The organism is Paraniabella hibiscisoli (assembly GCF_022512515.1).
Classification (GTDB): domain Bacteria; phylum Bacteroidota; class Bacteroidia; order Chitinophagales; family Chitinophagaceae; genus Niabella; species Niabella hibiscisoli.
The window spans coordinates 622271-678159 of the sequence record NZ_JAKWBK010000003.1 but is presented as its reverse complement, the minus strand read 5'-3'; the positions used below and the strand labels follow the sequence as shown (position 1 = coordinate 678159).

Here is a 55889-nt window from a genome sequence, read left to right as displayed (position 1 = left end):
ATCGTAGGCGGAGGTACACCGCGACGGGTACATTCCCTGCCGAAAGCAGCAATGGCTAGTGGATGAAGCAGGAAGAAGCCAGGCTCTTTCCATACTTTGGCAATTAACTCATCCAGGTCATCCGGGGTTGGAGCGCCTGTACGTGTTTTAACTCTTTGCTCAGCAGCCACGCTATGCAGCAAGCCATAATTAGCATTGTTGATCAGCTCGCTTTCCTGTCTTTCCTTAATAGTTTCTATTGCCAGCCTTAACTGCTCCGAGATCTGGTTATACGGTTTACTATATAAATCGGAAACCCTGGTGTGTACATCTACAATAGTCTGCACTGCGGCGAGGTTGTATTCCCTGGGATTCTCAACATAATCAACAAAGGTCTGCGGCAATATTTTCTCATCACGCGAAGAGCAATCTACTTCTATCTGCGTCGCATTTTTTACCTTATTAAGCCGGTATACGCCAGACTCTACGGGTACCCAGTTTAACAGGCGGGTTAGCCAACGGGGAGAAATGGTAACCATTTGTGGTACCGTGCGGGTTGCAATGGCGAGCTGCCGCGCTGCTACGTCGCCAAGGGCAGTCTGTTGTGGGGTGGTTGTTTCAGCCATGATCTATTTTTTTTTAAGTTATTACACAAATATATTAGAAAAAATAATTAGTCTATAAAAAAGTAGACTATTTAAATTTATATCGAAAAATTGATACCCTCATCAAAATCCCTGTTAGATCTCACTCTTATTTCACTTTTATGATACACCAGGGAATAGGGGGCACGCTTTCAGTAAGCCACACGTTGCCGCCGATAACAGAATCATGGCCTATTACTGTTTTTCCTCCCAATATGGTAGAACCAGAGTAGATAACGACATTATCTTCAATGGTTGGATGTCTTTTTACGTGCGCCTGTGTTTTAGAAACGTTCAGCGCGCCTAAAGTAACGCCCTGGTATATTTTTACATTATTACCGATAACGCAGGTTTCGCCGATCACCACGCCGGTACCGTGGTCGATAAAAAAGGTAGAGCCTATTACTGCGCCGGGGTTGATATCGATACCAGTAACGCTGTGCGCGTATTCAGACAGAAGCCTGGGTAATACGGGTATCTTTAGCTGGTAGAGTTCGTGCGAAAACCGGTAAACGGCTACTGCATAGAAGCCTGGGTAAGCGCCCAGTATTTCCTCAATTGAATGAGCTGCCGGATCAAATGCCAGTATGTTTTGAGCGTCTTCCTGCAGTTCAATAAAAACGTCCGGTATCCGCTTGAAAAACTGATCTGTTATCTCGTCTACATCGATAAGTACATTTTCAATAGGGGCCAGTAATTGTCTTAGTTGCAGTTCGAGATCCATTATGTCCAGCGAACCAAATGTCTTATCCGAATGAACCGGGAAGAGATGGGTGAGCAAATGTCGGATCCAGCGTTGTGCACTGCTTCTCGAAGGTATAGGTTGGAGATCGCCCCTGTATTTTTGATGGATGGCGCTTAAAGTATGATGCAGTTGCAGCTCTTTAATAACGGGTTTCATAGCAGTATTCTAAAGGTATAAAATTTTTATTAATATGATTAATCAAATAATTCGGATGATAAGTAACGGTCGCCTGTATCGCAGACAATACATACAATAACACCACTTTCAATTTTTTGAGCTAATTCCAGCGCGGCGTACACGGCTCCGCCACTGCTCATGCCGCAAAAAATCCCTTCCTCTCTGGCCAGGCGTTTGGTTACTTGTCTGGCCTGTTTTTCTGAAACTTCAATAAGCTGGTCTATTCGTGATGGTTCAAAGATTAGGGAATATAGGCTTCCGGCCATTTCCTGATACCGGGAATCTGTGCATGGTCTGCAGGTTGGCAACCTGCTATAATGATGTTGGGATTTTTTCTTTCAGGTATCGCGATACACCCATGATGGTACCGGTTGTGCCCATGGCTGATACAAAATGAGTAACCTGGCCTTGGGTGTCCTCCCATATTTCGGGCCCGGTAGTTCGATAATGTATGCCCGGATTATCGGGATTGGCAAACTGGTTCAGCATTACATACCCGCTGCTGGTAACCAGGTCTTTTGCACGATCAATAGCGCCTTCCATAGCTCTTCGTTTGGGCGTTAGTATAACTGTAGCGCCAAAGGCTTTCATAGCGGCAACGCGCTCCCTGGTGGCATCTTCCGGCATTACCAGTGCTATTTCAATTTCAAACAGGCTCGCCATTAAAGCCAAAGCGATACCCGTGTTCCCGCTGGTAGGCTCTACCAGCTTTTGTTCTTTTTGAAGTTCGCCTCTTTCCAGTGCTCCCTTGATCATGCCATAAGCTGCACGGTCTTTTACGCTTCCGCCCGGGTTATAGCCTTCCAGTTTGCAGTAAATGCTTACGTTAGGGTTGTTGTGTATCTTTTTGAGTTGCACAATAGGGGTATTTCCCACTTGCAGCAGAATATCTGACATATCGATTAATAGTAGTGAAGTGTAATGAATATAGTTGTGTAGCCGTGCGTAAAGCAGCTTTGCTGAGAAGCAGGAGTTAGTAAAGACCTCTCTTGAAGCGGATAGCGTTACAGCACGGCCTTCGTCAACTATTCGTTCCTGTTTTTCAGAACGGTGAAGGAGAACTTTTTCCGGTTTTGGCAGCAGCGCTTTTTACCAGTTCAATGACTTCCAGCAAAGCCAGGTTACCTTTTTTGAGATACTGTAGCGTAACCGATTCCCTGATTTGATTTTCTGCGAGGTCGCTGTTGGGTGACCTTTCCGGTAAAAAATGATTGGATCTTAAAGCTTCATCTAACAGCAACAGATCCTGTTTGCCCGCTGCATGCAAAATGATGTTTGTTGAAAATAGTGGCATAAAAAAGGTTTAATGGCTGATAGCCGTGATAAGAAAAATGATACAGGTGTTATACAGTACGAAACGTAATTGGGGATGTTCTGGAGTAATATTTTGTTACATCAGGATGTAGGTTCGCAGGCTGTTGTAAGCCTGAAATCAGTTTAACAGCAACAACAACAATAGAGCGGTGTAAATGCTAACAAAATATTCATAGAGCAAATATAGAGATCTTTTTTAGTCTACCAAAATAATAGACTATTATTTTTTATTCGTCGATAAAACAGGAATTTGGCATCGCTTTTTAATAAAACAATTATTTTTATACGATGAGCCTTTTAAAGAAAATATTTTGTGGTGCAAGTGTGATATACCTGCTTGCTGCCTGTGGTGCTGATGCAGGGAAGCGGGAGCGTGCCGGAGCAGATTCCAGTCATTCCTGTATGAAAGCACCTTCCCGTTTTGGTGTGGCAGATTCTTCGGCTATTAGTTTTGGGGGCGACAGTTCCCTGGAGGGCATGGTATTGATACCCGGTGGCATATTTGATATGGGAGGGGATAATAACCAGGCAAGTGAAGATGAATACCCAAAACATAAAGTTCAGGTAGATCCGTTTTATATGGATGTGACTGAAGTAACAAATGCACAGTTTAAAAAATTTGTAGCGGCCACAGGCTATATTACCACAGCTGAGCGTAAACCCAACTGGGACGAGATAAAGAAAACACTGCCTCCCGGTACTCCAAAACCGCCGGATAGTGTGCTGGTGGCTGCCTCTCTGGTATTCAGGCAGACCAACGGTCCGGTCGATTTGAATAATTTCAACGAATGGTGGAACTGGGCAGAAGGCGCCAGCTGGCAACACCCCCAGGGACCGGGGAGCAGTATTGAAGGAAAAGAAAATTATCCCGTGGTTCATGTAAGCTGGGACGATGCACAGGCTTATTGTAAATGGGCGGGGAAGCGATTGCCCACCGAGGCAGAGTGGGAATTTGCTGCAAGAGGCGGTTTGATCAACCATATTTATCCCTGGGGTAATGAGCATATAAACCAGGGCGTACCTAAAGCAAATAGCTGGGAAGGGAAATTTCCTTATCTGAATGAAAAAAAGATGGCTATATAACCGCAGCACCGGTTCGGTCTTTTGTCGCAAATGGTTATGGACTTTACGATATGGCCGGCAATGTGTGGGAATGGTGCAGCGACTGGTATCATCATGATTATTACCAGCAGCTGGAGGGCAAGTTAGCGGCAAACCCGCAGGGACCCGATAAGTCCTATGACCCGCAGGAACCTTATACAGCCAAGCGTAGTTTGCGCGGCGGGAGCTTTTTATGTAACGATTCTTATTGCAGCGGTTATCGTGTTGCACGCCGCATGAAAAGTAGTCCTGACACTGGTTTGGAGCATACCGGCTTCAGATGTGTGCGGGATAAAAAATAGCTGGCGATTATCAGAGTTGCCATTTAATGCATTATGGAGCTCCTTAATGCTTCAAAATAACCGGCAGCCTGTAACATACGACTGCCATACCAGCTAAACATTTCTCCATCTGCAAGTAGTACGGTAGAAAGTGGGAGCTGCTTCTGCAGCGTAACCACGTCCTGCTCTTTAAAAGGGTAGGGCTCGCTGGAAAGGATTATAAATTGAGGCTGAATTGCCTGTAGCTGAACGATAGTTGTTTCAGGATACCGGAGTTCCTGCCCCGCTACATTCGTGAAGCCCGCTTTTTGCATCATGGAATGGATAAATGTATCAGCTCCAACAGTCATCCAAGGCGCTTTCCAGATAAGATAGGCTGCTGTCAAAGGTTCCTGTGAATTCAGATTTTCAAAATTGTATTCTATCCCGGATATCAACTGATCCGCCTCGTTCGCTTTGCCCGTTAATGCTCCGATACTGCGAATCATCTGGAGCGCATCTTCAAAATTGCCTACATCAGTAAGCAATACCTCGCTGAATGATGAACAGGCGGCTACCTGTTCTTTAATATTTTCCTCCTTACTGGCAATAACCAATGTAGGATGTAGGGACCTGATGGTTTCTATCTGTATATTCTTGGTGCCGCCTACGCGTTGTTTGGTCTGGTGCCAATGGGGTGGATGTACACAAAACTTAGTAATTCCTACTGTTTCATCATGCAGGCCCAGGTAATGCAGGAGCTCTGTAATGGAAGGAACAAGGGATACGATGCGCATAGCGCAAAATTACTTGGTGGCGGAATAAATGCAGCACATACCAAAAGTGAGTGCTTTATAGCTGGTTTGTTTGAACCCTACTTTATCAAGTATCGCTGTAAAATCTTTTCTTTCAGGAAAAGCCTTGGCCGATTTGTTCAGGTATTGATAAGCCTGTTTGTCCTGCTTGAAAGCTTTGGCAATTTGTGGCGCCACCAGGCTCATGTAAAACTGGTAAAGATTGTTGATGAAGGCAGGGCGCGGTCTTGAAAACTCAATAATGCATAATTGCCCGCCAGGTTTTAACACCCGTCGCATTTCTGAAAGTCCCTTTTCGAGGTTTTCAAAATTGCGTACACCAAAAGCAGCCATGGTTACATCGAAGCTATTATCACTAAAATGCAGGTTTTCAGAGTCTCCTTTTTCCAGTTGTATCTGGCTGTTTAAACCAAGCTTCTCTATTTTTTTACGGCCCTCTGCCAGCATTTGGCCAGAAATGTCTACGCCTACCACTTGTTTCGGGTTTAGCATCCTGGTAGCCCTGATCGCCATGTCACCGGTTCCGGTGGCGATGTCGAGTATGTATTGTGGCTGTTTTTTGCGAAGGGAATTGATCGCTTTTTACGCCAGCTCACATCCGTTCGGGCAGATAAAAAACGATTCATAAAATCGTATTTTCCTGCTATCTTATCAAACATTTCTGCAACCTGTTCTTTTTTAGTCTTCTCAGATTCGCTAAACGGTATAATGTGATCGTGGGGTTGTGCCGACATGGGCGCAAAGATACGTGTTGATTGGCGAAACAGGTAATCGTAAAAAATAACAACCTGGAAAACCTGTAGCCGCAATTATTTTAAATGAAATGCGTATACCCGAAGGCTTTATAATATCTTAGTAGCGTAATTAGGTTGCCGATGAAGGATTTTTTAATAATATAGAACTGGATGAGCTTTCTTCCACCCCCAAGTACCTCCAGCTTGCTCAATCTGTGATCAAAGCCATTGCACAGGGCAAAATCAAGCATGATGAAGTAATGCCCTCCATCAATGAAATGAGCTTTGAGTTCGATATTTCGAGAGATACCGCCGAAAAATCTTATAAATACCTGAAAAAGCTGGGTGTTTTAGGGTCAGTGCCGGGTAAGGGCTATTATGTAAAGACCACCAATGTAAAGAACGATATTAAAGTGTTCCTGCTGTTTAATAAACTGAGTTCTCATAAGAAAATTATCTACGACTCATTTGTAAAAACGCTGGGCGATAATGCGGTCATTGATTTTTATATCTATAATAACGATTTTAATTTTTTCAAGCGGCTTTTAACCAATGCGGGAAGACATTATTCGCATTTTGTAATTATTACTCATTTTTTAGAAAGCGGGGAAAATGCTTACGAAATACTCAATACTATTCCGAAGGAGAAGCTGATCTTATTGGACAAGCTTGTACCCGGTGTAAGTGGCGACTTTAGTGCTGTATATGAGAATTTTGAAAATGATATTTACGGCGCACTGGAAGAAGCCGTAGGTAGCCTTAAAAAATATGAAACCTTAAAAATTATCGTTCCATCTTATACCTATTTCCCCGAGGAGATTATGAAGGGATTTAAAAGATTTTGCCATGAGTACGCTTTTTCGGCGGCGATCGTTAATGATATCGCAAAAGAAAAAGTAGAGAAAGGCAGTGCTTATATTAGCTTAATGGAGGATGACCTGGTGACGCTGATTGAGAAAATTAAAGATTCAAAGCTGAAAATCGGAAAAGATATTGGCGTGATCAGCTATAATGAAACGCCCCTGAAAAAGCTCATTCTGCAAGGGATTACCACTTTTTCTACCGATTTTGAAGAGATGGGCAGGCAGGCGGCTCTATTGATTTTAGATGGAAAAAGAAAAAAGATTGAAACTCCTTTTCACTTAAAGCTCAGGCCGTCGCTTTAATAGGACAGGTATTGCTCATTATTCATTACTGATTACTCAGTACCGATTACTGCTCACGATGTTCTACATTTGCATTCTGTATGCAAATAATTTCAGCTTCTTATATTAAAAGTAGTGCCAACTACACTCAATGTCCTCCTCCAGATAAAGCGGAATATGCTTTTATCGGGAGAAGTAACGTGGGAAAATCATCCCTGATCAACATGTTGTGTAATATAAAGGGACTTGCTAAGATATCGGCAGCCCCGGCAAAACGCAATTAATCAATCATTTTGTTATTAACGATATTGCAAAAAGCAATGCAAAAGCCAAAATAGGTAAAAGCTGGTACCTGGTAGATTTGCCAGGCTATGGTTACGCAAAAGTTTCTCAAAAGCAACGTAAGAGCTGGACCTCTATGATCGAGGATTATATATTAAAGCGTACTAATCTCGGTAATTTGTTTGTGTTGATTGATAGTCGTCATGAGCCTCAAAAAATCGACCTGGAGTTTGTAGATCAGTTGGGAGAGTGGCAGGTGCCTTTTGCGATTGCATTTACAAAAGCAGATAAGAATAAGCCCGGAGCTACGGTAAATAACGTGCAGAAATTTATCGAAACTTTAAAAAATACCTGGGCAGATTTACCTCCTTATTTTGTTACTTCGGCCACCCGGGGCGATGGGAGAGAGGAATTGTTATCATTTATTCATGAGTTAAATAAAGAATTTACAGCATTACAAGGTAAGTAGTGAAATATAAGTTCACTGCAGATGCCCGTTTGTATCATTGTCCGTTTTCAAAGTACACCTAATGAAGTTGCATTTTAAGTTGTTTCTTATTGCTTTTGCTACACTTATATCGGTCTCCTGTGTAAAGAATACGCCATTTTTAGATGCTTATTCAGTACCGCCGGTTTTTAACCAGGAAAGTAATGACTCTACGGCGTTGGCGCGTGTGATCATGGCCCATGGTCTGGCTAACTATTTGTCCAACTCGGTAATTGAAACTATTGATACGGCTATTGTAGACTCGTTGTGGCTGAATCGCGGACGACAATTTACCAGTTCGATGGTGCCTGATTTTGTATACGACGAAACTATGCTGAATAATATGGTGGGGCGCATTAGCCTGGCCAGCAATACCGGCGACGCCGACTCTCTGAAAGGCCTGGCCGATTCGGTAGCTATTCTCAGCCGGTTTTTTAATGTACCAGCTGCTAACGGAACAGCAGGTGTTCGTACACAAAATACACCGGTATCTCAGAAACGTTTGTTTAATGAAAATGGCATGGAAATGCAGGAAGTGTGGTTCAACACCATGTTGGGCGCCAACTTTATGCAGAATGCCTTTGGTAATTTGGCCGGTCCGGGACAAAGTGTAGCACTGGCCTGGGATGTGGCCTATAATTATATGGGATTTCCTGTAAACTACGATCCTGAACTGGATTATTATGCAGGAATGGCAAGGCGTAACCGGCCCCTGGGTATTGCCGCACTTTTTGCCGGGGTTAAGAACCTCGATGCCGGAGCAAAGATTTATGAAGAGTTCAGGCGCGCAAAAGCAGCTGCTACTGCCGGGGATGCCCGTGTAAATGCTATTTCAATAACAACCATTGTGGGGTATACAGAAGTGACTTTGGCGCAGAGTGCTTTATTTGCTTTAGACAGTGTAAAGCAGATTGCTGACCCCGTAGCCAAATTGCACTACCTGTCCAAAGCACATGGTTTGATACGGGCGCTTAAATATAGAAATTCAGGTGTCAGTCCTCTAAGCGTTGAGGTGTACCAACAGGTAAGAGCAATCATGAAGGAGAATTTTTATACGCTTACGCAGGACGCTTCCTATACAAAAATCAGCCAGGCTGCCAGTTTACTGTTCAATGCTTACAATAAGCAGTAATTATAGCTTTTCAAGCATATCTACCACTTTTTCCCGCTTTAGAATCAGGTAACCCAACCGGTCTTTACTAATGCCCTCTTTTAGCTGGTAGCTAAAGGACAGCGCATCTTCCGTAACCATGGTTTCAAAATGGCGAAAGGCAATGGTAGGCAACTCCTGTAATTCATCCCCGATTTCGTAGAGATGGGTAGAAAGAATGAATAGGGAGGTTTTTACCTTAATGAGGCCCTTAATAACAGATAAAGAGCATCTCATCGCATCTTCAACATTGGTGCCCTTAAATAATTCATCAATCAGCACCAACCATTTTTTTCCATCGCTGATCTTTTGCACGGTGTTTTTAATTCGCTGCACTTCATTAAAGAAAAAGCTTTCTCCTTTGGCAATATTATCTACCACATTAATATTGCTGATCAGCCCGTCGAACATCGTTAGCCGCATGCCTGAAGCGGGCACTCCCATGCCAATATGAGCGAGAAATACGGATGCACCAACTGATTTGATCAAAGTGCTTTTGCCCGCCATATTAGCTCCTGTCAAAAAAGAAAATTATGCTCAGGGCTCATTTGCAGGTGATAGGGGACGGGATTATGCAACAACAGGTGATACAGGCCTCTTGCTTCTATAAAAGGCTGGTCACTTTCGATAAACTCCGGAAAATGCAGGTTATACTTTTTTACAGCAAAAGCCATAGAATACCAGGCATCCAGCCGGCTGTAAATCTCAATCAGTTCCTGTACATCCTTTTTATAATTTCCTCTTACACTGGCTGCGAAGTACAAACTTTTGTGTTGAGGTACATTTTCATCCTTCTCTATAGCAGCCATTTGCCTGAAAGGCTCTACTGCATTGATTAAATGACCTATACGATCAATGTGAATTTTAAAATTGGCCGGCATATCAACACCGGCCAGTATAGTTTCAATTTTTTTTAATCCTCTGAAGAAATCTATAAAATGCTTTACCGAAAATTTAGCCATCGAATAGTCTGCACTATGCAGCAAACGATACATAAAAGCATCCACTGCCGATGGATTATTGCCAATAGTATCTAAAGCATAATCCAGGAATTTCACGATCACCAATACCGTACCATTCGATATTTCCTGAGGCCAGTCGTCTACATGTTCAATCAGCTTTTTTAAGATGTTTTGGGTACCGGTAATCTTCTTAATATCGTTGAAGGGGCTGGAAAAAAATGCCGCAACCATTCTTTCCCGCCCTCTGTACGGGTAAAGTTGAGCTTATGAAATATGGAATAACTCTCTTCTGTATGAAATATCGAAATGTCGTTAAAGGATATATTGTCTATCTGCATAGTAGTAGCTTGATGTTTAAAGTTTACATGCTGTTTGCAACCGGCTTAACATTGAACTTTCAAACATTGAACAGTAAATTATCTTTCAAATAGTAAGCGTTCTCCTTTCTTAGACTCATCCCACTGCCCGTTTCCATAAACTAAATGCCCGCTTACAAAAGTATGGGTGATGCTTGCAGGGAAATTGAAAGGTGCTCCGCCTTCACCCGCCTGTTCAAAAGGGCTCCAGCCACATTTGTAGAGGATGTTTTCTTTACCAACCGTAAAAGGTGCATTCAGATCCGCAACTACTAAATCGGCAAAATATCCTTCACGTATATAGCCTCTTTCTTTGATCGAAAAGCAGTCGGCCACCGCGTGGCTCATTTTCTCAACTATTTTTTCGAGGGAGATTTTTCCTAAGCGGTTGTAATAAAGCATCAACGGCAGGGCATGTTGTACAAGTGGTAATCCGGCATGGGCTTTTAAGTAAGGCTCATTTTTTCCTCAAAAGTATGTGGCGCGTGGTCCGTGGCTATTACATCCAGGCGATCATCTAATAGGGCCTTCCATAAAGCCTCCTTGTTATGTGCCGCCTTTATGGCCGGGTTGCATTTAATAAAATTGCCCTGGCGTTCATAATCGTCTGCCGTAAAATGCAGGTGATGCACACATACTTCTGCCGTAATTCGTTTATCCTTCAACGGAATGAGATTCGTAAAAAGCTGTAATTCCCGTTCGGTAGTGATGTGCAGGATGTGTAACCTTGAATCGTACTTTTTAGCCAGTTGAATGGCGTAAAAGGATGATTCAAAGCAGGCTTCCTCATTTCTGATGATGGGGTGATCTGCAGCCGTCAACTCCCGGTTTTCATCCAGCGCTTTCTGAAGATTGGCTTTAATAATTTTTTCATCTTCACAATGGGTGGCGATGAGCATCTCACTTTCACCAAAAATACGATGCAATACCAGTGGGTTGTCTACCAGCAGGTTGCCCGTGCTGCTACCCATAAACATTTTAATGCCGCAGATGCGGTCTTTAAATTTATTAGCGGCTAAAGTGTCGTCAGCATTAACATTGCTGGTGCCGATGTAGAAAGAGTAATTGGCCAGCGATGTTTGAGCCGCGATATTGTATTTGTCTTCCAGCAGGTCAAGTGTGAAAGCCGGTGGCGCTGTATTCGGCATTTCCATAAAACTGGTTACGCCCCCGGCTACTGCTGCTTTGCTTTCGGTATAAATATTGGCTTTATGCGTTAAGCCAGGCTCTCTGAAGTGTACCTGGTCGTCTATAGCGCCCGGTAACAGGTGTTTACCCTCACCGTTGATTTCTATAGCATTTTCGGTGGTATTGATTTGATTTTCAATTTTTTCGATACGCCCGTTTTTAATCAGAACATCCTTCGTTTCTGTTTTCCCTTCATTTACTACCTGAATGTTTTTAAAAAGATATATTTGCATGGTTTTTGTTTTTGTGCCCGGTGTTTTGCTATTGCCGGTTACCAGTTTCTGGTAATGGTAATAAGTAAGGTACACTTTTAAAGTGTGCTGAAAATAGAAGCTTTCGGTATTGCCGGGACATCAATGAAAATACTTTAATTAACCTTATCAATAAACTATGCAATTTAAGAAATACCTGCCTTTGCTAGCAGTTGTTTTATTACCAATTCTCGCTGCGTCGCAATCTACTTATTTGCCTAGGGGCGATAAGCAGGAGATTCTGCTGGATCGATTGGAAATAAAGGCTCAGAGAGATCCTATGCTGAACTTAAGTAAGACCAAACCTTATAGCAGGGAGTTTTATGTGCCGGCTATTAAAAACTACCTGAATGTAGATTCGGCGCTGGATGCCAAACTGACCAATGTAGATAAATATTACCTGAGAAGCGCATTAGCGAATAACGTAGAATGGTTGCCCGAGGAAGAGCGGGAGGCTTATATGAGTAAAAAACTGGTGGGAAATACTTTTTACCAATACCGGCAGGTTTGTATGAAACACATAGCAAAGACTTTGATCTCACTATCAACCCTGTGTTGAATGTTGGCTACATGAAGGAAAGTGGAAACGATCAAAGCCTTTTTATAATACCAGGGGAATAGCCATACGTGGGCGCATAGCGAAGAAAATAGGATTTTATACAACACTTACGGATAACCAGGAGCGTTATCCCCTGTATGTGCAGGATTGGATGAATGAGCGCACCGCTGTACCTGGCGCAGGTTTTAACCATCGTTTCAAGGGAGAAGGCGGCAGGGATTTTTTGATGCTCGCGGATATGTGACATTTGGTGCTACCAAATATGTGGATGTTACTTTTGGGTACGATAAGAATTTTATTGGTAATGGCCAGCGTAGCCTGTTCTTAAGCGATTTTGGAAATAATAACCTGTTCCTGAGATTAAATACCCGCATCTGGAAGTTTAATTACCAGAATCTTTTCATGGAGCTGACCAATGCTTATCAAAGTAACCCGGGTGATGATCTGTTGGGTAAAAAGTACGCAGCCATGCACCACCTGGATATCAATCTTACCAAATGGTTAAATGTAGGGGTGTTTGAGGGCATTGTGTTTGGTCGTACCAATCGTTTTGAATTAGGATACCTGGTACCGGTTATTTTTTACCGGTCGGTGGAGCGTGATCAGGGCAGTCCGGATAATGCAGTGGTAGGGATGGACTTTAAAGCAAATATTGCGAAGACCGCGCAGGTATATGGACAATTATTGTTTGATGAATTTAAGATATCCGAGTTAACAGGAGGAAATAACTGGTGGGCTAATAAATTCGGATACCAGGTAGGCGCCAAATATATCGACGCATTTACGGTTAAAAATCTCGACCTGCAGTTAGAGCTGAATCGTGTAAGACCGTATACCTACTCGCACTATGATTCTGTTGCCAACTACACACACTATAACCAACCGCTTGCGCACCCTTTAATGGCTAATTTTAATGAGTGGATTGGCGTAGCCCGCTACAGACCTGCTCCGAAATGGATGATTGAGGGACGGGCGATGTATTATATGCAGGGATTGGATAGTAATAGAACTGTTAATTTTGGAAGCAATATATTTTTACCTAGTACAACAAGATCCGGGGGCGATTACGGGCATGAAATTGGCAGCGGTTGGAAAACCAATGCAGCAATGGTGAGCCTGTTATTGTCGTACGAGTTAAAAGAAAATCTGTTTTTAGAATTGATGGGTATGGTTCGTAAACAACGCTATGATACACCGCCCGCTGTAGCTACTAAGAGTAGCACCGTATTTAATGTGGGGCTCCGTTGGAATATTGGCCGCAGGGACTTTTATTTTTAACAGGGTTTTAAAGCCCTTATTGTAAACAAAGCGTCTTTTAAAGAGTTAGGATAGAGGCTTCCTGGTCCATTATTCAATCATCAAAAAAGATATCTTATTCGATTACTTTTCGCACATATTCTGTTTATTCTGCAGTTGGTTTGTTTTACAGCAGCTGCACAAGCCACTGCCAATAGCAGCATTATTTTCTGGACGGAGGGGCGGCGGCTGCAGCTGCAGGATTTTAAAGTAGTAAATGACAGCATGAGCGCAGTAGAGGATAATGTGTCAGCCCTAACCCGAACCGGCATTACCTATTATTTAACCACTGATAAAGTGAACGGCAGGCCTGTAAGTATTCGAATAACAGTAGAAGCCACTGTGCACAGGCAAAATACCTTTATAAAAGAAAGGGTGCTGGACTACAATGCTTCTGTAAAGCAACGATTACTGATACATGAGCAGAAACATTTTGATATATCAGAGGTATTTGCACGCCAGGCAGTACGGGATCTGCAGAATTTAAAGTTGTCGGCCAATTATAGAAAAGAGATTGCTGATTTTGTGCAAACGAAATTTAAAGCGGCAGAATTCTATCAGCGCTTGTATGACGAGGACACCCAACATGGTGAAGACTTCGCTGCCCAGGATGAATGGAATGAAAAAATTGCAGAACAGCTGGAAGCGCTTGAAGCCTATAAAAGAAAGACTGTGGTTAAGAAGTTGTAGTCTAGCTGTTGCATTACTATAACCTTCAATTCTTACACACCCAAAGCCTGTATAACATCGTATTTGGTCACAATATGATAAATGCCCGCATCATCCTTACTCATCACAGCGCCGTTTTCTTTGGTGATCAGTGTTTTTAATTTATCAACCGAGATATTGAAGTCAACCAGCGGGAATGCAGGTTCTATCACATTGTCGATCTTTTGGTTTTTGATGTCCGGGTTGCTAAATACTTTTTGAAATAGTCCTCCTTCGGTAATCGATCCTATAATCTCACCGGCTTGCGTCACGGGAATATGTTCAATATCGTATTGCTTCATTAAATCAACTGCTTCAGCAACCGGTTTGTCAGCGGTAATGGTCAGCAGCTTTTGTTTACCGGGTCTGCCGCTGATGATGTCTTTAAATGTTTTTACATCGAGGAAGCCACGTTCCATCATCCACTGGTCGTTATAGATCTTAGCCACATAGCGGCTGCCATGATCATGTAAAATGCAAACTACCAGGTCGTCCTTGGTTAAAGTGTCTTTCAGTTGCATCAGTCCTTTCAGGCAACTACCGGCGCTATAACCGCAAAACAATCCCTCTTCCTTTGCCAGTCTCCGGGCCATAACTGCACCGTCTTTATCAGTAACCTGGGTAAAGGCATCAATTACACTCATATCATAGTTCTTCGGCAGAAAATCTTCGCCAAAGCCCTCACTGAAATAAGGGTACACTTCTTTTTCGTCCAGCTCGCCTGTTTTGAAATATTTGGTGAGCAAGGACCCGTAAGCGTCTACTGCCCATATTTTAATGTCCGGATTTTTTCTTTCAGATACATGGCTACACCGGTAACCGTTCCTCCTGTGCCCGCGGTGCAAACCAGGTGGGTGATTTTGCCTTCTGTTTGCTTCCATATTTCAGGACCTGTAGTTTCATAATGCGCCTGCCTGTTCGCCAGGTTATCGTACTGGTTCATGTGGTAGGAGTTGGGTACTTCTTTCGCCAGTCTCGCTGCCACGCTGTAATAACTTTGCGGGTCATCAGGCTCTACATTATTAGGGCATACAATTACTTCAGCGCCCATCGCTTTTAAAACATCTGCTTTCTCCTTTGATTGTTTATCGGTAGTAACAAATATGCACTTATACCCCTTTACAATAGCGGCCAACGCCAGGCCCATGCCGGTATTGCCACTGGTGCCTTCAATAATAGTTCCACCCGGTTTTAGTTTACCTTCCTGTTCCGCAACCTCAACCATTTTCAAAGCCATCCGGTCTTTAATACTATTGCCAGGATTAAAGTAATCCACTTTAGCCAATACGGTACAAGGCAGGTTCTGTGTTACTTTGTTTAACCGAACCAGGGGAGTATTGCCAATGGTCTCTAAAATATTATTTTTGATGTCCATATTTTCAAGTTAACCGATGTTTGAATGTTTTTATACGAATGCCAATTGGTTTATTTAGCCAGCTCTTTCAGTGCGGTAAGTACCAGCGTATCCTTTGTATTCATAACCTGGTAAAAGCCTGAGTCACGCCATTTAAAGCGGGCCAGCTGTGCCTCCATCCTGTTTTCTACTTTTTCTTTTTCAAAGGCCGGAACTCCAGAGAGGTTGATGGTGTCTTTTTTACCCAGTTGGTAAATTGTATCCACATATTCTTTGCAGGATCGAAACTCTCAGTGTAAACCTTCGGGTTGGCATAAGGATCCAGAATTTTTTGTTATCCAGGTAGTAATGGAACACAAAATCGTTGAAGGAGCCGTTTAAAAATAACATGTTGATCTCTCTTGAATAATTGGAGGTGTCAAGACCTACAAAAACATCCGGCATAATACCGCCGCCGCCATATACGGTTCTGCCTCCATGGGTTTTATAAACTTTCCCATTGCTTACTTTATTGCTGTCTGCATAGTAAAGCTGACCGCTGGCATAACGCTCCCAAACCTCATCCATATATACTTTTTTACCGCCAGTATAAGGTTTTTGAATGCTTCTTCCTATAGGTGTGTAATAGCGGGCGATCGTAAGACGCATGGCTGACCCATCGCTTAACAGGAAGGGTTCCTGCACCAGGCCTTTGCCAAACGTTCGTCTGCCTATGATGGTTGCGCGATCCCAATCCTGCAAGGCCCCAGCCAGAATTTCGCTGGCGCTGGCGCTTAGTTCATCTACCAGAACGGCGAGTTTTCCTGTCTCGAATAAACCTGGTCTTTTGCAGCGGTATTCAGTTTTAGGGCTGTTAACGCCTTGTGTGTAAACGATCAGCTTGTCACCGCTTAAAAATTCATCTGCAATTTGTATGGCCTGGTCCATATAGCCGCCGCCATTGCTTCTTAAATCAAAGATCATCTGGGACATGCCCTGCTTTTTCAATCCTTCCGCTGCTTCCATAAATTCACGGTAAGTGGTATTGGTGAACTTGTCCAGCTTAATAAAGGCAGTGGTTTTATCCATCATATAAGCGGCTGAAATAGACGGCGTAGGTATGTTGCCCCTAATTACTGTAACGGGCAATACCTTTCCGTTTCGCATAATATCCAGTTTGGCAGGAGAACCTCTTTCGCCCCGTATCAGACTGCGTATTTTGAAACTATTAATAGCTTTGCCTGTAAGACTATTGCTGTCTACTTTAATGATCTGGTCGCCAATCAGCAAGCCAGCTTTGTCACTGGGACCTCCTTCTATAACATAGGTGATGTTAACAGTGTCCCTGATCTGGTTAAACTCTACTCCAATACCTTCAAAATTGCCGGAAAGGTCTTCGTTCGCTTCCTTTAGTTCTGCCGGTGGCAGATATACCGAATGTGGGTCCAGCTCGCTCATCATTTCGCGTATAGCATTCCCCTCCAGGGTATCTAACTGTACGGAATCAACATAACGGGTCCTGATGATATCCAGGGCTTCCTGTAAGGCGGTGACCCTGTCTTTTTTAAATATTTTTTTATTGGGTTGTCCTGTCGCAAACCGGTATCCAATGTACATACCTAAAATCATTACAGCGGAAAGCAACAACGGAAGCCAAACCTCAAATTTTCTCTTCATCTTTATTAAAAATAAGCCTGCAAAATAGATAAAATTGTCTGAACCTTGGTTGAACGGCCCGCGGTTTTATACTGTGAGGGTAGCGAACCGGAATAATTAACATCTTTGATGGCGTGCTGTTTGAATCAAATGGTATTAAATCATGGTTCCCACAATATAGATACCTATATTAGCATATTATTTTTAAACCGTTAAGCTAATGTCGAAATCTATTCTTATTGCTGATGCCGGATCTACTAAAACCGAATGGAGCCTTTTACGAAATGGAAAAGTGAAGTCGGTTGAAACGGCAGGCATAAGCCCTTATTTTTTGGGAGAGGAGCAAATTGCAGAATTATTGCGTAGCGAATTATTACCTTCTTTGAAAAAGCCGAGGTAGATCATGTTTATTTTTATGGAACAGGATGCCTGAACCCTGCCAATAATAAGCTGGTGCGTAATGCCATTAAAAAGATATTTCCGGGGCTGCCGTGAACGTTACAAATGATGTGGAAGGAGCGGCCATAGGACTTTGTGGAAATAATAAAGGTATTGCCTGCATTTTAGGTACGGGTTCCAGCAGTTGCTTTTATGACGGCAAAAAAATAAAAAGAATAACCCGGGCCTGGGATATGCCCTGGGGGATGAAGGCAGTGGGGCTTACCTGGGTAAAAAGGTTTTGCAGTATTACATGTACAATACATTTGACGAAGACCTGCGGGCCAGATTTGATGCAGCGTATGTAACCAATACTACCGAAATACTGGAGCATGTATATAAAAAGCCATTGCCCAACCGTTACCTGGCCTCATTTGCGCGCTTTCTGGCAGATAACCGCGGGCATTATATGATCGAGAATATCATAGAGGATGGCCTCAATGATTTTTTCTTTACTCATTTGGGTAAATATAATGAAGCCTGGAAGTACCCCATCAATTTTGTAGGGGGCATCGCTTTTGGTTTTAAAGATGTTATTAAGGACCTTTGTGCTACTTACAATTTCGAGCTGGGCAGGATACTTCAAAAACCTATGAAGGGGTTGATCGAATATCACAAGGAGGCCTAAGGCCCGGCAGTAAAATAAATCGGTATCTATATGAATCAAAAAATAACGGAGCAGCCCAGCAAGTATAACGACCTGGAGAAAATGAGCATCAATGAGCTACTGGGATCTATCAATAAAGAAGATCAGACGGTGCCGGTGGCTGTGGAAGCAGCCTTGCCGCAGATAGAGAAATTGGCAGATGCGATTGTGGATCGTATGCTGGCAGGCGGACGCCTGTTTTATATAGGGGCAGGTACCAGCGGGCGATTAGGAATACTGGACGCCAGTGAAATTCCACCTACCTATGGCATGCCGCCTGGCGTGGTGATTGGAGTGATCGCCGGAGGGAATAAAGCTATTACAACGCCTGTTGAGAACGCAGAGGATGACGAAGAACAGGGATGGAACGATTTGAAGGCGCATCATATCAGCGAGAAAGATGCTGTGGTAGGCGTAGCTGCGAGTGGCACCACACCTTATGTTATTGGCGCATTAAAGCACTGCCAGGCTAATGGCATTGTAACAGGTAGTATTTCCTGCAATCCGGATGCCGATATCAGCAAAGTGGCAGATCACCCTGTTGAAGTAATTGTGGGGCCTGAATTTGTTACCGGCAGCACCCGTATGAAAAGCGGTACCGCACAAAAACTGGTGTTGAATATGATCTCTACTACGGTAATGATACAAATGGGCAGGGTAGAGGGTAACCGTATGGTAAATATGCAATTAACGAACGACAAGCTAATAGATCGTGGAACCCGGATGATCATGGACCGTACCGGTATGACAGACTATGAGCGGGCTAAGCAATTGCTTTTAGAGAAAGGTAGTGTGAAATTGGCGATCGACGCTGTATCCTGATCGCAACAAATCATAAATAAGTACAACCTAAAAAAGGAAGGCGAAAGCCTTCCTTTAAAAATATATTAAAGTGATTAATTAAGCTGCTTTAGCTGCATTCAACCTTTTAGCCAGCTTACTTTTTAAGTTAGCAGCTTTATTACGGTGAATAACGCCACGTTTTGCTAATTTATCAATCATGCTTTCAACAGACGATAATTGAGATGTTGCTTCGGTAGTTTCCGCTGCTTTCAAATCCCTGATAGCATTACGTGTAGTTTTGCCATAGTATCTGTTTCTTTCGCGGCGTTTAGCTGCCTGACGTGCATCTTTTTTGTAGCTTTATGATTGGCCATCTATTTCTAATTTTTGGACGGCAAAGGTAAGGACTTTTAGAGATACAATCCTAATTATTTTATTTTTTTGCCGGTATTGTGTACCTCCATTCATTCAATTGTTCAAATACCATATTAAAAAGTCTTAAGAACACGCATCTTTTAACGCTTTCTATGCATCTTTATTGCAACCGATAGAAATTAAATCTTAATTTCGCGGAAATATAGTTAAAGCATCTTTTAACACTCTCGAATACTTTAAGATTAAACATATTATTTATATATTAACGATTCATTTATAATGAAAGACTTTTCTTATATCACGAACTCATCACCTGCGTTCATTGAAAATATGTATCATGAGTTTGTTGCTAATCCTGAAAACGTAGATACTGAATTCCGCAAATTTTTCGAAGGTTTTGATTTCGCAGTGGGAAATGGATTGGCTGGAAAAAATGGCACTGCTGTTTCTGAGAACGGAGCTGCTGCAAAATCATCGGGTGTTGCCGGGAAAAATGACTGGAGAAAGGAGATCGCTGTATATCGCCTTATTTTAGGTTACAGAAATAAAGGGCATCTTTTAGCAAATACGAATCCTATAAAAAAGCGCAAAGATCGTGGCGCTAATGTAGAATTATCCTTTTATGGTTTAAGTGAAGCTGATCTGGATACTGAATACGAGGTGGGTAATTTAATTGGCCTGGGTACTACTACGTTAAGAAACATTTTTACCAACCTGCAAAACTGGTATGCCAGCCATGTGGGTGTTGAGTTTAAGTATATCAGTGACCAGAAGAAAGTAGATTGGATTACCAACGAGATTGAGAAGAATTTTTCAAAGCCATTTCCCCTGGAGAAAAAGAAAAGGATATTGGAAAAGTTGAACAATGGTGTAATGTTTGAAAAGTTTCTGCATACGAAATATGTGGGACAGAAGCGTTTTTCGCTGGAAGGTGGAGAAACCACTATTGCCGCACTGGATGCGATCATTAATGTATCGGCTGAATTGGATGTGAGAGAAGCGGTGATTGGTATGGCTCATAGAGGACGGTTAAATGTGCTGGCTAATATTTTAGGTAAAACCTATGAACAGATATTCAGCGAGTTCGAAGGAACCGGCGAAATTAACCAGACCATGGGTAGCGGAGACGTGAAATATCACCTGGGGTATGGTAGTGAAATCGAAACTACAAGTGGCAATAAAATTCACCTGAAGTTAATGCCCAACCCATCGCACCTGGAAGCAGTAGACCCCGTAGTATTGGGATTTGCCAGAAGTAGTGCGAATAATATACATGATGAGCAGTACGATAAGGTATTGCCTATTTTAATACATGGTGATGCTGCTGTAGCAGGCCAGGGTGTTGTATATGAACTGTTGCAGATGTCTAAATTACCTGGTTACCAGGTAGGTGGAACGATACATTTTATTATCAACAATCAAATTGGTTTTACAACCGATTTCTCCGATGCCCGTAGTGCTGATTATTGTACTTCGCTGGCAGCAATGACACAAAGCCCGGTATTCCATGTAAACGGTGATGATCCGGAAGCCGTAGTGAAATGTGCGGAAATCGCAACGCGTTACAGAAGCACTTTTCATGATGATGTTTTTATAGATATGGTATGCTATCGTAAGCACGGGCATAACGAAGGCGATGATCCTAAATTTACGCAACCTGCGATGTATGCGTTGATTGATAAGCATCCTAACCCGCGCGAAGTGTACGTAAAATATCTGCTGGACAATGGCGAAGACGATGCAAAAGATCTGGCGAAAGAAATGGAAACCAAATTCTGGGCAGATCTGCAGGATCGGTTGGACGATGTAAAACAAAGACCCTTACCGTATACTTACCAGGCTCCTGAACTTTTGTGGAAACAACTGAGAAAAGCTACGGAAGATGATTTTGATAAAAGCCCTGTAACAGGTATTGCCGAAGATAAATTTAACCAGGTATTTGACGCCATCATGACTATTCCTGAAGGTTTTACTCCTTTGAAAAAGGTAGATAAGCTATTGAAGGATAAAGTGAAACTTTTCAGCGAAGAAGGAAAGCTGGATTGGGCCACGGCAGAATTGCTGGCTTTCGGATCGGTAATGGTAGATGGTGCAGATGTGAGAATGAGCGGCCAGGATGTAGGACGTGGTACTTTTAGCTCCCGTCATTGCGTATTGAGAGACGAAGTAAGTGATAAACCTTATAACAGGCTAGCAGGTATACCCGGTGCCGAAGGTAAAATAAGGATGTTTAACTCCCTGTTGAGTGAGAATGCGGTTTTAGGTTTTGAATACGGGTATGCGCTTTCTTCCCCTAATGCCCTGGTATTATGGGAAGCACAGTTTGGAGATTTTGTAAACGGAGCACAGACAATTATTGACCAGTTTATAACAGGTGCAGAACAGAAATGGAACCGTATGAATGGGTTGGTGATGTTGTTGCCTCATGGTTACGAAGGGCAGGGGCCTGAACATAGCAGCGCCCGTATGGAACGCTTTTTAATAGCCTGCGCAGAGTTAAATATTGTAGTTACTAATATTACTACGGCCGCTAACTATTTCCACGCTTTAAGAAGGCAAATGGCATGGCCGTTCAGGAAGCCGTTGATCAATTTTGCCCCTAAAGCAAATTTGCGTCATCCGGGCACTTATTCGGCTCAAAAAGATTTCTTAACCGGTTCTTTCCAGGAGCTGATCGACGATAGCTATGTGAAAGCCGATGAAGTAAAAAAGTGCTTTTCTGTAGTGGTAAGGTTTACTACGACCTGCTCGAAAGACAGCAGAAAGAAGGACGTAAAGATGTGGCTGTTGTAAGATTAGAACAGATCTATCCTTTACCTGGTAAGCAACTGGCAGCCTTATATAACAAGTACAAAAATGCGGTGTGGTATTGGGTGCAGGAAGAGCCGTTGAATATGGGGGCAGCCTCCTTCCTGCAAATGAACCTGAAGCATATTAATTATGGAATTATTGGCAGAAAAGCCAGCGCCTCTACTGCATCAGGGTTTATGAAAGTGCATAAGGCAGAGCAGGAAGAGATTGTGAATACCGCGTTTACAATCTAAAACCTGATATATAGAAAGAGTTGCAAAGGTGGAGTAGATGCTCCGCCTTTGTTGTTTTCATGACAAGTTATACATTTCTAAACAGTATGGTTATGTTGCGTTTAGTTAGTAATTTACGTTGAAAGCAACAAAAACCAAATATGAGAAAGCCAATTTTATTACATCTTAAACTAACCCTTGTATTCTTTGCGTTACACTATGGTGCAGCTATCGCTCAGGCCGATTTTAAGAAAAACGATATTTATATTGAAGCAGGAGGCAATGGACTTATTTACTCGCTTAACTATGAAAGGCAATTACTGGGGAAGCCGGGGTTAGGACTTAGAGCAGGTGCCGGATGGATCCCCAATTTATGTCTTGCCATTCCATTAGGTGTTAATTACCTGTTTGATCTTAAGCAAAACAACTTCATTGAAGCAGGTGCAGGGGTTACGTTTTTTAAATCTTACATTAGCTTAAAGGCAAACAGCTGGTTAAAAGATGCGGATGTGGTGCTTACTCCATCCATCGGATTCAGGAGGCATACTACTAAAAATCTATTATTGCGTTTGTCGGTGTTAGCGGCAGTACATGGTAATCAACGAAAAAAGGAGGTTCAACCATGGCTAGGATTGTCAATAGGTAAAAGGTTTTAAATATCGGGCGGAATAGACATTCCGCCCTCTTATATTCAAAACTAAACATGAGATCTTTATATCAACTTCTGATTTAATGCTTTAACTACTGCTTCGGCCACCGAGTTTACCTGTAGCTTTTCGTATATCTTTTTGATATGCGTGTTTACGGTATGAATGCTTAATCCACAGGCTGATGCTACCATTTTATGGCTGAATCCTTTTACCAGGTAGCCCAGCACTTCCTTCTCCCTTGGCGTAAGCGATATTTCCTGGTTGTTTTCGTAAAAAACATTTTTCTGAAAGGCGGTTAAAACCTTTTTTGCAATAGATGCGGTCATCGCGGCATCACCATTATATACGTCTTCCACCGCCTGTAATAATTGAGCGGGTGTGGATTTCTTTAAAATATAGCCGGAAGCGCCCGCACAGATAGAGGCAAAAATTTTATCGTCATCTTCGAAAACGGTTTGCATCAGCACCTGTACTTTCGGGAAGTTCATCCTGATCAGCTTCACGCCTTCAATACCGTTTACATTCGGCATATCAATATCCATCAGCACCACATCCGGCGCCGTTTTTCTAACATCGGCAATTACATTGCTGCAGTCAAAAAAGTTCCCGCACAGGTCATTCTGGGCGAAGAGTTGATTAGCATACATAAACTGTCCCTGCGATAGGCATTATCGTCAAAAACAGTTACTTTAATAGAAGGGGTACTCATCTTACAATCAAAGATAATTGAAGCCATACTAGCAATTCATCACTAATTCTGGGGATGTTTTTTAATGTACGTTATTTTTAAAATATCAACGCTCATTTAAAGCCGTTTTTTTGTCATTTTTACGTAATTTGCCAACCTATTCTGTAAAAATCATTTGTATTTATGGCTGTTGATATTAAGGTGCCTACGGTGGGCGAGTCGATAAGTGAAGTAACGCTTTTAAAATGGGTAAAAAAACCGGCGACTACGTTGAAAGAGACGAAGTAATTGCAGAGCTGGAAAGTGAAAAAGCCACTTTTGAGGTAAATGCTGAAAAAGCGGGCGTATTGACTACCACTGTTGCCGAAGGTGACTCCATTAATATTGGTGATCTGATAGCCAGCATTGATGATACTGCCGCAAAACCCGGTGGTAATAATGCGCCAGCTGCAGAGGCTCCAAAAGAAGCAGCTCCCCAAAAAGCAGCTGAGCCTGAACAAGCAGAAGATCCGTTAAAAACAACAGGTAAAGAAGTTCCCGTTAAAATACCAACTGTAGGAGAGTCTATTAGTGAGGTTACCCTTTTAAAATGGGTAAAGAAATCAGGCGATTATGTAGAAAGAGATGAAGTGGTTGCAGAGCTGGAAAGTGAGAAAGCCACTTTTGAAGTAAATGCTGAACTGGCTGGGATTTTAGAATCTTCTGTTGCAGAAGGTGATACGCTTAAGATTGGTGATACCATTGCTGTTATCAAAGAAACAACAGGTAAGCCCGCTAAAGCAGCGGCTGAAAAGCCAGCGCCTAAAGCAGAAGAGAAAAAACAGAAGCACAGAAACCCGCAGCAGCCACAGCCGATGTAAAGGCAACGCCAGTGGCATCTGCCATTATTGCAGATAAGAAAGTAGACCCTAAAACTGTAACGCCTTCCGGCTTCTCCGGTAAGATCATTAAAGATGATGTGTTAGCGGCCTTAGCCAATCCGGGTAAAAAAGCATTTAACGGAGGTGAATTGTTTACCCGCGACCAACGTGCGGAAAAAATGACCAACCTGCGTAAAACCATCAGTCGCAGACTGGTAGAAGCAAAAAATACCACGGCCATGCTGACCACTTTTAACGAAGTGGATATGCAGCCGATTATGGATATTCGCGCTAAGTATAAAGACAAGTTTAAAGAAGCGCATGGTGTAGGCCTGGGCTTTATGAGCTTTTTTGCCAAAGCCTGTGCTATTGCTTTATCTGAGTGGCCTACGGTTAATGCATATATCGACGGAGACCAGATATTATTCCACGATTATGCAGATATCAGTATAGCGGTAAGCACTCCAAGAGGGTTAACCGTGCCTGTTATACGCAATGTAGAAAGCCTGGGTATGGCAGATATTGAGAAAGAAGTAATTAACCTGGCCAATAAAGCTAAGAACAGCAAGCTTACAGCAGAAGATCTTACGGGCGGTACTTTTACCATCACAAATGGTGGCGTGTTCGGTTCTATGTTAAGCACGCCCATTATAAATATTCCGCAAAGCGCTATATTAGGTATGCACAATATCATTCAGCGCCCAGTGGCCATTAACGGGCAGGTAGTGATTCGCCCAATGATGTATGTAGCATTAAGTTATGACCACCGTATAATCGACGGGCGTGAGTCGGTAAGCTTCCTGGTAAGAGTAAAAGAATTACTGGAGAATCCTACTTTATTATTGGTGCAGAAAGATCCTGTAAAAGCGCTGCTGGGATTATAAGAGTATCAATAAACAGTAAAAAAATAATAGGTTCGTGTTCATCGCACGGACCGTTTTTTTGATAGCAATATGAGTAATACTGATACACAGGATCCGGTATTCAGACGATTTTATTCGCATTTAAACAGTGCCGTAGCCATCTTGAGGGCTTATGATGGCGGTATGCCGTTTGCTCACTTTATAAAGAACTATTTTTCGCAGCATAAAAATTTGGCAGCAAAGACCGCAGGCAGATCACTGAGCTTTGCTACTGTTATTTTCGTTTAGGCCGGTCTTATCCGCAGTTAACCACAGAACAAAAAGTAGTAAAGGGCTACCTACTTTCAAAAGCCAGCTGGTCAGACGAGTGGCTTGCCTTTTGGGATAGCTTTCATTTACCCAGGGAATCTCCTGATCATATTTTCCCCTTGGCCCATCCGTTAAGCGTAGGTATTGACAGCGAGGCATTTACCCTGTCGCACCTGGTACAGCCAGATCTATTCCTGCGCATCAGGCCGGGGCATAAAGATGCTGTTATTGATAAGCTCAAAAGCGCAGATGTTCCGTTTGTTTTGACTGATGATCGTTTGCGGCTAAATAACAGTGTTCGTATTGAAGATGTGGTAAAAGTTAACCAGGAAGTAGTTGTGCAGGATCTTAGCTCGCAAAGGGTAGCTGAGCTATTGCAACTATACACTACAGTAACTACAATTGATTCGATTGTTGCTGTTTGGGACTGTTGTGCAGCCAGTGGAGGGAAATCCATACTGGCCTATGATACGTTGAAAAAATGGAACTCACTGTTTCAGATATCCGATCTTCAATTATTTTCAACTTAAAGAAGCGGTTCCAGGAAGCCAGAATAAATAATTACCGGGCTTTTGTTGCAGATGCTACCCATGCTAACCCAGGCAAGCAATTTGATCTGATTATAGCAGATGTGCCTTGTAGTGGAAGTGGTACCTGGGCGCGCACCCCTGAGCAGCTGCTTTATTTTGAACCAACCAGTATAGCGTCGTTTGTTAAGCTGCAGTTGGCTATTACAACTAATGCAATACAGTATCTGAAGCCCGGGGGTATTTGCTTTATATAACTTGTTCGGTATTTGAAAAAGAAAATGAAGGACAGGTGCATGAGCTTCAAAATGCAGGGCTCCACCTGTTGGAACAGCAGGTATTAAAAGGTTATGATCAAAAGGCAGATACTATGTTTGCCGCGTTAATGAGAGCCCCTCTCTAAAGACTACTTTTCAAACTGGTTAAAAAACTGTAACTTTTGGTCAATTCTGTATTACGATTGCAGAAGACTTATTTATAAATTTGAAGAACGACGCCGTATGATTCTTTCAAATTACAGGGTATTGCTGGTTGTTTCTTTGCTGGCTGTTACAGCCGGCGGGTGGTACTTTTTTCTTCGGAAAAGAAAGTAGACTTTAATGCCGATGTAAAACCTATTCTTAATAAAAAATGTATCAGCTGTCACGGCGGTGTTAAACAAAGTGGAGGCTTTAGTGTGCTTTTCAGGGAAGAAGCGCTAGCCAAAACGGAGAGTGGCAAACCGGCAATTGTTCCCGGTAAACCTGATGAAAGTGAATTTATACGCCGCCTTACGGTAAATGACCCGGAAGAGCGGATGCCTTATAAACATGATGCACTTCCTGATGCAGAAATAAAGATCCTTAAAAACTGGGTGAAGCAGGGAGCAGAATGGGGCAAGCACTGGGCTTATGTTCCGGTACAAAAAGAAGTAGTTCCGGATGGGAACGATGAATGGAGCAGGAATGATATTGATCATTTTATTTACGATAAGCTGGATGCCTCAGGTTTATCGCCATCCATTGAAGCCGATAAACCTACTTTATTAAGGCGCCTGAGCCTCGATCTTACCGGGCTGCCCGCTTCTGAAACAGTATCTAAGAAGTTTTTGAGTGATCCTTCTGATAAGGCTTATGAGAACCTGGTAGATGCATTACTGGCTTCGCCTGCCTATGGAGAAAGATGGACCTCACTTTGGCTTGACCTGGCTCGTTATGCAGATACAAAGGGTTATGAAAAAGATGCGCATCGCTCTATATGGCGATACCGCGACTGGTTGATCAATGCTTTTAATAGTGATCAACCTTACGATGCTTTTTTGATCGAACAAATAGCCGGTGATCTTTTACCAAATCCTACTGATGCACAATACATAGCCACCGCGTTTCAGCGAAATACCTTAACGAATGATGAAGGTGGTACTGATAATGAAGAGTATCGCACGGCTGCCGTTATGGACCGGGTGAACACAACCTGGGAGGCATTAATGGGAACTACTTTTGCTTGCGTGCAATGCCATAGCCATCCTTACGATCCGTTTAAACATGAAGACTATTACCGTTTTATGGCTTTCTTTAATAATACCAGGGATGAAGATACTTTCGAAGATTTTCCGTTGCTGCGGGAATATAAAAACGGGGATAGCCTGAAGTTTGAAAAGCTGAAAGCCTGGCTATCGCAGAATGTAAAGGGAAGCGAGAAAGAATCCATCATACGCTTTCTAAAAACAGGGCAACCTGTTATTAACTCGGTCACCACCGATGCTTTTACCAATAGCGCATTAGCCGATACCAAATGGCTTTCACTTCGGAATAACGGGAGCAGCCGTCTTAAAAAGTAGATCTGACGAACAAGACCGAACTCATGTTTCGTTATGCTACCGGCGTGCCTGGTGGCGTGTGGCAGCTTCATATAGACTCTTTAGCAGGCCCTGTTATAGCAAGCATTGTATTGAAGCCCACCCAGGGTTGGCAGGTGGCAACCATTGATGTGAAAGGCCCTGCGGGAGTGCATGATATATGGTTTACCTACCATAACCCGGCTTTAAAAACACCGGAAGAAAACGGGGCTACTTTTAGCTGGTTTTATTTGAAGCAACCATTCCCCGGTAAAGACTTACCTGGCTTTGATAGCGCCTATCAATTCTTTAATGATTTGACTGCATCGGCTGATTATACCACTACCCCCATTCTTGTTGAAAACCCTTCTGATATGTTTCGTACCACGAATATCTTTGACAGGGGAAGCTGGCTTTCGAAAGGAGATGCTGTTGAGGCGGGCGTTCCAGCCGTTTTAAATGCCATGCCGGCTAAAGCGCCAAAAAACAGGTTGGGCCTTGCCATGTGGTTGACTGATAAAGCTAACCCGCTTACCGCCCGAACTATGGTGAACCGGTTATGGGAGCAACTCTTTGGAACAGGTATTGCGGAAACATTAGAAGATATGGGTACACAGGGTGTGGCTCCCACACATAAAGAGTTATTGGATCATTTAGCATGGCGTTTTATGAACGATCATCAATGGAGTGTAAAACAATTATTGAAGGAAATAGTGATGTCGGCTACTTATCGGCAGCGTTCAGAAGTTACAGACGAGTTACTGGCAAAAGATCCTTCCAATAAATTATATGCCAGAGGCCCCGGGTTCGGCTCTCTGCCGAACAAATACGGGATCAGGCTTTGGCTGTAAGTGCTGTGTTGAGCGCCAAAATGTTTGGAAAGAGTGTAATGCCTTTTCAGCCACCTGGCATCTGGAAGTCTCCTTATAACGGTGCAGACTGGAAACTAAGCGAAGGCGAAGACCAGTATCGAAGAGCTGTGTATACGTATTGGAAGCGAACCGCGCCGTACCCTTCTATGATAGGATTTGATGCAGCTATGCGCGATGTATGTTTACCCCGGCGCATACGTACCAATACGCCGTTACAAGCTTTGAGTACTTTAAATGATTCAGCCTATTTGGACATGGCCCGGCATTTTGCTAAAAGGATGGAACATACCGCGGGCAATGATGTACGAAAGCAGATTGAAAAAGGATATGAGTATATGATGTATAAGTCCATTCAACCTGCGAAGCTGGATATCCTGATAGGCCTGTACAATACCTCTTTAAAAGCTTTCAGGGGTGATGCTAAGGACGCCAGGGCATTGACGGGGATAGCGTTGAACAGGCTGTGAAACCAGAGATGGCAGCCATGGTTGTAGTGGCTAATGCTATGTTAAACCTCGATGAATGGCTTACGAAAAGTTGATATGATTAAGTATGAAAAGTAATAGCTGATACCTTATTATTAAATTATTACTCGCTGTATGACCAAAGATGAATTAAATAATGACCGGCTAAAAAAGGAAGCGGCCCATGCGCAAATGCAAATGCACACCCGGCGGCATTTTTTAAAGGAAAGTGCTTTTGGTTTGGGGGCGTTGGCTTTCGGATCTCTTTTAGGTAGTTGCGGGCGGGGAAAGGCAGCCTCTTCCAACCTATTCGACCCAGTGAATCCTTTGGCTGCCAAAGCTCCCATGTTCCCTGGTACGGCAAGATCAGTTATATACATTCATATGGCCGGTGCGCCATCGCAGTTAGAGTTGTTTAGTTATAAACCTGAGCTGGCAAAGCTGGATGGCCTGGATTGTCCGCCTTCTTTGCTGGAAGGGAAAAAGTTTGCCTTTATCCGGGGTGTACCCAAGATGCTGGGACCTCAGGCCAAATTCAGGCAGCACGGTCAAAGTGGATTATGGTTATCTGATAATTTGCCCCATCTGTCCAATGTTATAGATGATATTGCTTTTATTAATACGGTAGCTACCGATCAGTTTAATCATGCACCGGCGCAGTTGCTGATGAATACAGGTTCAGCACGTGGTGGCCGCCCCAGCATAGGTTCTTGGATCACGTATGGGCTGGGTACTGAAAATAAAAACCTTCCCGGCTTTGTGGTACTCACCTCAGGCGGCAATAATCCCGACGGCGGAAAAAGTCTTTGGGGTAGTGGCTTTTTACCCAGCGTATACCAGGGAGTGCAATGCCGAAGTGAGGGAGATCCGGTATTGTTCATTTCTGATCCTGAAGGTATGAGCCGTGATGTTCGCAAAGCATCCATAGAGGCAATCAATAAAGTAAACCAGGAAGAGTATAAGGCCTATAATGATCCGGAAATATTGAGTCGTATTGCTCAGTATGAAATGGCCTATAAAATGCAGATATCGGTTCCGGACGTGATGGATATAAAAGATGAGCCACACTATATTCATGATATGTACGGCACTAAACCGGGCGAAGCCTGCTTTGCCAATAATGTGTTATTAGCCCGAAAACTGGTAGAAAAAGGCGTACGGTTTGTACAGCTTTTCGATTGGGGTTGGGACGCGCATGGCGACTCCGCAGGTAATGCAGTAGATATAGGTCTGGTGAATAAATGCCGGCAGGTAGATAAACCCGTTACAGCTCTGTTGCTGGATTTAAAACAGCGGGGGCTGTTAGATGAAACGCTAGTAGTATGGGGATCCGAATTTGGCCGTACACCCATGCAGGAAAACAGGGATGGTAAAACGATGGCCTTTAAAGGCCGTGACCATCATGGTGATGCCTTCACCGTATGGATGGCAGGTGGAGGTATCAAAGGTGGAACCAGCTATGGTGAAACAGATGAGATCGGGTATAGTATTGTGGATGGCAAAACGGAAGCCTTCGATATACAGGCTACCATATTAAACCAGCTGGGATTTAACCATGAGCAATTTACCTACGAATTCCAGGAAGGCCTTTCCGGCTTACCGATGTAGGGGGTAAAGTGATACAGGATATCGTTGCTTGATAAAGTAATAAACAGAAACTAATGAAACAAAACAGGAGACGTTTTATCAGAACTTCAACTGCTGGCTCGGCGGCACTCTTATTAGCATCCATGGAAACTTTTGCTATATCTGGTAAGCCTCAGCCTATACCCGCAAATGGATACGGCATAAAAATAATGGCCACCAACTGGGGCATTGAAGGTACCATGGATGCATTCTGCCAGAAGGCAAAACAGGCAGGCTATGATGGGATAGAACTTTGGTGGACAGATGATCAAAAAAAGCAGGGCGAGATATTTGATGCATTAAAAAGTATGATCTTGAAATAGGATTTCTATGTGGTGGTTCACAAGCTGATCCCGCAGCACACCTGGATGCATTTAAAAAGATGATTGAGCAGGCTACCGGTCAATCCCGTAAGAAACCGCTTTATATCAATAATCATTCTGGTAAAGATTATTTCAGCTTTGATGATAATGCGAAGTTCATAGAGTTTACATTGGCATTGGCTAAACAAACAGGTATAAAAATGTGCCATGAAACGCACCGGGGGCGCATGTTGTACGCCGCGCCTGTAGCAAAAACTTTCATGAATAGGTATCCTGATTTAAAACTAACATTAGACATATCTCATTGGTGTTGTGTGCATGAAAGCCTGCTGGGTGACCAACAGGAAACAGTAGGTCAGGCCCTGGACCGGGTGGAGCATATACATGCACGTATTGGTCACCCACAGGGGCCACAGGTAAACGATCCGAAGGCTCCCGAATGGGAAGGAGCTGTAAAAGCACATTTTGCCTGGTGGGATAAAGTAGTAGAAAGAAAAAGAAGGAAGGTTCCCTGATTACTTTTTTAACCGAGTTTGGTCCGCCCGATTATATGCCCACAATGCCTTTTACCCGCAAACCATTAGCCGATCTATGGCAGGTAAATGTAGGTATGATGCAATTACTTAAAAAGCGGTATGCTTCCTAATCAATAGTTCTGGTAAATGCTTAAACTGCTTGTGACTATAAATAGTATAACAGAACTTGGAGGGCGTATGCATCCCGTTGTGGTGCATTTGCCCATAGGTATTCTGCTGTTGGTTTGCCTGTATTATATTTTTACCAGTGCTGAAAAAGACAATCGCAATATAGCTTTATCAGTGTGGCTTTGCTGGGTGGTATGCTAACAGCCATTGCTGCATGTGTTTCGGGCCTTGCTGGCGGGCAACGGGGATTATGAACAAGCTGCTGTAGGTCCACATCAATGGATGGGAATTGTTACCGCAATGGTTGCGGTTGCCTGCTATGTGATACACCGGTTGCAAATAAGGTTTCTAAAAGCCCTGATGATACTGCTGGTGCTATGTATTACAGTGGCCGGGCATTTAGGCGGATCTATAACGCATGGCGCCGACTATTTATCGGCGCCGTTAAAAAGCCCGGATGTGGCAACTGAACTGAAACCTATTGCTAACGTTCAGGAAGCGATAGTGTACAATGACATTATCAAGCCCATCCTTTCAGCTAAATGCTATAGTTGTCATAGCAGTACCAAGCAAAAAGGAAAGCTTAGGCTGGATGAGCCGGATTATATTTTGAAAGGTGGTAAAGGGGGATTACTGTTGATTGGGATCATGCAGATAAGAGTATGCTGATTGAGCGGATATTATTGCCACAAAGCGATGAAGATCACATGCCGCCCAAAGAAAAGCCTCAGTTAACGCGGCAGGAAATGGATCTGCTGTATTGGTGGGTGAATAGTGGCGCCGGTTTTGATAAAAAGGTCCATCAATCGAAACTGTCTGATAAGATCAAACCTGTTCTGGCAGCCTTGCAATCGGGCGGAGCAAAAGAATCCGAACTGCAAGATGCCTTGCCGGATGAAGAAGTAGCTGCGGCCAGCCATAAGGTTGTATTGGCGCTTAAAGAAAAAGGCGCAGTAGTAATACCTGTTGCATCCAATAGTCATTACCTGTCTGTAAATTTTGTAGGAGCTGACCAGGTGACAACAGACGCCTTACAACTGCTGGGAGCGCTAAAAGAGCAATTGGTGTGGTTAAAGATCGGCAATGCGAACCTGAAAGATCAGGACATAAAGCATCTTGGGATGCTGGAAAATTTAAGAAGACTTCACCTGGAAGGAAACCCCTTAACGGATGCCGGCTTATCGTTTTTAACTTCGCTGCAGCAACTGCAATATATTAATCTGTCTGGTACCCGCATCTCTTCAAAAGGACCGGGGCAATTAGCCGGTTTAAAGATGTTAAAAAGGCTTTATTTATATAATGTGAATGGAGCTAAGTTTGATCTTTTGACGCTTAAAAAGCTAATGCCCAAAACGATAATTGATACCGGTGGTTATACAGTTCCCATTTTGGAAAGCGATACGACAATTTTTGAGGGCTTTGTTGAGAAGTAGAAGGCTTCGGCTTAGGACAAGCCGGCAATACCCCTGATGATATCAACCGTAAGTGGTTTAGTAATGTAGGCTTTGATTTGGGGGTAGGAGGCAGTCCTGTTTTTGTCCTCCTGGGCTATAGAAGAACTAACAGTATATACGCTGATATTCCTGGTTTCTTCTGATGGAAACTTTACAAACTCTTCCATGAATCCCCAGCCGTTCATGATCGGCATTTCTATATCGAGCAGTATAATGTCTGGCAGTGGCTTTGCCTTTTGTTCGATCGTTGTTTTTAAAAGTTCTATGGCTTCAAGCCCGTTTTCCGCGAATGTTAAGTCGAAAAAATCACCGCTTCTTTCAAATAGTTTTTTTGCTATTAGTTTAAAAACGGGATCGTCATCTACAACAAGTACGTTCTTTCGGTTTGTCATTTAAAATAAATTTTAAAAGTGGTTCCAACATTCACAATGCTGTTCACCGTAATTCTTCCACCCATGGCCTCGATCTGCCTTTTGGTTATATACAGGCCTACACCTTTGGCGTCGGGATTGTGCGTGAAAGTTTTAAAGAGGCCAAATAATTTATGACCATTTTTTTCAAATCTATACCTATACCATTATCATTTACGGTAAGAATTTTTTCAGAATTCTCTTCGTTGTAGGTAATGCTCACTACTGGGCAAACGTTCGGCTTGGAATATTTAAGGCTATTCGAAACCAAATTTAACAAAATACTCTCTATATATGCTCTATTGTGAAATATAGTTACGTCTTTGGAGATATTGTTAAAGATAACTCCTTCTTTTTGACGGATTTTATCACTCAATACATGTACGGTTTTATCTATAGCCTCCCGCAGTTTAACGGGTTGTTGTAGTACATCCACATCCGCATTGATAGTTACCACATCATTTAGCGCATCAATACTGCTAGCTAAAATTTTAACTACCTTATGCAGGTAAACCACCAATTCTTTTTTCTCTTCAATGTTCTGCGATGACAGGATCAGATCTGTCAGGGATTGTATGTTGCTGGTATGCGACCTTAAGTTGTGCGATACGATATAAGAGAAATCAAGCAACCTTTTATTCTGGTGATCCAGCTTTTCGAGTGATTTACGCAACTCCTCCTTAGAATTCCTGAGATCTGTAATATCTACCGTAGTTAGTATGATCTGATCGTAGTTTTCCTCATGTCCGGGAATAACCTGCCAGGACAGGATGCAGGTTCTCCTTTCGCCTTCGGAATTATAAAATAGGCTTTGAGACTTAAACTGGTGCTGGCCCGTACAAATAGCAGCCAGTATTTTTTTGGTGGTGTGAAGATTACTGTCGTGCACCAATGTTCTTGGAAAATGCTCAAACAATTCTTCTTTGCTATTTAATTTATACTGCCTGAAGCATTCATCGTTAATCGATTTTATCTTAACCAGCCCGGCGTACGAAGCTAGCGCATTAGGTTGGCGGGTAAAGTAATCCATTATCTCCTCCTCACTTTTGCCTATCATACCATTTTTTCTCAACAACGCTACTACGTCAGAAAAATCTTCCTCCCATAATGCAACGGGAGATTCGTCAAATAAGTACCGGTATTTTTTTCGGAGTACTTTAGTCTTCGTTCTGCAGCCAGCTTCTCGGTAATGTCTTCAGCAATAACTACGTATTTGAGGTTTTGGTCAGAAGGGGTAGGTAGTGCAAATAGCTTGTAATGTGTCCATATCTCATCACCCTGTTTTGTAGTATGTTTATAATCTCCGGATAGCTGGCCCGTCTTTCCTTCCTTAATCTCATTAATTTTTTCCAGTATATCGGAGAAAATTTCAGCCGTGGCTGCTACAGGTGCACCGCCTTCTGAAATATACCTCTTTCCAGGCCGAAAATGCGCCGGAAGGTTTCATTGGTACTGGAGAACTTTTGTGTGTCCTGGTTAATCAAAGCCAATCCGATGGGGGCATTATCAAAAATGGCTTTGAACTCTTTCTGAGCTTCCGCAATCTGCTGGTCTTTTTGAAACACCAGTGTTTGAAGCCTGAAAGTTTTATCCAGTGTTCTTTTTAGGATCAATCCTATTACGATCGAACCTAATAAGGATATAATCGCTGGTAACCAGAAAAGGCTGAACGACGACAGCTTTGATGTTATATAAAGCTTCCAGTTGATATGCGACATTTGCTCTTCCAGGGTAGTAGGGCTATCGGCAGGTTTATTTCCCAGGAAAAAAACTCTTTCCCGTTAATATAGCTCAGGTAAGATAAAGAGTATAAGTATCGTTGGCTGCTGTTTGTTTGTTTGATGCCACTTGCTTTGAATAAACTGTCAAGCGTCACTACGGCACTCGAAAACCCCAAAACTCCTCTCCTATAAAGATGGGCAATCTGGCTGCAATGCATTCGGTGCCTGCAAAATTCGTAAACGGTCCGGCAATGACTATTTTTTTAGATTTGTAAGCTGCCAACGCGCCTGCAGCCTCCTCTTTACTTCCGGTATGCAGTATACTTTTACCGATTGCAATACTATTGCTGGTGGGGTAAGTATATGTAATAGTGCCTCCGGGAATAAGCGAAATGCTGGCTAGCTTATTGTTGTTAGTCAGTACTTCTTTGGCCACCGTATCGAAACGGTGTACCTGCCCCTTTTCATCAATAATTCTCGTTATGGCTGCCAATCCGCTATACATGTCGCTGAAGAAGTCATTCAAGCGGCTGTTGACTCTTTTCATCTCCGTAGCCAGCTCAAATCTTGCCTGGGTTATTTTGATATTACTGCGTTGTTCTATGATCAATATGGAAATAATAAAAACAACAATAGCAACTAAAGTACTAATGAGTAGTGGCGGATTTCTCAGAATGTTTTGATTATTAGAAGATAGCGCTCTCATGTATCCACAATTAAAGCATTTTTAAAATGCCATCAACACACAAATTTACATATTATAAATATATAATATGGTTTTAGGGCACGATTAATGAGCGCAAATATAACGTCATTCAATCAATGTAATAGTATTCGCTCTATATTTGCAGTCATGACACAGGAAAAATTACAAGATATGCGGTCCCGCGTTCTCGGGGTAAGGAGGTTTCTTTGACGTCGCGAACCGTACGCAAAAATTCAACAAGACAAACAACTTTCGTTAAGTCCCGGTTTCTGGGATGATAACAAACGGGCAACCGAAATTCTCAAAACCCTAAAGGTAAATGAGTATTGGGTAAATCTTTTTAACCAGGCTGAAACAGCAGTGGAAGATTTTGCTATACTTTTTGATTTCTGGAAGGAAGGAGATGCTACGGAAGCGGAAACACAGGAGGCCTATGACCAGGCCCTTCAAACATTAGACGAAACTGAGTTTAAGAGTACATTAAATGAACCGGAAGACGAATTACCGGCTGTACTCCAGATCAACTCCGGTGCCGGCGGTACTGAAAGCCAGGACTGGGCGGAGATGATCGCTCGTATGTATCGCATGTATGGCGAAAAGCAGGGGTGGAAGGTTACGGAGCTCGATTGGCAATGGGGTGATGGTGCGGGTATTAAAACCGCCACGCTTCAGTTTGATGGGGCTTTTGCTTATGGCTTTTTAAAAGCTGAAAGCGGCGTTCACCGACTGGTACGTATTTCCCCGTTTGACAGTAACGCGCGCCGGCACACTTCTTTTGTATCTGTATTCGTGTACCCGTTAATAGACGATACAATTGAGATCGAAATTAAGGATAGCGAAGTGAAGATGGAAACTGCCCGAAGTGGCGGTGCGGGAGGTCAGAACGTAAACAAGGTAGAAACCAAGGTGTTTTTAACGCATATACCTACTGGTATTGTAGTGGTTTGTCAAACCGAGCGCACCCAAATGGGCAACCGTGAAAAAGCCATGCAAATGCTTAAAAGCCGGTTGTATGAAGAAGAGTTGCGCAAGCGTGAGGAATTAAAGAATGCTACCAATGCCAATAAGAAAAAGATAGAGTGGGGCAGCCAGATACGAAGCTATGTTTTCCATCCTTACAAAATGATCAAAGATCATCGTACCGATTATGAAGTAGGGAATGTGCAACCGGTTATGGATGGTGAACTGGATGGCTTTATCAAAGCTTACCTGATGGCTGATAAAGATGGAGAAGCATCGTAACAAGCGCTTTGCAATTTAGCATACCGTTATTTTCAATAGTTTTATACTAATAAATTTTATCATGAGTATAGGAACATTTTCATACCCGTTACCGGTAAATGAGCCGGTGTTAAACTATGCGCCCGGCAGTAAAGAAAGGGAGCAGTTAAAAGCTACATTAGCAGCGCTTAAAGCAGAAACCCTGGATATTCCTATGTATATAGGCGGAGAAGAAGTATTTACTAAAAACAAGGTTTCCGTACACCCTCCGCACGAGAGAAAATATACATTGGGACATTTCTCAATGGGTGATAAAAAGCATGTGCAGCAAGCTATTGACGCTGCGCTTGCTGCCAAAGAAAAGTGGGCTGCATTAAGCTGGGAAAGCCGTGCCGGTATTTTTTGAAGGCTGCCGATCTGATAGCGACCAAGTATCGTTTTCATATGAATGGTACCACTATGCTGGGACAAAGCAAGAACGCTTATCAGGCAGAGATCGACAGTGCCTGTGAGATCATCGATTTTCTACGCTTTAATGTACATTTCTTAAGCGAGATTTATAAACAGCAACCTATCAGCAGTCCTGGTATGCATAACCGTTTGGAATACCGCCCGCTGGAAGGTTTTGTATTAGCGGTAACGCCATTTAACTTTACCGCCATTGGTGGTAACCTGCCTGCCTCCGCCGCCATGTGCGGCAACGTGGTGGTATGGAAGCCGGCCAATACACAGGTTTACTCGGCACAGATGTTCATGCGGATTTTAAAAGAAGCCGGATTGCCCGATGGTGTTATTAATTTAATTTATGTAGATGGCCCGGATCTGGGCGAAGTTTGCTTCAGTCACCGCGACTTTGCCGGGGTGCATTTTACGGGTTCAACAGGTGTATTTAACACCATGTGGGAAACCATTGGTAAAAACATTGGCAAATACAAAAGCTATCCGCGTATTGTAGGTGAAACAGGTGGAAAGGATTTTGTAGTAGCGCATAAGAGTGCCGATCCTGCGGTAGTGGCCACGGCTCTTTTACGGGGCGCCTTTGAATTTCAGGGACAAAAATGCTCGGCAGCTTCCCGTGCTTATATACCATCTAATATTGCTAAAGAAGTTAAGAAAAAGCTGGTAGAAGGTATCAACTCTTTTAAAATGGGCACAGTGGAAGACTTCAGCAATTTTATTAATGCCGTGATTGATGAGCGCAGCTTTGATAAGATCAAGAGTTATATTGAAAAGGCGAAGAAGGATAAAGACGCGTCTATTCTTGCCGGTGGTAATTATGATAAAAAAGAAGGGTACTTTATTCAGCCAACGGTTATTGAAACTACCAACCCGCAATACCTTACTATGTGCGAGGAGATATTTGGTCCCGTGCTCACTTTATATGTATATCCTGCCAACGCATTTGAAAAAACTCTGGATCTGGTAAATAGCACCTCCCCTTATGCATTAACGGGCGCTATTATTTCCACCGATCGTGGTGCAATAGAACTGGCTACCAGGAAACTAGAAAATGCTGCAGGTAATTTTTACATTAATGATAAGCCAACAGGCGCCGTGGTAGGACAACAACCATTCGGCGGCGGCCGGGCATCCGGTACTAATGATAAAGCCGGCTTTATTTTGAACCTGTATCGCTGGTTAAGCGCCCGCACTATTAAAGAAACATTTAATCCTCCAACGGACTATAAATATCCGTTTTTAGCAGAGGATTAGCTGAGATATTTTTAATGTTTGAAAGTCGGAAAGAAAAAGTTTTTTTAAAGCTTAAACTTTCCGACTTTCGGTTTTTAGCACTAAAGACAATAGCGTGAAATCTATTTTAAATAAAGAACATATAGCCATTACTATAAAAAGGCTGGCACAGCAGGTAATTGAAAATCATGGAGATCTTTCAAAAGTGGTAATGATCGGCCTTCAACCCAGGGGTGTTTATTTGTCGGACAGGATGTACCAGCAGGTAAAACAGCTCGTAGGTAAAACCACCATTGATTACGGGAAGCTCGATATTACTTTTTATCGCGACGATGTACGTAATACCTTGCACAAAGCCAATGCAACAGATATTCCTTTTAGTATTGAAAATAAAACGGTAATCCTTATTGATGACGTATTATATACAGGTAGAACCATTCGTGCTGCTTTGGATGCATTGCTGGACTTTGGCCGCCCGGCTAAAGTAGAACTCTGCGTATTAATTGATCGCCGGTTCAGCAGGGAAGTACCCATTCAGGCTGACTATATCGGAAGTGCAATAGATAGTTTTGAAAATCAAAAGGTATTGGTGCGCTGGGAGGAAAATAGTGATGCAGATCAGGTTTATATAGAATGATAAAAAAATCTGAAAAAAGACATTATAGGCATGGGTTTTGTTGGCCTAAGAAGGAAATGAGTTAATAGCCACGTTTCTTTCTTAGGCTATTTTATTTATTATCAAATTTTTTTCAACCTTGGGCATCACTATATTTAGCTATTATGAGAAAAAAATAAAGGGGTTACTTTTACAAAGTCCCTTTTTAAACAACTGTTCCCATCCATTGCGGAACCTTGAAAAAGCGGACATGACATATACATTCGTTATCACAATCTATTAAAAAATCAACTATGCCACTGGAACCTTATGGAATAGGCGGTACCGAAGTAAAAAACGATGCGTTTGAAGCTTTTGCCGACATACCGCAGAATCGTGTATTATTAGCCGAAAAATTAACGGATCTACCTCCTGTGAGGCCTGAGATCGTTCATGGACTTACGGATCTTAGTGCTGTGTTCAATCATTTTAACCCCTCTGTTGATATGGAGTTTGAAACAGAAGAGGGCGCCAGCAGAAGAGAAGAACTGAGCTTTAAAGGACTCGAAGATTTCGGTCCCAAAGGTATTACACGCCAAAGTCAGTATCTGAGCGAGTTGGATATGAAGCGTACTCAGTACCAGAAAATTGTAAAGCAGCTTAAAACCAATAAGTTACTAAAGCAAGCTTTATCTGACAGTGCAACTAAAGAAAACCTGGTTTCGGCCTTAAAAGTACTGATACAGGAACTGGATGGTAAGTCTAAATAATACAATCAATTAAACCTATAGTCATCATATGTCAACAGCTCAAAATCAACTTTCCCCGGAAGACCAAAATCTGCAAAAGGAGTATAAACAACCTTCCTCCGTTGAGTTAGGCAGCCTGGATTCTCATCTGCAACCGCTTGCAAAGCTGGGTGGATATGACCTCCTGGAGTCCGCTATCGATAATGTACAAAATTTAAATCCTGAGCGCAAAGCCAGGAAAAAATATTTCTGGAAGAAGCCAGTAAGAAGAAAGAAAGGGACGAATTAAAAAAGATGTTGAGCTGGTGGGTAGATATATTGGAGTCTACTGATGACTTGGGGCAAATGGTTGACAATTGCAACCAATTAGCCGAAACAGCCGACAGGACATTAAAATCAAATGTCAGAAAAGCATTGGAGCGTACCGGAGAGCTGGAGCGTTCTTATCGTTCGGTTGCATTATTCTTTAAGAATACAGAAAGCCAGAAAGTAAAGAATGTATCGTTTATGAATGCCGAGCCCGATCAGCTGAAAGACCTGGATAACACAAGGTTTATTGATCATGTACAGGCAGAGCTTGTGAATAACTACGACAGGTTGGATTTGCGCAATAACTATGGTATTTTGATTTTACCTGGTTATCTGGGTTCCAATAAAGTGGTAGAAAAATGGGCTAAAATAGCTTATGATAATAAGGTGATGTTGGTGACTGATTTTGAAAATCTGGACACACCCGATGATGTAATGGAACTATTTGAGGCCGCTAATTTAACAGGGGGCGACCCTTACCGTTCGAATGTAGTAATGGCTTGTAACTGGCTGGTAGGGCGTGGTAAAGAAGATGAGGTAGGGGAAGATGATCACCTGTTTGTTCCACCTTCTTCATCACTTGGCGGAAAAATCTATTACACATTAATGTCGCAGGTTACCGCCGGTAAGAAACATGGTAGCATGAACGAAGTAGATGGTGTTAAGTTTGATCTGAAGAAAAGTGAAATAGCAGGTCTCGAAAAGTTAGGTTTGGTGCCTATGGCTAAAGAATATGGCAAAGTAATGGCCTTCTCGGCGAAGACCTTATTTAATGGAGATAATATCGGTTTGCAGACTTATTCTGTAGTACGTGTATTTGACTACGTTGCCAAGGTAATGATGGACTTCCTGAACAGACGCGCCTTTGAAAATTTCAATGCCAATACAAGAAAAGAATTGAACGGGCAAATTGTTCGTTTCTTAGATAGTATAACAGGCCCGAGTAAGTTGATTGAGAATTTCACGATCAAAAGATTCGAACAGGATCCACTTCAAAAGGACAGGATATTCCTCGATATTCACCTGAAGCCTTATTTTCCGGCAAAAACATTTTTGATCAAATTGGATGGTCAGAAAGGCGACGATGCAGATGGAGTAGAATGGATGTCTAGCTACGAACAGGATAAATAGGTAATTAATATTTTATTAATAGTTCTCCTGCAATAATTCAAACACCCGAAACGTTTAATCGTATACTTAATCTATGACGAATTATTTTAAAGTTCGGTATTTAATGTGTTACATAGATAAGTATTAACAACCACGTATTTTTTATTTATAGTTTTTATACTTATTTTTTAACATCAAAAATGTACAATTATGTCATTTAAAGCACAGATTGATGTGGCAGGGGCTAAGAACAACATCCTGGATCTTAGCTATGCCCTCAAGCAGGAAACAGATGCCACGGGCCGGCCGTCTTCGATTACCCGCGGTGGCCAGATCACACTTACCGTTGAATCAACCGGTGACACCAAATTCTTCGAATGGATGTGTAACAACTTCGAAAGAAAAGATGGTAAAATCACCTTTACAAAAAGAGATTCAGATGCAACGATGAAGGAGCTTTCTTTTAAAGAAGGTTACCTGGTTTCTTATCGCGAAAACTTTAACGCTACCGGCGAAAATCCTATCACTGAAACGTTTACTATCAGTGCAAAGGAAATTAGCATGGGCAACGCTTCGCATCTAAACCAGTGGGCAGTTTAGTATTCTGAAACAACATGAGTTATTAAGCATTGAAAAATGTTTTATATTAAACATTGATAACCCGGCGCCTTTGATAAGGTGCTGGGTTATTTATAGTTATTTGCTATCCGTACTTATGAAACGCGCTATCAATTAAAATTGATACCTTAAAAGCAACCTTATGTCATTTATTTCAAAACTTACATTAGATGGCGAAGAAATTAATGTCCTCCACTGTCGATACCATTTCTCCCAGGAAACAGATGCAACCAGCCGGCCTACGTCTATTCCTAAAGGCGGTGTGATCGATGTTACTATTGAAAGCAATGGGAAGACGGATCTTTTTGATTGGATGATCAGTCCAACCCAAACAAAAAGTGGTGCGATCACTTTTTATAGAAGAGATACCATGAGCCAGCTGAAAACGATAAAATTTGTTGATGCTCACTGTATTGACTATACCGAAGAGTATACACATAACGGGGAGTATCCCATGCAGATAACGTTGAGATTAAGCGCCAAGGAAGTGAAGTTGAATGATTCCAGCTTTAAGAAAAACTGGCCGGTGTAAAACTGGTATACTTTCTGTTACTATAAGAGGTTGAAAGTTGCAGATGGAGTCCAGTCTCCTCTGATATGAATCTATTGAAAATAAAACTTTATGCCGTATCGTACGCCTTTTACTCTTTCATCTGATGAGGTATGCATTGATTATGAAACGGATATTACGGCAGGTAACCTGGAAGTAAATGACGCCTATGATCTGTATCTTATTGCTAAAGGGAAGCCGGTACGACGCTACCTGTTGGTTTGTTTTATGAACTTACAATTCTTTTTCAGGATAAAAATGGAAAGTGGACAGATTTGGAGAAAAGGAATTTCATTACGCAATGGGAACAGAACGTAAAATCGGCCTGGAACTATAAGATTATTAAAATTTTAAGCGGCGGACTGAATGTTGTTTTAGATCTGAAATTTAAAACACAGATCGAAGGCATATGGCTCCACGACCATTGGGAATTATCGGTGATGAAAGCACAGAAGTTTGCCAGAAGCTATGTGAACACTTTTTCAGGCAATAGCCAGCTGGATACCCAGGACCTGATAGTAACACCCAAAAATTTTGGCTTGGGGCAACGTGGAGCAGTGCATGAGTTTGGACATATGCTGGGATTGCCCGATGAGTATGAAAAGCAAAGCGCCTGGTATGCTGATAAAAACTCCATCATGAATAACGGAGAGGTAGTGAAAGGGAGGCACTTGTCTGAATTTCGAAGCTGGATAGATAAGAAGTTGCAAAAGCACGCCATAAAATAACAAGGCGCCTGTTTACCTCGCGGAGATAAGTGATGTATTAAAGTAAAATGGGGCATTTTTTAACAGCATCATGTTCAATAATATTCAAAACATAATCAGAACAGTTACAGCACAGCTCGCTTTTTTGCGGCAGCATTACTCTTGTTTTCCTGTGATTTAAATAAAAAGGCCATGCTCGATCAATATTGGGATGAACTGGTAAAGTCGAAAACTGAAAAGGAAGAAACAGCCGTTTTACAAAAGTTGGCCGGTTACCTGCAAGATCATCAAATATCATTTGAAATATTTAAAGATATTAATGGGACACTGAAAGACCTGGGTAGCATATCACCTGCCGATTCCTTATATCCGGTTACGGTAAAATTTCAGGAACCTGGCAGCAATGCAGAATCGGTAAAAAGCGGATGGCATCCGAAAAGTGACGATAATACTTTTTTCTTTACCGGGAATAAAGCTGTTGCCTGTGTCATTACGTTCAGATTTCAAAAGAAAAAGAAAAGTTATAGGTACTCATAGTTCGAACTAAACATATTTACTCCATAAACGACAAAACCTTTATTTATGGCTCAATTAACCAGTGCTACTTTCAGCATTAACGGTAACGCTATTCCTGTTTATACCTCTTTCTCACTCTCCCAAAGTATTTTTGATCACCACCAGTTTTCTTTAGTATGCCCCGCAGAAGCTATTGATGGCAAATCGGGCATCTTTACTTCTTCAAAAGATATGATAGGAGGCACATTTGGTGCACGTATTCTGGCAGAAGGATTTGATGGTAGCCTATTGTTTAAAGGCGTGGTGACAAGTGTGGAAACATCGCGTTTTACCGGTCATCATGGAAATGTTATTATCAGTGGCTATTCGCCCACCATTATGATGGAGAGCGGTCCGCACTGTCAAAGCTGGGAGAAAAAGCGATTAAGAATATCGCTAACGATGTGCTGAAGCCCTTTCCTCAAAACCTGTTAAGTCCCAAAGTGCAGCCCTTGTATGGTGAAACACTGGCTTATACCGTTCAATATAAAGAAACCGCCTGGGAGTTTTTGCAACGCTTAACCAGCACCTTTGGTGAATGGTTATTTTGGGATGGCCAGGCTTTGGTTATTGGACAACCGCAGTCAGGTCAAGCCATCACATTAACCTATGGCAGTCATATCAGCAGTTTCAATATGTCGCTGAGCGCGCGCCCGGTAAAAACACAAATGATGGGTTGGGATTACCTGAATAGCCAGGTTTATACCAGTCAGCCGTCAGGTGTGGAAGATAAGGCAGGTTTAAATCCCCTTGGCAAGCAGGTAATGCAGCTGGGGCAATCGATATACACCGCACAGCCTGTATTATGGAATAACCAGTTCCTGACCAATAAAAAACAACAGGATGATATTACCAATATGAAAAGCGCTATTCAAGGCAGTCGCATGATCATGTTTAATGGTAAGAGCGGTCATCCCGGCGTGAAGATTGGCGGTTTGGTAGAGGTGTCAGGAAATAATGTCTTCAGCGAACAAACCGAAGGCTATGGCGAATACCTGGTCATTGCTGCCACGCATTATGTAGATGCAATGGGTAATTACGATAATCAGTTTACAGCTGTGCCAGGTACCATAAAAGTGCCGCCCGTTGCATCATCTAAAGAGCCTAATTGTGAAACGCAGAGTGCCATTGTTACGGACAATAATGACTTCAATGGTTTGGGCCGTATACGGGTAAAATTTCACTGGATGAACGGGGCGGAAAAAACACCCTGGATAAGAGTTACCACACCACATGCAGGCGGTGGAAAGGGCATGTTCTTTATACCTGAAGTAGGAGAAGAAGTGATCATCGGTTTTGAAGGCGATAGTGCTACCAAGCCTTATGTAATAGGCGCTGTATATCACGGCAAGGCCAATAACAGTTTCGGTAATGCAGGTAATGATGTAAAAGCGCTGCAAAGTCGTAGCGGTAATAAGGTATTGTTAGATGATAATGCAGGAAGCGTTTTTGTGGAGGATAAAGATGGGAACAGCGTTTTAATGGATGGTGCGGGCAATGTAACGATGAAGAGTAACGAGAGCATTACACTTTCCTGCGGAGATAGTACATTGAATATGAAAAAGGATGGTACCATAACCGTTAACGGTAAAAATATCTATACCATTGCCAAAGAAGATATTGTATCAAGTGCCACTAAAAATATGGCGATGGTTGCGGATATAGATTTCCTGGCTTCAGGAAAAACAACCGCTACCGTTTCTTCCAAAGCCACTACTGTAGTGGGTTCTAACGAAATGGGGCTCTTCTCTAAAAAGCTGGAAGCAGTAGGTTCTGCTACAACCAGTATCAACGGAGGAAAGATCGATATGGGGGCCGGCGGAGATGTAAGTGTAACCGGAGCTATCGTAAAAATCAACTCCTAAAACAACCTCACCATGAGCAGTAAAACATCGGTAGCGCAAGAGTTTTATAAGATACGCGAAGAGTGGGCCAGGGTAGATCGGCTAAAAACATGGAGTCTTGCAGTTTGGATCGCTAACTACCAGGACCTCGATATCATTGATAAATTTATTGAAACAGAACGATTGCCCATTGGCGTTTTTGATGATATATTTTTTAGGTTCAATACACCCTATAAGGGAGACCCCACTTTATTTGAAGAAGCGCTCTGGAAAGAGTACGAGAGCTGGTTTCAGCCGGTACCGGATCCGTCACAGGACCTGATGCTGGCGTTAAAGAAGGACGGGATATTGAATCCTTTATTTGTACCGCAAATTGATGCTACAAGCGGCTTTGATGGATTGCTGAAAGAGATGCTGCGCTTAAAAGACCATTTACGTGGGTTTGATAAAAATAATTTCTGCCTGTACTTTCCACCGGCTCAGCCAAGGCAGCTGATCATCGGGGACTGGCTGGCACAGAAAATTAAAAAAGGTATTCCTCCTCAAATCAGATTAGTAACGATCGATCATGCAGCCGGCAGGAAAATTTTTATAGGTAATACAGATAAAGTGGTAGAGCTCCAGCCACAGCTGGATATGCTTGCCGCTATCAACAATGAAATGGATAAGGGTGGTGGCAGCAGTGATACAGTGAGCCCCGAAGCAAGATTGACCAAACAAATAAGAACGGTAATGGATACCATCGTCAAAAAGATCCGGCGCTTACTGGCAGGGAGGTAGGTAAAATGCTATCCATTGCGAAAGAAACGGGTAATACTTCCACATGGGTATCTACTTTATTGGTGGCGTCTCAGGCACATTATAATATCAAAGATCATGACCCAAGCGAAAGGTATGCAGACGAAGCTATTAAGAAGGCGGAAGTTGAAATGGAGAAAGGTGAGACCAGTGGCTATCACTCCTGGAAAGCCTGTATGATGCTGAAAGGGGCATTACAGGCAGCAAAAAGAAAATGGGAGGCAGCTATAAAAATTTATGAGGATATGGCAGCGAAGGCGCTGCAATATGGCGATGTGTTTTTGTAATGGAAGGGTATCGCATTTCGGGTCATTTGTATTATTTGAGAGGACGTTTAAAACCGGCTTTCGAAAATACGTTGATGGCCATGGTGGCCGGAAGCCAGTTAAGCAAGGAAATGATCAGGCAAAGCACCTTCCTGCATGCCGCCTACCTCGCAGTATTTCTCGGCGAAAAACTCAAGCCGAAAGACGAATTAAAAGCGCTTGAAGAACAACTGGATGTGTGGATTGGAGAAGACTGGAGAGAATTAATTGGCGGCACTGAGCTGGAGAAGAGCACAGTAAAGCCACGTAGTAAATACATGCCACCCGTTTCTTTTTAAGAATGATAACGGAGGCTATCTATATTTTGATACTAAACTATTTAAAAGCATTCTATAATGGCAGTAGCAGCAGGATCCGCACCCAGTAAAGGCTTTGGTGAACTGTTTGGCGAAGCAAAAGGCAAGCTCGATGAACTCCAGGCCGGCCTGGCCAGTATATTTCCGGCTATGCCGGGAATGCCTGCAGGTAAGTATTTTGACCTGGCTATGGGCATCGACTTCGAGCAAACAATTGCGCCACCCTGCCCGGTTTTTCCAGTTCCGCATGTGGGTCTGGTATTCGATATTTTTGGCGCGGTAATGAATGCTATTGCCTCCGCATTACCACCACCACCTGCGGAAGGGGAAGGTTTTAGTGTTGCTGGTGTAGCATCAGCGATTGTTAATGCATTAAAGCCGTCGGTTAAAGTACACTCCCGTTGGATCAATAATGCGGGTACACCCGTAATGCACCTGCCGGCGATGTTCCTGCATTTATTGCCGATGGCAGTTCCTACTTCGTCTTCCGAAATGTGGATGGGCAGCAGCACAGTGCTGGCTGATGGAGGACCTTTCTCCACCCAATTTCATCCGGCGCTTTCTTGTAACCTGGTAGGCTTTCCCAGTCTGCCCAGAATGAACAAAACGCCACGCCCTGTACTCGATCTGATGATGCCTACTTCCATGTTGCTGGCCATCATCAGCAGCGGCGGACCGGTATTGGTTGGAGGACCTCCTACGATCGACCTTTTCCAGTTAATGTTGTCGTTGGGTATTAAGGGGCTAAGCAAGGCCTGGAAAAAACTGGGCGATAAATTCCAGGATATCATCAACAAGATATCCAAGAAGAATGAGAAGCTCGCTAATATATTGCAGTCGGTCAAATGTAAATCTTTTGGAGAACCGGTAGATGCAGCAACAGGGCGGGTGATACATACCAATATCGACTTTGATTTACCAGGTCCTATCCCGTTTGTGTGGGCGCGTACTTACTACAGCGATGCTGAAGTGGAAACCTCGTTGGGGTATAACTGGCATCACAGCTACAATATGGGTTTATACGATGTGGGTAATGGTTTTGCCATACGCCTGAAAGACGGAAGGGAACAGCCCTGCCTTATCTTCAGAAAGGCGAGATATTTTACCATAGAATAGAGCAGCTGTTTTTTGAAAGGGATGATAAAGGGTATTTTGCAACAGACAGCGGCAAATTGATGTATCGGTTTGGTGACAAGAAGAACCGGGAAGGATTTGCCATGCTTGAGTCAATCACAGATCCGCAAGCCTTTAGTATACACTTTGAATACGATGCAAAAGGCAGCCTTTCATCTATCATAGATAGCGCGGGTCGGCTTATCAGAGTACAGTGCGATGATTTAGGACGTATATTGAGAGTGTATACTATTGCCAACAACAGGCGAATTAATTTTATACAGTATACATACGATGCTAAAGGTAATATGGTTGGTAATGAAGATGCGTTGGGTGCCGTTAAAAGCTTTGAATATGATGGCCATTTATTAGTGAAGCTAACCAATCAGAGTGATCATAGCTTTTATTGGGAGTATGAGGGTAAAGGAGATGGCGCAAGATGTATTCATACCTGGGGCGATGGCGGTATTTTGGAATACTGGACCGAATATAAACAACATGAAGATGGCAGTGGACAAACCATTACCAGGGATAGCCTTGGTCATCAAACTGAATATTATTATGACAACAAGAAACTGATTTATAAAATTGTTGATGCGAACGGAGGTATCACCCGCCAGATTTACAATAGCTATCAGGACCTCGAAGTGATAGTTAATCCGGAAGGAGGAACGGAGCAATACCAGTATAACAGTTATGGACAAATTAGCCGTATCATCAACGAAAATGACGAAGCCTGCAACTATATCTATGATGAGCGTCAGAATATAAGTTTTGTCAGTAGCCCCGGTAACCGTTCCATTAGTTGGGAGTATGATGAGCAGAGCCGTTTGATAAGCCGTACCGGCATGCGGGGCAATACCGTCTACTACACCTACGAAGGAAAACAACTTAAATATATAACCGACGATAAAGAACGTCGTTTCGAACTTTTTTATGACAAACAAAATAACCTGACTCGTTTCCGGTATCCTAATGGTCTTGAACAGGTGTTCAATTATGATGAGTTGGGAAATCTGGTTTTTCAGAAAGACGTGCGGGGTAATGTGACTACCTATGAGTATAATGACCTGGGGCTACTAACCCGCTTAAAAGATCCGGATGGTAATGTGCACCAATTTGAATATGACAAGGCTGGTAACTTACTGGAAGTAAGAGATTACAATAATGCTGTACAATTTGAATACGGGCCCATGGGTATATTGCGTGGCAGGAGACAAAATAACCATACCGTTAAATTTAATTATGACACAGAGTTGCAACTGCGAAGTATTGTTAATGAAGGCGGAGAGATGTATAAATTTGGTCTTGATGCGGTAGGTAATGTGGTTAGTGAGTGGGGGTTTGACGGATTGAACCGTCGATATCAACGTGATGGAAACGGAAGGGTCATTAAAGTGCTGAGACCCGCAGATAAGTGGACTTCCTATGATTATGATAGTGTTGGGAATATAGTAAAAGAAGAGCATTCTGACGGGAGCATGGTTGCCTATAAATATAATGCAGACGGTCAACTGGCAGAAGCTGTTAATGAAACCAGCCATATTAAACTAGAACGTAATAAGGCGGGCCAGGTAATAAAAGAAATACAGGATGGCTATACAGTAACAAAAATGTATGATAAAGACGGTAATTGTTTAAGTACCGGAAGCAGTTTAGGCGCTAATATAAAAATGGTGTATAACGAATGGGGAATGCTTACCCAAATTGACGGAGGAAATGGTGTAGAGCCACAATCTCTAAGTTCGTCTGCTGCTTTTGATGCAAAACTGAAAGAAGTGGAGGAGAGAATAGCCCGGCTTACGGGAGTGTTGGGTGCAGGTGGGCAGTCTGCTACCCAAAATAACAGCATATGGCAGGCTTCATTCCAACGTGATAATACCGGCCTGGAGTTGCATCGGCAATTAAGCGGCGGTGTAAGTGTGTCAACTGAACACGACAGGCTGGGGCGTGTTGTCCGTCGCACCATCGGAGCAAAAATATAGAGCAATGCCGAACCCGGTACGATTGGGGACGGGGTGACAAGCTTAATAAAATAGTAAATGAATTAACACAGGCTAAAATTGACTTTGAGTATGATGCTTTTGATAATTTGATCAGCGCTGTATATGAAGAAAAAACAGGTGTTGAAACGCTTTATCGTGTTCCCGATAAAATAGGGAACCTGTATAAAACAAGGAGTAAAACCGACAGGAAGTATACGAAAGGCGGACGTTTGGAGGAAGATGATAAATATTGTTATTACTATGATGCTGAAGGTAACCTGATATTTAAAGAATTTAAACGAAATGAAAATCTTAGCGCTATAGATAAAACCGATATAGCAAAAGAAAAAGGGATCATACTGCAAAGAACAGCTACAGGGTGGGAATACGAATGGAACAGTAATGGTACTTTACAAAAAGTGATCAACCCTGGTGGACGGGAGATTGAGTTTTGCTATGATCCTTTGGGGAGAAGAACGGCTAAAATAGTTAAGCAACAAAGGATAGACGGAAGCTCTTCAGAAAGTGTACAAAACAGGGTTACACGATTTGTATGGGATGGAAATGTTCCTTTGCACGAATGGAATTATGAAGGCCGGTATCCACCGCAAAAGTCGATTGGTGAAGATGGCCTGAAAGAAGAGCCAGAGCCTTTAAATGACCTGGTTACCTGGGTATTTGAAGAATACAGCTTTGTACCGGCTGCCAAAATCATAGGGTCTGAAGCATATAGTATTATTACAGATTACATGGGCACACCAACACATGCATACAGCGTTAATGGTGAGAAAGTTTGGGAAAGAGATATTGATATCTACGGCAGTACACGCAAACAAACCGGGCAAAGTAATTTTATCCCTTATCTTTATCAGGGACAGTATATGGATGAGGAGACGGGGCTGGCTTATAACCGGTTTCGCTATTATGATAGCGAAAGTGGTTCTTATGTGAGTCAGGATCCGATAAGATTGGAAGGCGGGAAGAATTTATATGGTTATGTAAATAACCCGGCAGGGTGGCTGGATTATTATGGTCTTATGCCCGGTGGCATGAAAGGAGCCACTTCCAAGGTAACCGCAGGCAAAAACTCGAGCTCATTGCCATCCAAGAACAAAGTCCATTCTGAAATACGTAATTTAAATGAACTGGCGGAAAAAGGACAATTGAGGGGGCAGGATGTAGTGATATCTGATGTTAAAGGGCAGTTTCCCGAGGGAGTGGTGAAAGAAGTTCAGGTTTGCGCGGAATGCCGGCATAACATGTTTCAGCCTTTAATTGACGGGGAGGCAAAAAGTGTAACAATTCCCCGTAAAGGTGGCGATCCCATAACTATTATGAGAGCCGATTTTGAAGCTGCCCGCATTGATACCAAAGCAGTACTGGATAAATACCAGGGAACAAAACAATATGGAAAGAGATCTAAAGAGTCGTTCGATGCTTTAGACAAACATAGACACTAAAAAGATATGGAAATAGTAAAATCTGTTGCAAGTACAGTTGCCTTTTTGTTAGATCCCGGTAAACTGTGGACACGTATAGATATAATAAACGGAGAGAATTTCAGAACCCTAAAAGGCGGGCGCTTTATGTTAAATGAAACGCCTTTGGTTGACGCCTCTTTGGTGCCCTTTTCGAATTTACGTATCGATAATAAAAGCATGACTTTTGACGCGAAAGTTCAAAAGGTTGATACAGGTTTTGAAGTAGATCTTTCTAAAAACAAGGCGGCGTCTCTTATTGCCGGTTTTATAAAAAATATAATGAAGAGCAATGGCAAATCTCAACAAACCATTTTAATTCGGTTCAGATAAAAATTGAAAAGAAATACCTCACCATTCGTTTCGAATATATTCGCGAAGGCGATACCAATATCGATAATAAGAACTGGCTGATTATAAGCTTTAATAAGTCTTGTAATTATGTACAAATAAAAGAGTCATCCATACCTCAAAAGCGCTTTGAAAGTATAAAAGCCATAACGCTTGATCATCTTAAATTGCATGTAGAATGTAGTGGCAGGGATGTATGGGCGGAGGAGGAACACAACGATGAAGACGGCTATAGTTATGAATGGGATCTAGATATTCAGCCCGAATTTCAGGAACTAATCATTGGGTTGCTGGATATCGGCATTCAATCACAACGTAAAAAGTTTGATGAGTAAACTAAACTTCATGGTTGTAATGTCAGCTTTATACCTATTACTTTATCTGCAGACTTAAAATGCTCAGTCGTTAATTGAACCTTGTTGGTAGTTGATTTGCCTTTTGTTCCGCTTATAGTATAATTGCCGGGAGATAGATTTTCTAACAGGGAGGCTTGCCCGTTTTCATGGGTGATTGTTTCGGTATAATCGCTTTCTCCTTCCTTATAAATTTTTATCGTTACTTCCTTGACCGGTTGGTTATCGGCATCAGTAACTGATATAGATAAGTGCTTAGGGGCTATACTCAAAATTGACTCGGCAATGGGCTTGGATTTTGTGGTTTTCGATGCTCCGAGCCAGAACCTGACGCCGAGGCTGGCACTTAAAAACCAAGACTGGCTTCATCATTGTAGTTTTGTTGTAAAGATAATCGGTAGCTCGTTTTGGCAGGAGTGGTGGGCCGGCTATTGGTTCTAAGCGTTGCATTGACTACACCTCCCAGTGTATCCATTCCGGTCATACGCGGAGAAGGTATGAACCAATATTCCGCTGCTGCATTGACCGAAATTTTCGGGGTAATAAAATATGCTGCCTGTACGCCGGCCCTCCCTATAAATTGTAACCCTGATTTTTCGCTAATACAGTTGCAGACTTTCGGGCCTGCAAAGCTTTCCAAAGATCCTGGCTCATCCCATATCTCACAAAAGCTCCGTTGGGTGTCACCGTTGCTTTGCCAAGTGTAGGTGGTACTTTCACTGACGAGGTGGCAGCATTATAGCTTATTGTAATGCTGTCTGGCGAAATGCCTTTGCCATTCACCATGTAATAGCCGAATTGCCTGGAGATAACACCTCCTTTCAGGTTCAATTGAAACTGCCATTTTTGATTGTTGAACCAGTATGAGGGGCCGGTAAGTAAATACCAGCCTTTGAAGTTTTCATGCTGCTGCTGAGATCCTTGTGGAAATCTGAAAACAGCATTGCCGATTTGTCCGGAGTCCGTGGCATTTTTATACATGGTATTGTTAGCCTGCGCATTGAGCACATCGTTTGCAGATGCTGTATAAGAAGTGAACTTTGAAGGATCTCTCTTGATCGTTAAGTTACCCAAAGCCAGTTCCCAGCCAAACTGTCGGTAACGCCAACCCGCTATTATTTCGGCGTACATGCCGTTGCTTAAATGATAAAGCGGATTCTTATTGAGGCTATTGTTTTTAAACAGGAATCCACTCTGCAAACCGGCGTAGAACTGATGCCTGGATGCCGTATCTGTTTGTGCAATAACTTTAGCAGAAATAGATAATAAAAAATACAACTTAAAAAGAGGTATCTCATGCTTTCATCAGGATTGTAGGTCAACGAATTAGTGAATAGGATCGTGTAAATATAATAATTGAGGCTAACAATTATTTAATTCTGAAAAGTATTATCATTATTTAAGAAAAATATTACTTTGGCTATGAATTTGCTGTGAAGTATTACGTAATTTAATAATGCGCTTCATGATCATTTTACAGGTTGTTGCATTGCTTTTGGTGCTGACGTATATGTTATACATCTATCGGAAGGATAAAAATGAAAAAGGGCCCGCCAGTTAGCTGAGAGGGACCTGGCGCCTGCCCGGCAGCGATTGTCTGAAGCAAGCAAAGACTTTAATCATATCGAGAAAGAGATTTTTCAGCTGATTGATCAGCAATTTGAAGAACCTTATGCAGACCACATCAAAAATGGTGTGGTAAGTATAGGTATGCCTGTAACCTTTTTAACCATGGCATGGGGACATCCGCAACGTATAGAAAAGGTTGATAAAAAAGAGGTGATGAGAATTGGTACTACAAAGAGCAGGACCAATCCGGAAGCCCTACACAAGTGGTAGTAGAAAATCAACGGGTGATACAATTGAAAGATTTTTGATATGGGCGGAACATTAAAAAATTATTATGAAATCCTGGGTGTACCGAGGTCCGCAACACCCGACCAGATTCGTACTGCCTACCGAAAATTACTGTTGAAATTTCATCCCGATAAAAATATAGGTGATTCCTATTTTGAAGAATGGTCTAAGAAGATCAATGAGGCTTTTGAAGTGCTAATGACCCCTGAGGTGCGCGCCGATTATGATGTGGTATACGATGAAACGAGGCTGGCTTCTCAACAGGCAACCACCGCAAATAAAGATGCCCGGGATGATAGTATTGTACCGGATGAGGACCCGCCTGTATCCGTTGATGCTGCTATACAAAAGCTGGCTCCTGTTTATATATCGGCAAAACAGGCATATATAAAGGCTACACGTAATGTAACGGCTATTGAGGCCGGGTTAAAATCGAAGCAAATGAACGCCAGCTGGCATTTTATACTTGGCGGGATATTAGCTTTTGCCCTGCTTGTATGGATCGCCGTCGCTAATAAGGATTTCTTCAAAAGTGCATCATCAGCGGTGCCGGTCGTTGAGCAGGCAGCCATAGTGCCATTACCCTTACCCAAAAAACAGGAGCTGGAGCCTTTGCCAGCACAGCAGGCCACCCGGGAATTGGCTTTAGACCTTTGGATTAAAGTTGTAGCTCCTAAAACCTATTTTTTCGAGCAGCCGGGAGCGTCCGTTCTTAACGATAAATTTTTGTCAAAAGGCAATAAAGCACAGTGCCATAAAAAAGCCGGGAATTACTATTATGCCATCTTTCAAAGTGCTGTTAACAGCTCCTATAGAATAGAAGGATGGATAAAAACCGCGGATGTTGAAATTGTAGCACAATAATTGTAATAGACCTGTAGTGGGTTGATTATTAACGTTTGGTAAAAATTAACTTAAAGCGTTTGGAAAACTTATAAAATAAGCATATTTGTTATACGAGATTTTATTGTTTCGCGTTTACCTATCAAGAAAATATCTTTTGAACCTGGCTAATCGCAACTTATACATTTATTGAAAATGC

72 protein-coding genes and 5 pseudogenes (1 of these 77 cut by a window edge) are annotated in these 55889 nt (G+C 42.6%); 50 read left to right on the top strand and 27 right to left on the bottom strand.

Annotated features, from left to right (window positions below; all coding sequences use genetic code 11):
- The 5 genes from MKP07_RS35150 to MKP07_RS35130 form a co-directional block, all read right to left on the bottom strand.
- A protein-coding gene (locus MKP07_RS35150; protein WP_240852678.1) for a family 2A encapsulin nanocompartment shell protein crosses the window boundary here: on the bottom strand, positions 1-605 show its 5' portion. 322 nt of this gene lie to the left of the window's left edge; 605 of the gene's 927 nt are visible here — the first part of the coding sequence; the start codon lies at positions 603-605; its stop codon lies off the left edge, out of view.
- A gap of 127 nt (positions 606-732) precedes the next feature.
- On the bottom strand, positions 733-1524 hold the full coding sequence (epsC, locus tag MKP07_RS35145; protein WP_240852677.1) for a serine O-acetyltransferase EpsC: 792 nt from the start codon (positions 1522-1524) through the stop codon (positions 733-735).
- A 38-nt stretch (positions 1525-1562) separates the two neighbouring features.
- Positions 1563-1811, bottom strand: coding sequence for a pyridoxal-phosphate dependent enzyme (locus tag MKP07_RS43925; RefSeq protein WP_240852676.1), 249 nt, complete (start codon positions 1809-1811; stop codon positions 1563-1565).
- 46 nt (positions 1812-1857) lie between these two features.
- Entirely contained in the window at positions 1858-2442 is a 585-nt protein-coding gene (locus tag MKP07_RS35135; RefSeq protein WP_240852675.1) for a pyridoxal-phosphate dependent enzyme, read from the bottom strand.
- Positions 2443-2587: 145 nt separating this feature from the next.
- Positions 2588-2812, bottom strand: coding sequence for a hypothetical protein (locus MKP07_RS35130; protein WP_240852674.1), 225 nt, complete (start codon positions 2810-2812; stop codon positions 2588-2590).
- A 335-nt stretch (positions 2813-3147) separates the two neighbouring features.
- Between MKP07_RS35130 and MKP07_RS40565 the strand changes: the two genes are divergently transcribed.
- Together MKP07_RS40565 and MKP07_RS40560 are read left to right on the top strand one after the other, a co-directional pair.
- On the top strand, positions 3148-3942 hold the full coding sequence (locus MKP07_RS40565) for a formylglycine-generating enzyme family protein (RefSeq protein WP_262920147.1): 795 nt from the start codon (positions 3148-3150) through the stop codon (positions 3940-3942).
- A 50-nt stretch (positions 3943-3992) separates the two neighbouring features.
- Positions 3993-4262, top strand: a complete 270-nt coding sequence (locus tag MKP07_RS40560) for a formylglycine-generating enzyme family protein (RefSeq protein ID WP_262920146.1) — start codon at positions 3993-3995, stop codon at positions 4260-4262.
- 23 nt (positions 4263-4285) lie between these two features.
- Here the strand turns inward: MKP07_RS40560 and MKP07_RS35120 are convergent, their stop codons facing one another.
- From MKP07_RS35120 to MKP07_RS40555, 3 genes are read right to left on the bottom strand one after another with little or no spacing between them, the layout of a single operon-like run.
- Positions 4286-5017 (bottom strand): ABC transporter substrate-binding protein, encoded by a 732-nt coding sequence (locus tag MKP07_RS35120; protein WP_240852673.1) that lies wholly within the window; start codon positions 5015-5017, stop codon positions 4286-4288.
- Positions 5018-5026: 9 nt separating this feature from the next.
- On the bottom strand, positions 5027-5569 hold the full coding sequence (locus tag MKP07_RS35115; RefSeq protein WP_317236243.1) for a ubiquinone/menaquinone biosynthesis methyltransferase: 543 nt from the start codon (positions 5567-5569) through the stop codon (positions 5027-5029).
- Positions 5521-5694: a hypothetical protein gene (locus tag MKP07_RS40555; protein ID WP_262920210.1), complete on the bottom strand. Its 174-nt coding sequence runs from the start codon at positions 5692-5694 to the stop codon at positions 5521-5523. The genes MKP07_RS35115 and MKP07_RS40555 overlap by 49 nt, the downstream gene beginning before the upstream one ends.
- A gap of 236 nt (positions 5695-5930) precedes the next feature.
- On the opposite strand from MKP07_RS40555, the gene MKP07_RS35110 reads away from it, so the two are divergent.
- The 4 genes from MKP07_RS35110 to MKP07_RS35095 all read left to right on the top strand — a co-directional run bounded on the left by MKP07_RS35110 (position 5931) and on the right by MKP07_RS35095 (position 8815).
- Positions 5931-6935 carry a GntR family transcriptional regulator gene (locus tag MKP07_RS35110; RefSeq protein ID WP_317236242.1) on the top strand — a complete coding sequence of 335 codons (1005 nt, stop codon included), beginning with the start codon at positions 5931-5933 and terminating at the stop codon, positions 6933-6935.
- 80 nt (positions 6936-7015) lie between these two features.
- Complete coding sequence (locus tag MKP07_RS35105) at positions 7016-7198, top strand: GTPase (protein ID WP_240852671.1); 183 nt, start codon at positions 7016-7018, stop codon at positions 7196-7198.
- A gap of 77 nt (positions 7199-7275) precedes the next feature.
- Entirely contained in the window at positions 7276-7665 is a 390-nt protein-coding gene (locus MKP07_RS35100; RefSeq protein WP_394803748.1) for a GTP-binding protein, read from the top strand.
- A gap of 61 nt (positions 7666-7726) precedes the next feature.
- Positions 7727-8815: a hypothetical protein gene (locus tag MKP07_RS35095; RefSeq protein ID WP_240852670.1), complete on the top strand. Its 1089-nt coding sequence runs from the start codon at positions 7727-7729 to the stop codon at positions 8813-8815.
- On the opposite strand, the gene MKP07_RS35090 is transcribed toward MKP07_RS35095, so the two are convergent.
- From MKP07_RS35090 to MKP07_RS35080, 4 genes are all read right to left on the bottom strand, one after another.
- Positions 8816-9355, bottom strand: coding sequence for a MutS-related protein (locus MKP07_RS35090; RefSeq protein ID WP_240852669.1), 540 nt, complete (start codon positions 9353-9355; stop codon positions 8816-8818). It lies immediately after the preceding gene.
- Positions 9352-10026, bottom strand: coding sequence for a hypothetical protein (locus MKP07_RS35085; RefSeq protein ID WP_240852668.1), 675 nt, complete (start codon positions 10024-10026; stop codon positions 9352-9354). The genes MKP07_RS35090 and MKP07_RS35085 overlap by 4 nt, the downstream gene beginning before the upstream one ends.
- Positions 10027-10211: 185 nt before the next feature.
- Positions 10212-10499 (bottom strand): hypothetical protein, encoded by a 288-nt coding sequence (locus tag MKP07_RS40550; RefSeq protein ID WP_262920145.1) that lies wholly within the window; start codon positions 10497-10499, stop codon positions 10212-10214.
- Between the two features lie 98 nt (positions 10500-10597).
- Entirely contained in the window at positions 10598-11647 is a 1050-nt protein-coding gene (locus tag MKP07_RS35080) for an amidohydrolase family protein (protein ID WP_317236211.1), read from the bottom strand.
- An 82-nt stretch (positions 11648-11729) separates the two neighbouring features.
- On the opposite strand from MKP07_RS35080, the gene MKP07_RS35075 reads away from it, so the two are divergent.
- From MKP07_RS35075 to MKP07_RS35065, 3 genes are all read left to right on the top strand, one after another.
- Positions 11730-12149 carry a hypothetical protein gene (locus MKP07_RS35075; RefSeq protein ID WP_240852667.1) on the top strand — a complete coding sequence of 140 codons (420 nt, stop codon included), beginning with the start codon at positions 11730-11732 and terminating at the stop codon, positions 12147-12149.
- Between the two features lie 240 nt (positions 12150-12389).
- Positions 12390-13427: a hypothetical protein gene (locus MKP07_RS35070; protein WP_240852666.1), complete on the top strand. Its 1038-nt coding sequence runs from the start codon at positions 12390-12392 to the stop codon at positions 13425-13427.
- A 135-nt stretch (positions 13428-13562) separates the two neighbouring features.
- On the top strand, positions 13563-14135 hold the full coding sequence (locus MKP07_RS35065; RefSeq protein WP_240852665.1) for a DUF922 domain-containing protein: 573 nt from the start codon (positions 13563-13565) through the stop codon (positions 14133-14135).
- Between the two features lie 32 nt (positions 14136-14167).
- Here MKP07_RS35065 and MKP07_RS35060 read toward each other — a convergent pair whose 3' ends face one another.
- The 4 genes and pseudogenes from MKP07_RS35060 to MKP07_RS35045 form a co-directional block, all read right to left on the bottom strand.
- Positions 14168-14455 (bottom strand): CBS domain-containing protein, encoded by a 288-nt coding sequence (locus MKP07_RS35060; protein ID WP_240852778.1) that lies wholly within the window; start codon positions 14453-14455, stop codon positions 14168-14170.
- A gap of 225 nt (positions 14456-14680) precedes the next feature.
- A pseudogene (locus MKP07_RS35055) lies at positions 14681-15528 on the bottom strand (PLP-dependent cysteine synthase family protein); the annotation flags it as partial.
- A gap of 50 nt (positions 15529-15578) precedes the next feature.
- Positions 15579-15773, bottom strand: a complete 195-nt coding sequence (locus MKP07_RS35050; RefSeq protein ID WP_240852664.1) for a hypothetical protein — start codon at positions 15771-15773, stop codon at positions 15579-15581.
- The gene (locus MKP07_RS35045; RefSeq protein WP_240852663.1) at positions 15748-17163 is read right to left on the bottom strand and encodes a S41 family peptidase; all 1416 of its coding nucleotides are present in this window, start codon (positions 17161-17163) and stop codon (positions 15748-15750) included. The genes MKP07_RS35050 and MKP07_RS35045 overlap by 26 nt, the downstream gene beginning before the upstream one ends.
- Positions 17164-17362: 199 nt before the next feature.
- Here MKP07_RS35045 and MKP07_RS35040 point away from each other — a divergent pair, with 199 nt between their 5' ends.
- From MKP07_RS35040 to murQ, 3 genes are all read left to right on the top strand, one after another.
- Positions 17363-17542, top strand: coding sequence for a hypothetical protein (locus MKP07_RS35040; RefSeq protein ID WP_240852662.1), 180 nt, complete (start codon positions 17363-17365; stop codon positions 17540-17542).
- Between the two features lie 291 nt (positions 17543-17833).
- Complete coding sequence (locus tag MKP07_RS35035) at positions 17834-18208, top strand: hypothetical protein (protein ID WP_240852661.1); 375 nt, start codon at positions 17834-17836, stop codon at positions 18206-18208.
- Between the two features lie 30 nt (positions 18209-18238).
- On the top strand, positions 18239-19048 hold the full coding sequence (gene murQ / locus MKP07_RS35030; protein WP_240852660.1) for an N-acetylmuramic acid 6-phosphate etherase: 810 nt from the start codon (positions 18239-18241) through the stop codon (positions 19046-19048).
- 78 nt (positions 19049-19126) lie between these two features.
- Here the strand turns inward: murQ and rpsT are convergent.
- Positions 19127-19309, bottom strand: a pseudogene (rpsT, locus tag MKP07_RS35025) (30S ribosomal protein S20); the annotation flags it as partial.
- Positions 19310-19663: 354 nt separating this feature from the next.
- Here rpsT and MKP07_RS35020 point away from each other — a divergent pair.
- The 3 genes from MKP07_RS35020 (at position 19664) to MKP07_RS35015 (ending at position 23063) form a co-directional block, all read left to right on the top strand.
- Positions 19664-22177 carry a 2-oxoglutarate dehydrogenase E1 component gene (locus MKP07_RS35020; RefSeq protein ID WP_317236210.1) on the top strand — a complete coding sequence of 838 codons (2514 nt, stop codon included), beginning with the start codon at positions 19664-19666 and terminating at the stop codon, positions 22175-22177.
- Complete coding sequence (locus MKP07_RS41740; RefSeq protein ID WP_317236209.1) at positions 22096-22428, top strand: hypothetical protein; 333 nt, start codon at positions 22096-22098, stop codon at positions 22426-22428. The genes MKP07_RS35020 and MKP07_RS41740 overlap by 82 nt, the downstream gene beginning before the upstream one ends.
- Positions 22429-22568: 140 nt before the next feature.
- On the top strand, positions 22569-23063 hold the full coding sequence (locus tag MKP07_RS35015) for a hypothetical protein (RefSeq protein ID WP_240852659.1): 495 nt from the start codon (positions 22569-22571) through the stop codon (positions 23061-23063).
- Between the two features lie 56 nt (positions 23064-23119).
- On the opposite strand, the gene MKP07_RS35010 is transcribed toward MKP07_RS35015, so the two are convergent.
- Positions 23120-23704, bottom strand: a complete 585-nt coding sequence (locus MKP07_RS35010; protein WP_240852658.1) for a response regulator transcription factor — start codon at positions 23702-23704, stop codon at positions 23120-23122.
- Positions 23705-23990: 286 nt separating this feature from the next.
- Here MKP07_RS35010 and MKP07_RS35005 point away from each other — a divergent pair, with 286 nt between their 5' ends.
- The 12 genes and pseudogenes from MKP07_RS35005 to MKP07_RS34945 all read left to right on the top strand — a co-directional run bounded on the left by MKP07_RS35005 (position 23991) and on the right by MKP07_RS34945 (position 33482).
- Positions 23991-24605 (top strand): biotin/lipoyl-containing protein, encoded by a 615-nt coding sequence (locus MKP07_RS35005; protein ID WP_240852657.1) that lies wholly within the window; start codon positions 23991-23993, stop codon positions 24603-24605.
- A gap of 11 nt (positions 24606-24616) precedes the next feature.
- Positions 24617-25489, top strand: coding sequence for a dihydrolipoyllysine-residue succinyltransferase (gene sucB / locus MKP07_RS35000; protein WP_240852656.1), 873 nt, complete (start codon positions 24617-24619; stop codon positions 25487-25489).
- Between the two features lie 407 nt (positions 25490-25896).
- On the top strand, positions 25897-26307 hold the full coding sequence (locus MKP07_RS34995) for an RsmB/NOP family class I SAM-dependent RNA methyltransferase (RefSeq protein WP_240852655.1): 411 nt from the start codon (positions 25897-25899) through the stop codon (positions 26305-26307).
- A complete protein-coding gene (locus MKP07_RS34990; protein ID WP_240852654.1) occupies positions 26259-26561 on the top strand; it encodes a hypothetical protein in 303 nt (100 codons plus the stop codon). The genes MKP07_RS34995 and MKP07_RS34990 overlap by 49 nt, the downstream gene beginning before the upstream one ends.
- Positions 26549-26707, top strand: a complete 159-nt coding sequence (locus MKP07_RS34985; protein WP_240852653.1) for a hypothetical protein — start codon at positions 26549-26551, stop codon at positions 26705-26707. The genes MKP07_RS34990 and MKP07_RS34985 overlap by 13 nt, the downstream gene beginning before the upstream one ends.
- Before the next feature lie 159 nt (positions 26708-26866).
- A complete protein-coding gene (locus MKP07_RS34980) occupies positions 26867-28123 on the top strand; it encodes a DUF1549 domain-containing protein (RefSeq protein ID WP_240852652.1) in 1257 nt (418 codons plus the stop codon).
- A gap of 23 nt (positions 28124-28146) precedes the next feature.
- A pseudogene (locus MKP07_RS43370) lies at positions 28147-29459 on the top strand (DUF1553 domain-containing protein).
- A 132-nt stretch (positions 29460-29591) separates the two neighbouring features.
- Positions 29592-31064, top strand: a complete 1473-nt coding sequence (locus tag MKP07_RS34965; protein ID WP_240852649.1) for a DUF1501 domain-containing protein — start codon at positions 29592-29594, stop codon at positions 31062-31064.
- A 53-nt stretch (positions 31065-31117) separates the two neighbouring features.
- A complete protein-coding gene (locus tag MKP07_RS34960) occupies positions 31118-31405 on the top strand; it encodes a twin-arginine translocation signal domain-containing protein (RefSeq protein WP_240852648.1) in 288 nt (95 codons plus the stop codon).
- Positions 31406-31464: 59 nt separating this feature from the next.
- Positions 31465-31920, top strand: coding sequence for a hypothetical protein (locus MKP07_RS34955; protein WP_240852647.1), 456 nt, complete (start codon positions 31465-31467; stop codon positions 31918-31920).
- 345 nt (positions 31921-32265) lie between these two features.
- A complete protein-coding gene (locus tag MKP07_RS34950) occupies positions 32266-32718 on the top strand; it encodes a c-type cytochrome domain-containing protein (protein WP_317236240.1) in 453 nt (150 codons plus the stop codon).
- Positions 32712-33482: a leucine-rich repeat domain-containing protein gene (locus MKP07_RS34945; protein ID WP_240852645.1), complete on the top strand. Its 771-nt coding sequence runs from the start codon at positions 32712-32714 to the stop codon at positions 33480-33482. Before MKP07_RS34950 ends, MKP07_RS34945 begins: the two co-directional genes overlap by 7 nt.
- A gap of 11 nt (positions 33483-33493) precedes the next feature.
- On the opposite strand, the gene MKP07_RS34940 is transcribed toward MKP07_RS34945, so the two are convergent.
- The 6 genes from MKP07_RS34940 to MKP07_RS34925 all read right to left on the bottom strand — a co-directional run bounded on the left by MKP07_RS34940 (position 33494) and on the right by MKP07_RS34925 (position 36340).
- Complete coding sequence (locus tag MKP07_RS34940; RefSeq protein ID WP_240852644.1) at positions 33494-33895, bottom strand: response regulator; 402 nt, start codon at positions 33893-33895, stop codon at positions 33494-33496.
- Complete coding sequence (locus MKP07_RS43365; protein ID WP_394803763.1) at positions 33892-33990, bottom strand: hypothetical protein; 99 nt, start codon at positions 33988-33990, stop codon at positions 33892-33894. The genes MKP07_RS34940 and MKP07_RS43365 overlap by 4 nt, the downstream gene beginning before the upstream one ends.
- A gap of 2 nt (positions 33991-33992) precedes the next feature.
- Positions 33993-34970, bottom strand: a complete 978-nt coding sequence (locus MKP07_RS34935; RefSeq protein WP_240852643.1) for a sensor histidine kinase — start codon at positions 34968-34970, stop codon at positions 33993-33995.
- 23 nt (positions 34971-34993) lie between these two features.
- Positions 34994-35257 carry a PAS domain S-box protein gene (locus MKP07_RS43360; RefSeq protein ID WP_394803762.1) on the bottom strand — a complete coding sequence of 88 codons (264 nt, stop codon included), beginning with the start codon at positions 35255-35257 and terminating at the stop codon, positions 34994-34996.
- A 38-nt stretch (positions 35258-35295) separates the two neighbouring features.
- Positions 35296-35631 (bottom strand): PAS domain-containing protein, encoded by a 336-nt coding sequence (locus MKP07_RS34930; RefSeq protein ID WP_240852642.1) that lies wholly within the window; start codon positions 35629-35631, stop codon positions 35296-35298.
- Positions 35632-35788: 157 nt separating this feature from the next.
- A complete protein-coding gene (locus tag MKP07_RS34925; RefSeq protein ID WP_240852641.1) occupies positions 35789-36340 on the bottom strand; it encodes a hypothetical protein in 552 nt (183 codons plus the stop codon).
- A gap of 147 nt (positions 36341-36487) precedes the next feature.
- On the opposite strand from MKP07_RS34925, the pseudogene prfB reads away from it, so the two are divergent.
- The 21 genes and pseudogenes from prfB to MKP07_RS34815 all read left to right on the top strand — a co-directional run bounded on the left by prfB (position 36488) and on the right by MKP07_RS34815 (position 52972).
- Positions 36488-37582 (top strand): annotated as a pseudogene (prfB, locus tag MKP07_RS34920) (peptide chain release factor 2).
- Between the two features lie 61 nt (positions 37583-37643).
- Positions 37644-37967 (top strand): hypothetical protein, encoded by a 324-nt coding sequence (locus MKP07_RS34915; protein WP_240852640.1) that lies wholly within the window; start codon positions 37644-37646, stop codon positions 37965-37967.
- Positions 37964-39274: an L-glutamate gamma-semialdehyde dehydrogenase gene (pruA, locus tag MKP07_RS34910; protein WP_240852639.1), complete on the top strand. Its 1311-nt coding sequence runs from the start codon at positions 37964-37966 to the stop codon at positions 39272-39274. The genes MKP07_RS34915 and pruA overlap by 4 nt, the downstream gene beginning before the upstream one ends.
- 94 nt (positions 39275-39368) lie before the next feature.
- Complete coding sequence (gene pyrR / locus MKP07_RS34905) at positions 39369-39890, top strand: bifunctional pyr operon transcriptional regulator/uracil phosphoribosyltransferase PyrR (RefSeq protein ID WP_240852638.1); 522 nt, start codon at positions 39369-39371, stop codon at positions 39888-39890.
- A 272-nt stretch (positions 39891-40162) separates the two neighbouring features.
- Positions 40163-40618 (top strand): type VI secretion system contractile sheath small subunit, encoded by a 456-nt coding sequence (locus MKP07_RS34900; RefSeq protein WP_240852637.1) that lies wholly within the window; start codon positions 40163-40165, stop codon positions 40616-40618.
- Between the two features lie 28 nt (positions 40619-40646).
- Positions 40647-42037: pseudogene (locus MKP07_RS34890) on the top strand (DUF5458 family protein).
- A gap of 189 nt (positions 42038-42226) precedes the next feature.
- Positions 42227-42616 carry a type VI secretion system tube protein TssD gene (tssD, locus tag MKP07_RS34885; protein ID WP_240852634.1) on the top strand — a complete coding sequence of 130 codons (390 nt, stop codon included), beginning with the start codon at positions 42227-42229 and terminating at the stop codon, positions 42614-42616.
- Positions 42617-42776: 160 nt separating this feature from the next.
- Positions 42777-43166: a type VI secretion system tube protein TssD gene (gene tssD / locus MKP07_RS34880; RefSeq protein ID WP_240852633.1), complete on the top strand. Its 390-nt coding sequence runs from the start codon at positions 42777-42779 to the stop codon at positions 43164-43166.
- Between the two features lie 90 nt (positions 43167-43256).
- On the top strand, positions 43257-43502 hold the full coding sequence (locus tag MKP07_RS34875) for a hypothetical protein (RefSeq protein ID WP_240852632.1): 246 nt from the start codon (positions 43257-43259) through the stop codon (positions 43500-43502).
- Positions 43460-43912, top strand: a complete 453-nt coding sequence (locus tag MKP07_RS34870) for an immune inhibitor A domain-containing protein (RefSeq protein ID WP_240852631.1) — start codon at positions 43460-43462, stop codon at positions 43910-43912. Before MKP07_RS34875 ends, MKP07_RS34870 begins: the two co-directional genes overlap by 43 nt.
- Positions 43913-44083: 171 nt before the next feature.
- The gene (locus MKP07_RS34865; protein WP_240852630.1) at positions 44084-44428 is read left to right on the top strand and encodes a hypothetical protein; all 345 of its coding nucleotides are present in this window, start codon (positions 44084-44086) and stop codon (positions 44426-44428) included.
- 45 nt (positions 44429-44473) lie between these two features.
- Entirely contained in the window at positions 44474-44857 is a 384-nt protein-coding gene (locus MKP07_RS34860; protein WP_240852629.1) for a hypothetical protein, read from the top strand.
- Positions 44851-46311, top strand: a complete 1461-nt coding sequence (locus tag MKP07_RS34855; protein WP_240852628.1) for a type VI secretion system Vgr family protein — start codon at positions 44851-44853, stop codon at positions 46309-46311. Before MKP07_RS34860 ends, MKP07_RS34855 begins: the two co-directional genes overlap by 7 nt.
- A gap of 12 nt (positions 46312-46323) precedes the next feature.
- Complete coding sequence (locus tag MKP07_RS34850; protein ID WP_240852627.1) at positions 46324-47070, top strand: hypothetical protein; 747 nt, start codon at positions 46324-46326, stop codon at positions 47068-47070.
- Between the two features lie 5 nt (positions 47071-47075).
- Positions 47076-47375, top strand: a complete 300-nt coding sequence (locus MKP07_RS34845) for a hypothetical protein (RefSeq protein WP_240852626.1) — start codon at positions 47076-47078, stop codon at positions 47373-47375.
- Positions 47375-47692, top strand: a complete 318-nt coding sequence (locus tag MKP07_RS34840; RefSeq protein WP_240852625.1) for a hypothetical protein — start codon at positions 47375-47377, stop codon at positions 47690-47692. The genes MKP07_RS34845 and MKP07_RS34840 overlap by 1 nt, the downstream gene beginning before the upstream one ends.
- A gap of 57 nt (positions 47693-47749) precedes the next feature.
- Positions 47750-48826 carry a DUF6531 domain-containing protein gene (locus MKP07_RS34835; RefSeq protein ID WP_240852624.1) on the top strand — a complete coding sequence of 359 codons (1077 nt, stop codon included), beginning with the start codon at positions 47750-47752 and terminating at the stop codon, positions 48824-48826.
- Between the two features lie 59 nt (positions 48827-48885).
- Positions 48886-50808, top strand: coding sequence for a hypothetical protein (locus MKP07_RS34830; RefSeq protein WP_240852623.1), 1923 nt, complete (start codon positions 48886-48888; stop codon positions 50806-50808).
- Positions 50809-50915: 107 nt separating this feature from the next.
- Complete coding sequence (locus tag MKP07_RS41735) at positions 50916-52268, top strand: RHS repeat domain-containing protein (RefSeq protein WP_317236208.1); 1353 nt, start codon at positions 50916-50918, stop codon at positions 52266-52268.
- 6 nt (positions 52269-52274) lie between these two features.
- Positions 52275-52619, top strand: a complete 345-nt coding sequence (locus MKP07_RS34820; RefSeq protein WP_240852622.1) for a hypothetical protein — start codon at positions 52275-52277, stop codon at positions 52617-52619.
- Positions 52620-52804: 185 nt separating this feature from the next.
- Positions 52805-52972, top strand: a complete 168-nt coding sequence (locus MKP07_RS34815; protein WP_240852621.1) for a hypothetical protein — start codon at positions 52805-52807, stop codon at positions 52970-52972.
- Between the two features lie 8 nt (positions 52973-52980).
- Here the strand turns inward: MKP07_RS34815 and MKP07_RS34810 are convergent, their stop codons facing one another.
- The 3 genes from MKP07_RS34810 to MKP07_RS34800 all read right to left on the bottom strand — a co-directional run bounded on the left by MKP07_RS34810 (position 52981) and on the right by MKP07_RS34800 (position 54268).
- Positions 52981-53262 (bottom strand): carboxypeptidase-like regulatory domain-containing protein, encoded by a 282-nt coding sequence (locus MKP07_RS34810; RefSeq protein ID WP_240852620.1) that lies wholly within the window; start codon positions 53260-53262, stop codon positions 52981-52983.
- A 74-nt stretch (positions 53263-53336) separates the two neighbouring features.
- Positions 53337-53474, bottom strand: coding sequence for a hypothetical protein (locus tag MKP07_RS34805; RefSeq protein WP_240852619.1), 138 nt, complete (start codon positions 53472-53474; stop codon positions 53337-53339).
- Between the two features lie 89 nt (positions 53475-53563).
- A complete protein-coding gene (locus MKP07_RS34800) occupies positions 53564-54268 on the bottom strand; it encodes a hypothetical protein (protein WP_240852618.1) in 705 nt (234 codons plus the stop codon).
- A 315-nt stretch (positions 54269-54583) separates the two neighbouring features.
- On the opposite strand from MKP07_RS34800, the gene MKP07_RS34795 reads away from it, so the two are divergent.
- Positions 54584-54829 carry a hypothetical protein gene (locus MKP07_RS34795; protein WP_240852617.1) on the top strand — a complete coding sequence of 82 codons (246 nt, stop codon included), beginning with the start codon at positions 54584-54586 and terminating at the stop codon, positions 54827-54829.
- Between the two features lie 39 nt (positions 54830-54868).
- Complete coding sequence (locus MKP07_RS34790) at positions 54869-55711, top strand: J domain-containing protein (RefSeq protein ID WP_240852616.1); 843 nt, start codon at positions 54869-54871, stop codon at positions 55709-55711.
- The last annotated feature ends 178 nt before the right edge of the window (positions 55712-55889 follow it).

Excerpts from the sequence above, each read along its gene's own strand:
- MKP07_RS35120 (WP_240852673.1), bottom strand. The coding sequence starts at position 5,017 with ATGCGCATCGTATCCCTTGTTCCTTCCATTACAGAGCTCCTGCATTAC.
- MKP07_RS34805 (WP_240852619.1), bottom strand. The coding sequence starts at position 53,474 with ATGACCGGAATGGATACACTGGGAGGTGTAGTCAATGCAACGCTTAGA.
- MKP07_RS40555 (WP_262920210.1), bottom strand. The coding sequence starts at position 5,694 with ATGTTTGATAAGATAGCAGGAAAATACGATTTTATGAATCGTTTTTTA.
- MKP07_RS34965 (WP_240852649.1), top strand. The coding sequence starts at position 29,592 with ATGACCAAAGATGAATTAAATAATGACCGGCTAAAAAAGGAAGCGGCC.
- MKP07_RS34990 (WP_240852654.1), top strand. The coding sequence starts at position 26,259 with ATGGAACTCACTGTTTCAGATATCCGATCTTCAATTATTTTCAACTTA.
- MKP07_RS34835 (WP_240852624.1), top strand. The coding sequence starts at position 47,750 with ATGGCAGTAGCAGCAGGATCCGCACCCAGTAAAGGCTTTGGTGAACTG.
- MKP07_RS34960 (WP_240852648.1), top strand. The coding sequence starts at position 31,118 with ATGAAACAAAACAGGAGACGTTTTATCAGAACTTCAACTGCTGGCTCG.
- MKP07_RS34845 (WP_240852626.1), top strand. The coding sequence starts at position 47,076 with ATGCTATCCATTGCGAAAGAAACGGGTAATACTTCCACATGGGTATCT.
- MKP07_RS43925 (WP_240852676.1), bottom strand. The coding sequence starts at position 1,811 with ATGGCCGGAAGCCTATATTCCCTAATCTTTGAACCATCACGAATAGAC.
- MKP07_RS34865 (WP_240852630.1), top strand. The coding sequence starts at position 44,084 with ATGCTCGATCAATATTGGGATGAACTGGTAAAGTCGAAAACTGAAAAG.
- MKP07_RS35095 (WP_240852670.1), top strand. The coding sequence starts at position 7,727 with ATGAAGTTGCATTTTAAGTTGTTTCTTATTGCTTTTGCTACACTTATA.
- MKP07_RS35035 (WP_240852661.1), top strand. The coding sequence starts at position 17,834 with ATGTACAATACATTTGACGAAGACCTGCGGGCCAGATTTGATGCAGCG.
- MKP07_RS40560 (WP_262920146.1), top strand. The coding sequence starts at position 3,993 with ATGGCCGGCAATGTGTGGGAATGGTGCAGCGACTGGTATCATCATGAT.
- MKP07_RS34860 (WP_240852629.1), top strand. The coding sequence starts at position 44,474 with ATGGCTCAATTAACCAGTGCTACTTTCAGCATTAACGGTAACGCTATT.
- MKP07_RS34820 (WP_240852622.1), top strand. The coding sequence starts at position 52,275 with ATGGAAATAGTAAAATCTGTTGCAAGTACAGTTGCCTTTTTGTTAGAT.
- MKP07_RS34875 (WP_240852632.1), top strand. The coding sequence starts at position 43,257 with ATGCCGTATCGTACGCCTTTTACTCTTTCATCTGATGAGGTATGCATT.
- MKP07_RS35010 (WP_240852658.1), bottom strand. The coding sequence starts at position 23,704 with ATGTATGCTAATCAACTCTTCGCCCAGAATGACCTGTGCGGGAACTTT.
- MKP07_RS35105 (WP_240852671.1), top strand. The coding sequence starts at position 7,016 with ATGCAAATAATTTCAGCTTCTTATATTAAAAGTAGTGCCAACTACACT.
- MKP07_RS34900 (WP_240852637.1), top strand. The coding sequence starts at position 40,163 with ATGCCACTGGAACCTTATGGAATAGGCGGTACCGAAGTAAAAAACGAT.
- MKP07_RS35045 (WP_240852663.1), bottom strand. The coding sequence starts at position 17,163 with ATGAAGAGAAAATTTGAGGTTTGGCTTCCGTTGTTGCTTTCCGCTGTA.
- MKP07_RS34930 (WP_240852642.1), bottom strand. The coding sequence starts at position 35,631 with ATGTCGCATATCAACTGGAAGCTTTATATAACATCAAAGCTGTCGTCG.
- MKP07_RS34940 (WP_240852644.1), bottom strand. The coding sequence starts at position 33,895 with ATGACAAACCGAAAGAACGTACTTGTTGTAGATGACGATCCCGTTTTT.
- MKP07_RS35135 (WP_240852675.1), bottom strand. The coding sequence starts at position 2,442 with ATGTCAGATATTCTGCTGCAAGTGGGAAATACCCCTATTGTGCAACTC.
- MKP07_RS34790 (WP_240852616.1), top strand. The coding sequence starts at position 54,869 with ATGGGCGGAACATTAAAAAATTATTATGAAATCCTGGGTGTACCGAGG.
- MKP07_RS35015 (WP_240852659.1), top strand. The coding sequence starts at position 22,569 with ATGAGAAAGCCAATTTTATTACATCTTAAACTAACCCTTGTATTCTTT.
- MKP07_RS35085 (WP_240852668.1), bottom strand. The coding sequence starts at position 10,026 with ATGGTTGCGGCATTTTTTTCCAGCCCCTTCAACGATATTAAGAAGATT.
- MKP07_RS35005 (WP_240852657.1), top strand. The coding sequence starts at position 23,991 with ATGGGTAAAAAAACCGGCGACTACGTTGAAAGAGACGAAGTAATTGCA.
- MKP07_RS40550 (WP_262920145.1), bottom strand. The coding sequence starts at position 10,499 with ATGAGCCACGCGGTGGCCGACTGCTTTTCGATCAAAGAAAGAGGCTAT.
- MKP07_RS34840 (WP_240852625.1), top strand. The coding sequence starts at position 47,375 with ATGGAAGGGTATCGCATTTCGGGTCATTTGTATTATTTGAGAGGACGT.
- murQ (WP_240852660.1), top strand. The coding sequence starts at position 18,239 with ATGAATCAAAAAATAACGGAGCAGCCCAGCAAGTATAACGACCTGGAG.
- MKP07_RS34955 (WP_240852647.1), top strand. The coding sequence starts at position 31,465 with ATGATTGAGCAGGCTACCGGTCAATCCCGTAAGAAACCGCTTTATATC.
- MKP07_RS34925 (WP_240852641.1), bottom strand. The coding sequence starts at position 36,340 with ATGAGAGCGCTATCTTCTAATAATCAAAACATTCTGAGAAATCCGCCA.
- tssD (WP_240852634.1), top strand. The coding sequence starts at position 42,227 with ATGTCATTTAAAGCACAGATTGATGTGGCAGGGGCTAAGAACAACATC.
- MKP07_RS35020 (WP_317236210.1), top strand. The coding sequence starts at position 19,664 with ATGAAAGACTTTTCTTATATCACGAACTCATCACCTGCGTTCATTGAA.
- epsC (WP_240852677.1), bottom strand. The coding sequence starts at position 1,524 with ATGAAACCCGTTATTAAAGAGCTGCAACTGCATCATACTTTAAGCGCC.
- MKP07_RS34915 (WP_240852640.1), top strand. The coding sequence starts at position 37,644 with ATGAGTATAGGAACATTTTCATACCCGTTACCGGTAAATGAGCCGGTG.
- MKP07_RS34935 (WP_240852643.1), bottom strand. The coding sequence starts at position 34,970 with ATGATAGGCAAAAGTGAGGAGGAGATAATGGATTACTTTACCCGCCAA.
- MKP07_RS40565 (WP_262920147.1), top strand. The coding sequence starts at position 3,148 with ATGAGCCTTTTAAAGAAAATATTTTGTGGTGCAAGTGTGATATACCTG.
- MKP07_RS34850 (WP_240852627.1), top strand. The coding sequence starts at position 46,324 with ATGAGCAGTAAAACATCGGTAGCGCAAGAGTTTTATAAGATACGCGAA.
- MKP07_RS35075 (WP_240852667.1), top strand. The coding sequence starts at position 11,730 with ATGCAATTTAAGAAATACCTGCCTTTGCTAGCAGTTGTTTTATTACCA.
- tssD (WP_240852633.1), top strand. The coding sequence starts at position 42,777 with ATGTCATTTATTTCAAAACTTACATTAGATGGCGAAGAAATTAATGTC.
- MKP07_RS35060 (WP_240852778.1), bottom strand. The coding sequence starts at position 14,455 with ATGAAGCAATACGATATTGAACATATTCCCGTGACGCAAGCCGGTGAG.
- MKP07_RS34945 (WP_240852645.1), top strand. The coding sequence starts at position 32,712 with ATGCTGATTGAGCGGATATTATTGCCACAAAGCGATGAAGATCACATG.
- MKP07_RS34830 (WP_240852623.1), top strand. The coding sequence starts at position 48,886 with ATGTATCGGTTTGGTGACAAGAAGAACCGGGAAGGATTTGCCATGCTT.
- MKP07_RS35040 (WP_240852662.1), top strand. The coding sequence starts at position 17,363 with ATGTCGAAATCTATTCTTATTGCTGATGCCGGATCTACTAAAACCGAA.